Origin of the sequence: Pseudomonas fluorescens (assembly GCF_041354075.1) — a bacterium.
Classification (GTDB): Bacteria; Pseudomonadota; Gammaproteobacteria; order Pseudomonadales; family Pseudomonadaceae; genus Aquipseudomonas; species Aquipseudomonas fluorescens_CE.
This window is the reverse complement of the sequence record NZ_JARZGC010000006.1, coordinates 113449-168452: the sequence shown is the minus strand read 5'-3', so window position 1 is coordinate 168452 and position 55004 is coordinate 113449. Positions and strand designations below refer to the sequence as shown.

Below are 55004 nucleotides of genomic sequence, written 5' to 3'. Positions count from 1 at the left end.
AAATGGTCGCGGCCAACCCGGGCGTCGACCCGTGGTTGCCGGGCGCCGGCACCGAAATCGTGCTGCCGACGCGGTTCATCCTGCCGCCGGGCCCGCGTGAAGGCATCGTCATCAACCTGGCTGAATACCGCCTCTACTATTACCCGAAAGGCCGGAACGTGGTGTACACCTTCCCGCTGGGTATCGGTCGTGAAGGCTGGGGCTCACCGATCGCCCATACCAGCATCATCGCCAAGACCCCCAACCCGACCTGGACGCCGCCGGCGTCGATCAAGGCCGAGCACGCTGCTGACGGCGATCCGTTGCCGAACGTGGTGCCGGCAGGTCCGGACAACCCGCTGGGTCCTTTCAAGTTCACCCTCGGCACACCGGGCTATCTGATTCATGGCTCGAACAAGAAGTTCGGCATCGGCATGCGCACCAGCCACGGCTGCTTCCGCATGTTCAACAACAACGTGCTGGAAATGGCCGGCATGGTGCCTGTGGGCACCTCGGTGCGCATCATCAATGATTCGTACAAGTTCGGCGTCAGTGGCGGCAAGGTCTACCTGGAGGCGCACACGCCGCTGGACGACAAGGGCAACCCGTCGGTGGTCGACAAGCACACGGCCGTGATCAACGCGATGCTCAAGCGCGAAGACATCACCAACAACCTGCGCATGAACTGGGACGTGGTGCGCGATGTGGTGGCTGCCGAAGATGGCCTGCCGGTGGAAATCGCCGTACCCAACACCTCGGCTCCGATGGTCTCGAGTGCTCCGCTCGACCCGCTGCAGTAAGGCTTGAATCGAACCCGCCGACGCCGCTGCGTCGGCGGGTTTTTTATGGCCTGTACAAAATCACCGGCCATAAAAAAGCCGACCCAAAAAATGGGTCGGCTTGATAACAATCCCGAGGGATTATTACTTGCGGCTAGCTTTTTCCAGCATGCGCAGAGCACGCTCGTTAGCTTCGTCAGCAGTCTGTTGTGCTTTTTGAGCAGCAGCCAGAGCTTCATCAGCTTTACGGTACGCTTCGTCTGCACGAGCTTGAGCGCGAGCTGCTGCGTCTTCAGTTGCAGTCAGACGTGCTTCGGTTTCTTTCGATACGCTGCTGCAACCGGTAGCCAGAACTGCGGCCAGAGCCAGAGCAGAGAATTTCAGAACGTTGTTCATCGTGTTCCCCTTCAAGGACTTTCCATTAAGTGGCTGTCTCCTCACAGTGAGGAAAGAGCCGGCGTACATACTACCCATTACTTGTCGTAAGTAAACTGACGTAAAGCAAGAAGCCAAAAAAATTGTAGGCGTTGATTCTTTTTCGAGCAACTTTTACTTGCAATTGCTTAAAAAATATCCAGCCGCAAGGCCCGCGCAGAGCGAGCTGACACGAAAAAGTTCCCGGCGTGAGCGATTGTTTGCAGCGCCTCGAGTAAAGTCTTGCTACATGGATTCGTCTACACTTTCGTTGGGGGTTTGCGCGACGCCTCTCATATCTTTCTCCTAGTTGAGGTGACTTAATAGAGAGACGTTCGTCTTAAGTCTCAACATCCGGCAATGTTCAGGCGATTGACTGCGAGAGATTTTCAGTCGCCACCCCTGCGTAACCTGCGGTCAACCCGGCATGAAGACGAGCGTACCTTGAGCATTTCGGCCAATGGTGCCTACTATTTGATACGTGCTCGGTGTGGCTTTTCTCGGTGTCCATTCAGGCACAGGGTGGCGTAGATGTTCCTTCGCCGGACAAACATCGGTAAGGTAGGGGTCGCAATCAGAGACCCACGAGGAGTAGTGATGAGTGAGGCGTTGTCCATCCACCATGACCAGGCTGGTCATCAGTTCGAGACCAATGTGGACGGTCATCGTGCCTACCTGACCTATATGGACCTGGGGAAACAGACTCTGGATATCTATCGCACCTTCGTGCCCAACGCCTTGCGCGGTCGGGGGATTGCGGCGGCCTTGACCGAAAAGGCCCTGGAGTACGCCGAGCAGATGGGTTACACCGTGATTCCTTCGTGCTCCTACGTGGAGCGCTACATGGAACGCCATCAGCGCCATGCGGCCAAGCTGAGCCAGTAAAACGAATGCATAAAAAAACGCCGGGTCAGCCCGGCGTTTTTGTGTGCGCAGCAAAAGCGATCAGGTGCGTTCGCGTTTTGGCAGCACATCCTTGAGCTTGGCATGCATGCTGCGCAAGGTGTTTTCAGTCGCGGACCAGTCAATGCAGGCATCGGTGATCGACACGCCGTACTGCAGGTCGGCGAGGTCTTTCGGGATCGCCTGGCAGCCCCAGTTCAGGTGACTTTCGACCATCAGGCCGATGATCGACTGGTTGCCTTCGAGGATCTGGTTGGCGACGTTTTCCATCACCAGCGGTTGCAGGGCCGGGTCCTTGTTGGAGTTGGCGTGGCTGCAGTCGACCATGATGTTCGGCTTGATCTTCGCCTTGTTCAGCGCCTGTTCGCACAGGGCAACGCTGACCGAGTCGTAGTTGGGCTTGCCGTTGCCGCCGCGCAGTACCACGTGACCGTAGGCATTGCCCTTGGTCGTGACGATCGACACGCCGCCTTCCTGGTTGATGCCCAGGAACCGGTGCGGGCTGGAAACCGACTGCAGGGCGTTGATGGCAACGGTCAGGCCGCCGTCGGTGCCGTTCTTGAAGCCGACGGCCGAGGACAGGCCGGATGCCATTTCACGGTGAGTCTGGGATTCGGTGGTGCGCGCGCCGATGGCCGACCAGCTGATCAGGTCCTGCAGGTATTGCGGGGAGATCGGGTCGAGGGCTTCGGTGGCCGTCGGCAGGCCCATCTCGGCCAGGTCCAGCAGCAACTGGCGACCGATGTGCAGACCGTCCTGGATCTTGAAGGAGTCGTCCAGGTACGGATCGTTGATCAAGCCTTTCCAGCCGACGGTGGTCCGTGGCTTCTCGAAATACACGCGCATGACCAGATACAGCGTATCGGAGACTTCCGCTGCCAGTACCTTCAGGCGCTCGGCGTATTCGTGGGCGGCCTTGATGTCATGGATCGAGCAAGGCCCGATGACCACGAACAGGCGGTGGTCGGTGCCATCCAGAATGTTGCGAATGACTTCGCGGCCTTTGGTCACGGTGCGCAGGGCAGCGTCGCTCAGAGGGATGTCACGCTTGAGCTGATCAGGGGTGATCAGCGTCTCGTTGGAAGAGACGTTCAGGTCGTTGATCGGTAAATCAGCCATCGTTTACTCGTCAGGTCACGGGTGCCGGCCGCCAGCGAACCCGCGCGGCGGAGCACAGCAAATTAAGCGCGTCGGGGAGCGGAACCTTAGCGCGTTACACCGTGGCTAGACAATGGGCAGACGCCGGTTTAACGGGCATTCTCAAGCAATTGACCCCCTCTCAATCCACAACCGCCTGCGCGAATGCCCGGTTGACCGAGTCGTGGGAGAACTCGTCGGCGTGCTGTTGCACCCATTCCAGCGCGAGCGCCTGGGTTTCCTGCAGGTCGTCATGGGCATCGTGCAGGCGGCAGTAACGTTCGATCTGACACACCTGCTCACCCATTCGGGCGGTGAACATCATCTGCTCGTCGACGAAGGCGATGCCCACCAGGTAACCACGCTTGCGGCGCAGGCACCAGGCCACATAACCGAGGTAGCGCAGATCCGGGCTCAAGGTCGGCATGCGCACTTCCAGCGCCGTGCCGTGACGCCAGGCGCGGTGATAATTGCAAGCCATGCCGCCGAGGCTGATAGTGTGCAACTGCTGCCGCGAAATGCATTCGGGTTTGAGCAGCGTCAATTCCACGGGTACATCGTCAGGATGAGGAATAAAGCGTCCCATGAGCACGGACTCCATGTGTCGGCCATCTGACATTATTTCCCCCAGTATAGTGGCCGAATTAGACTTGACCGATTTCGACGCCGACCAGCGGTTGCTGGCGATGAGCGGGGTGTCGCTGGTGGTTTTTACCAGCGTTGGCTGCGCCAGCTGTCGTTTCGCCCGCGAGCAATTGCCCAGGCTTGATCTGCAGGTCGATCGGCTGTGCTGGATCGATGCCGGGAACAACGGCGGGGTGGTCGAGCGTTATCAGGTGTTTCATTTGCCGGCGCTGTTTGTGGTGCGCGACGGCGAGTTTTTCGGCGCATTGAAGTCGCGCCTGACCGCTGGCGAGCTGAATCGGGCCGTGGCTCAGGCGTTGCGCAAAACAGCAGAGGAATTGCCATGACAGGAACAGTCGCAAAACCCACCATCGGGATCATCGGCACCGGCGCCATCGGTGGCTTCTACGGAATCATGCTGGCGCGGGCCGGATTCGACGTGCACTTCCTGTTGCGCAGCGAATTTTCTGCGGTAGCCGAGCGCGGGTTGCAACTCGACAGCGCTGTGCACGGTGCGCTGGCCTTGAATCCGGTGCAGACCTATTCGGCTGCCGAAGACATGCCGCCCTGCGACTGGTTGCTGGTCGGCGCGAAAACCACCAGCAATGCTGAATTGGTGCCGGCCATTGTCCGGGCCGCGGCGCCGGGCGCCCGGGTGCTGCTGTTGCAGAATGGCCTGGACGTCGAGGACAGCCTGCGCCCGTTGTTGCCTGATTCACTGCATCTCCTGGGCGGGCTCTGCTATATCTGTGTCCATCGTGCCGGACCAGGGCTGATCACCCACCAGGCCCTCGGCAAGGTGCAGGTGGGCTATCACAGTGGTCCGGCCGCCGGGGAGCAGGCGCGTACGTCAATTGCCGACGAGGGTGCGCGCCTGTTCCAGGTGGCCGGTATCGAGGCCAACAGCCTGCCCGACGTGCGTGAAGCGCGCTGGCAAAAGCTGGTCTGGAACATTCCCTACAACGGTCTGTCGGTGCTGCTCGGGGCGAGCACTGCGCCGTTGATGGCCGATGCCGACAGCCGTGAACTGATCAAGGTGCTGATGGCCGAGGTGGTTCAAGGGGCCGTTGCCTGCGGGCACCAGGTTGCGCCGGGGTATGCGCAGACGCTGTTCGCGATGACCGAAAAGATGCCGGATTACTGGCCGAGCATGTATCACGACTTTCTGGGCAAGCGACCGCTGGAACTGGCGGCGATCTACGCCCGGCCCCTGGCGGCGGCCAAGGCGGCAGGTTGCGACATGCCGCGAGTCGAGGCGCTGTACCGCAGTCTGAGTTTCATCGATCGACGCAACGCTTGAGTCGATCATCCGAGGGGGGAAGGGCATGGCCAAGACGATTGACGACAAGCTGGTGCTGGCGATTTCCTCGCGCGCGCTGTTCGACCTGAGCGAGAGCCACAAGGTTTATCTGTCGAGTGGCGTCGAGGCTTACCGGCAATATCAGATCGAACACGAGGATGAAATACTCGAGCCCGGGGATGCTTTCCCGCTGGTTCAGAAACTGCTCAACCTCAATGCGAGCCTGGGTCGCGCCCGGGTCGAGGTGGTTCTGGTGTCGCGCAACAGTGCCGACACCGGGCTGCGGGTGTTCAACTCGATCCATCATTACGGGCTGGCGATCTCCCGGGCGGCGTTCGTAGGCGGGCGCAGTCCTTATCCGTATCTCAAGGCTTTCGGTTGCGACCTGTTCCTGTCGACCCATGCCGAAGACGTGCGCAGTGCACTGGACGCCGGGTTCGCGGCGGCGACCATTCTGGCGGGCGGCGCCAGTCGCGCTGCCAGCGATGAATTGCGCATCGCCTTCGATGGCGATGCCGTGCTGTTTTCCGACGAATCGGAGCGCATCTACCAGGCGGGCGGCCTGGAAGCGTTTCAGGCCAGTGAGCGCGAAAGCGCGCGCGAACCGTTGCGCGGCGGCCCGTTCAAAGGCTTTCTCGCCGCGCTCAACCTGTTGCAGCGCGAGTTTGCCGACGATGCCTGCCCGATCCGTACCGCGCTGGTGACGGCACGTTCCGCACCGGCCCATGAGCGGGTGATCCGCACCTTGCGCGAGTGGGACATTCGCCTCGACGAATCGTTGTTCCTGGGTGGCCTGACCAAATCGGCATTCCTCGAAGCCTTCGCCGCCGACGTTTTTTTCGACGATCAGGCCGGCCACTGCGAGCTGGCCCGCGAGGTGGTCGCCACCGGGCATGTGCCGCATGGCATAAGCAACGAGCAAAAAGTTTAAGCCGGTGGTTCAACACGTTACGCGGGACGTCGTACTCGCCAACGCGCTGCTAAGCTGAATCAATCTCCGCCACGTTGGCATTGCGAGGAGATCCTATGATTCGTTCGATGCTGTACGCCACCGACCTCGGCCTGTACGCACCTCTGGTGATGCAGCATGCCCTGGCCCTGGCTCGAACCTTCAATGCGGACTTGTATGTGGTACACGCTGTTGAACCCATGGGGCTGTTTGCCGAATCGGTGCTGCAGAGCTATCTCGATGAGCGGGCATTGAACGAGTTTCACAGTCAGGGCCTGAATACTGTCATCGCCAATATCGAGCGGCGCGTTCTCGACAATTTTCGTGAAGAACTGGGAGGTGAAGGAGAGCAGGACCTGGAGAGAATTCAGGCGGTGCGGGTGCTTCAGGGCGATCCGTCGCAGGTCATTCTCGATCAGGCACAGAAACTCTCCGTGGATTTGTTGATCGTAGGCAGTCATAGCCATGGTGCTGGCGCGGAAACGCCTTTGGGCAGGACCGCAGCGCGGGTATTGCAGTTGGCTCGGGTCCCGGTCTATCTGGTGCCGCTGGTGGAACGGCGGCGCCAAGGGGATCGCTAGAACACGAATAACGTCAATTCGATAAAAAAGTTCTAGATTTATTCTTCAAACCATTAATATAGTTATATACCGTCGCTGATGCCCGTGGCGTCTACCTGCTTTGAGGGATTCATATGAAGCTTCAACAACTGCGCTACATCTGGGAAGTGGCGCACCACGACCTCAACGTTTCGGCTACCGCCCAAAGCCTGTACACCTCGCAACCGGGTATCAGCAAACAGATCCGCCTGCTGGAAGACGAATTGGGCGTCGAGGTGTTCGCGCGCAGTGGCAAGCACCTGACACGCGTCACGCCGGCCGGCGAGCGCATCATCACCACGGCCGGCGAAATCCTGCGCAAGGTCGAAAGCATCAAACAGATCGCCCAGGAATTCTCCAACGAGAAGAAAGGCACCCTGTCGATCGCCACCACCCACACCCAGGCGCGTTATGCCTTGCCCCCGGTGATCAGCAATTTCATCAAGCAATACCCGGAAGTGGCCCTGCACATGCACCAGGGTTCGCCGATGCAGATCGCCGAAATGGCCGCTGACGGCACTGTCGATTTCGCCATTGCCACCGAGGCGCTGGAGCTGTTCGGCGACCTGGTGATGATGCCGTGCTACCGCTGGAACCGTTGTGTGGTCGTGCCCCAGGGCCACCCGCTGACCAAGCTGTCGAAGCTGACCCTGGAAGCCCTCGCCGAATACCCGATCGTCACCTACGTGTTCGGTTTCACCGGCCGTTCAAAACTCGACGAAGCGTTCAGTCATCGTGGCCTCACGCCGAAAGTGGTGTTCACCGCCGCCGACGCCGACGTGATCAAGACTTACGTGCGCCTGGGCCTGGGGGTCGGCATCGTGGCGAAAATGGCGGTCGATACCAAGCTCGATAACGACCTGGTGGTGCTCGACGCCAGCGAGTTGTTCGAGTCCAGCATCACCAAGATCGGTTTCCGTCGCGGCACTTTCCTGCGGGGGTTCATGTGCGACTTCATCGAGAAGTTCGCCCCGCACCTGACCCGGGAAGTCATGGCCAAGGCCATTCAGTGCCACAACAAACAGGAACTGGAAGAGCTGTTCGACGGTGTCGAACTGCCGGTTCATTAATCCTGCTACAAGACCTCGGTGACAGAGAACTGTTGCCGAGTGCCCGCCACCACAATCTCCACCTCGTCCCCTTCGAACTTGCCCAGCAGGCTTTTGCCCAGCGGCGAGCGGGGGGTGATGACGGTGATCGACTGCCCCACCAGGTCGACTTTCAGTCCCGCCGCATCGGGGGCCAGGAACAGCCATTGTTCGCGGCCGTTCTCGTCTTCCAGACCGAGCAGGGCACCGATCTCGATGCCCCGCCGATCGTCATAGGGGCGCGGCGTCAGGTTCTGGCACAGGGTCAGTGACTGCCTGATTTCCTCCATTCGCCGGGCTTGTCCGGTCGCCAGGTAGGAAGCCTCCAGCCCCAGGGTGTCATATTTGTTTTCGGCGACGTTCTCTTCGTGGGTGGCGGTTTCATAGGCGGTTTGCGCAGCGCGCTCGGCCACGTCGAGATCGATTCGCAGCTTGTCGACAATCAGTTGGTGGACAGTCTTCTTGTTCATGATCAATCGCAGAATTGAAGGACGTTGGCGCGGCTTTTTTCGTTCGGTACAGTCCGGTCCTGTTGCAGCCAGAACTGGCATTTCGGATTCGACAGGTTGCGGTTACCGCTGCGCGCCTGGTCCAGGCGTTGTGCCTGCTCGTTCTTGCGCAGGTTTTCTTCGTACTGTTCGAACTGTGGGCTCGGCGGCGGGAGGTCGGGCACCGGTCGCACCACCGGGGGGTTGGCCAGTTGCTGCACCGCCTGAGCCACCGGGGCCAGTTGTTCACTGAACAGCAAGCGCGAGGCGAGCCAGCAGGTCAATGCGATCGCAACGAAACCCAGCCACAGGCCCAGGGCTATGCTGCCGATCAGTTGCAGGGCGTTGAGCTGAATCGGCAAGGTCCGGCGCGGGGTGGGGCGATAGGGCATGACTGCCTCCTGGCGGGTGGTCGCGGGCGAGTGGCGATTGTCGCATGAAGATTAATCGCCGTCGGCTCTTCTGCACGGGGTAATTTATGCGGACAATCGGCGCCTTTGCCAACGGGAACCTGGAATGCCTGAAATGAAAACCCGCTGGGATATTTTTTGCACCGTGGTCGACAACTTTGGCGACATCGGTGTGACCTGGCGCCTGGCCCGTCAGTTGGTGGCCGAGCATTCGCTGGCGGTGCGGTTATGGGTTGACGACCTGCGCGCCTTCGAACGCCTGTGCCCGGAGATCGACATCGATGCCTCGCAGCAATGGCAGCAAGGTGTCGACGTGCGCCATTGGCCGGCCGACTGGCTGCCCAGCGACGCTGCGGACGTGGTGATTGCCGCCTTTGCCTGCCAGCTGCCGGGCGCCTGCATGGACGCCATGGCTGCGCGCGACACGCCGCCGTTGTGGATGAACCTCGATTACCTGAGCGCCGAAGACTGGGTCATCGGCTGCCACGGCTTGCCGTCGGTCAAGTACAAAAGCGTGCAGAAATACTTTTTCTTCCCGGGGTTTCGGGAGGGCACCGGTGGCTTGCTGCGTGAAAGGGAATTGCTGGATCGACGTCGGAAATTTCAGCAAAGCCCCGAGGCTCAGCGAGAGTTCCTGCAAGGGCTGGGCATTGATCCTGCGCCAGACGCGCTGTTGATCTCACTGTTTGCCTATGAAAATACCGGCCTCGCCAGTTGGCTGGATGTATTGGCAAGGGATTCGCGGCCCACGCATCTGCTGGTGCCGGAGGGGCGGATTCTCGGCGATGTCGAGCGCTGGCTGGGCGTCGAGGGCTTGGCAGCAGGAGCCGTGCATGTGCGCGATGCCCTGACCGTGCAGGTCTTGCCGTTCGTCCACCAGGATCAATACGACCGGCTGCTGTGGAGTTGCGCGTTCAATGCCGTGCGTGGCGAGGATTCGTTCGTGCGTGCGCAATGGGCCGGGCGACCGCTGCTGTGGCACATCTATCGGCAGGACGAAGACATTCATCTGGACAAGCTCGAAGCGTTCCTGACGCTGTACACCGAGGGACTTTCCGTGCCGGCGCGCGAAGCGATCAGCGGACTTTGGCGGGCCTGGAACAACGGCGATCCGGTTGCCGATCAATGGCTGGCGGCCCGTAAACACTGGCCAGCACTGCAAAAACACGCCGACGCATGGTGTCTGGAACAGGCCTCGCGGGCGGATCTTGCCACGGCGCTGGTACAGTTTTACCGAAATTGGCTATGATACGCGGCCTAGATTTTAGTAACTCCCATCCAAATTCGGATATTCGCAATGAAAACTGGTAAAGAACTCAAACCCGGTACCGTGATCCGTATCGATAACGACCCTTGGCTGGTTCAGAAAGCTGAATTCACCAAGTCGGGCCGTAACAGCGCGATCATGAAGACCAAGCTGAAAAACCTGCTGACCGGTTACAAGACCGAAACCGTTTACGGTGCGGACGACAAACTGGACGACGTGATCCTGGACCGCAAAGAAGCGACCCTGTCGTTCATCAGCGGTGACACTTACACGTTCATGGACACCACCGACTACACCATGTACGAGCTGAACGCCGAAGACATCGAAAGCGTTCTGCCATTCGTGGAAGAAGGCATGACCGACGTTTGCGAAGCCGTGTTCTTCGAAGAGCGCCTGGTTTCCGTAGAGCTGCCGACCACTATCGTGCGTCAGGTTGACTACACCGAAGGTTCCGCCCGTGGCGACACCTCCGGCAAGGTGATGAAGCCTGCCAAGCTGAAGAACGGTACCGAGCTGTCGGTTGCTGACTTCATCGAAATCGGCGACATGATCGAGATCGACACCCGCGAAGGTGGTTCCTACAAGGGCCGTGCTAAATAAGCACCGCTTCAGGAATGAAAAAGCCCGACCATCGAGTCGGGCTTTTTTGTGTCTGCTGTTTCGGTTTGAGCCCTGTGGGAGCGAGCAGGCTCGTTCCCACATTGAAAGCGCTTCACTTCTTCAGGTGTTGTTTCAGCTCTTCGGAAGCTTGCAACATCGCCGAACGCACTGCCGGTACCTGGCTGACCACGTTGAGCAAACCGTAGTCGTGGATCAGGCCGTTGTAGCGAACCGAAGTCACCGGCACGCCGGCTTCGTCGAGTTTGCGGGCATAGGCCTCACCTTCGTCGCGCAACACATCGGCACCGGCTGTCTGCACCAGGGCTGGTGGCAGGCCTTTGAGCTGCGCGGTAGTGGCCCGCAGCGGCGAGGCGTAGATCTCGTTGCGTTGCTTGGCGTCGGTGGTGTAGTTGTCCCAGAACCACTTCATCATGTTGCGGGTGAGGAAGTGACCTTCGGCATACTGGTTGTAGGAACCGGTGTCGAAGTTGGCGTCAGTCACCGGCCACAGCAGCACCTGGAACTTGATCGCCGGCGTGCCCTTGTCCTTGGCCATCAGCGCAACCACGGCCGCCATGTTGCCGCCGACACTGTTGCCGGCCACGGCCAGGCGCTTGCCGTCGACGTTGATTTCCTTGCCGTGCTCGGCCACCCAGCGGGTTGCAGCGTAAGCCTGGTTGATGGCAACCGGGTAATGCGCTTCCGGTGACGGGGTGTAGTTGACGAACACCGCTGCCGCCCCCGAGCCCGCTACCAGGTCACGAACCAACCGTTCGTGCGTCGGGTAATCCCCCAGCACCCAGCCGCCGCCGTGGAAGAACATGAACACCGGCAGCTCGCCTTTGACACCGGCCGGCCGGACGATGGTCAGGCTGATCGGTTGGCCGTCGACTTGAATGGTCTTCTGGCTGACATCGGCTTTTGGCAGCGTCAGCTTCACCCCAGCCTGGGCGCCCACCAGCACGGCGCGGGCTTCCTGGGGTGTCATCTGCTCCATCGGCTTGCCGGTGCCGGCGTTCAACACATCGAGAAATGCCTGGGTGTTGTGTTCAACGTCGCCGGCGAATGCGCTGTGCACGGACAGAGCGAGAAGGGTACCGGTCAAGACTTTGCTGAAAGTGTTCATGTTCGTTTCCTGTTCGGGCCGGGTGGTCGGAGTTTAGACAGTCACGTGCAGACGCACGTCAACGTTGCCACGGGTGGCGTTGGAGTACGGGCAGACCTGGTGAGCGGCGTCGACCAGCGATTGCGCGTCGGCTTGTTCCAGGCCCGGCAGGCTGATGTGCAGGTCGATGTCCAGACCGAAGCCGCCAGGGATCTGGCCGATACCGACGTGGGCAGTGATCGAGGCGTCGGCAGGGATGCTGCGTTTGGTCTGGCTGGCGACGAACTTCAGGGCGCCGATGAAGCAGGCCGAGTAACCGGCGGCGAACAGTTGCTCAGGGTTGGTGGCCGCACCGCCAGCACCGCCGAGTTCTTTCGGGGTGGCGAGTTTGACGTCGAGGATGTTGTCGCTGGAAACCGCACGACCGTCACGGCCGCCAGTGGAGGTTGCGATTGCGGTGTAGAGAGTTTGCATGATGTGAGCCTCGTTCGATGTTTGAGTTCTTTGCGCTAAATGTTTGCGCGTTAAGTAAGTGCGAGATGAATGTATCGCGCTAATAGTTAGCGCGCAAGATAAATTTTCAAATATTTTGAGGTTAGCTGCGTGAAGCTTGGGTGAGCGGTGTAAAACGGCTGAGATAGAGAGGTGTAGCGGAAGAGAGCAGGTCACCGTACCTGTGGGAGCAGGCTCGCTCCCACAGTGGAGAGGGTGGGGAGAGGGTCAGAGGCTGTCCTGCAAATTGCCGCGCAACACTTGCAGCTCCGCTTGCAGATGCTTGAGGCGCTCCAGGGTCATGCCACTGGCGCCGAGAATGCACTGGGGAATGCTGCGCGCCTTGTCCCGCAGGGCGCGTCCCTGTTCGGTCAGTTCGACGATCACCACGCGCTCATCCTCGCGGCTGCGGGTGCGGCTGAGCAGGCCTTCGGCTTCCAGGCGCTTGAGCAGCGGTGTCAGGGAGCCGGGGTCGGTCAGCAATCGCGTGCTGATTTCGCCGACCGTCAGACCGTCCTGTTCCCACAACACCATCATCGCCAGGTACTGCGGATAGGTCAGGTCCAGTGCCTTGAGCAGCGGCTTGTAGACCTTGGTCATCAGCAGCGAAGTGGAATGCAGGGCGAAGCAGGCCTGGTTGTCCAGCAGCAAGTCGTCGCAAGAGGTGTCGCGTTCGATGGTCATGTCAAAGCCTTGGTCGGTGGTGAGATGAATCTAGCGGGCAAATGTTTAATGCGCCAGATAAATCCGACCTAATGTCGGTCGAGGTTGCGCTGCAGTGCCAGGTCCCAAGGCGGGACAGGGCTGAAACGGCTTTTCAGGTACTCCAGCAACAGTCGGCTGCGTGTGTTGGATTGCTGCTCCAGACGCAAAGCGTAAATCCCCGTGGTTTCCGCCGCCGGCAAGCCGTGTTCGCAAAACAGCGGGCGCAACTCTCCGCGCAGCAGGTATTCACTGGCCAGCCAGGTGGGGAGGTGGGCAATGCCCAGCCCGGCCAGTGCGCCGCACACCAGTGCTTCGGCATTATTGGCGCTCATGCGGATGCGTGCCGGACGGTACAAATGCAATTGCCCCTCCCGTTCGAAACGCCAGGCGAACGGCGGGGCCAGGCCGTCCCAGTCGAGGCCGTCATGCTCGACCAACTGCGCCGGGCCGCTCGGCACGCCACGGCGCTTCAGATAGTCGGGGCTGGCGCAGGCGATGCGCACCATGCTCGCCAGTGGCGTGGCGACCAGCCGGGTATCGGCCATTTGCCCGGCCCGCAGCACCAGATCGACCTTGCCCAGATTCAACCCCTGCATGTCGACAAAACTGTCGATCAGGTGCAATTGCACGTCGAGGCCGGGATAGAGCATCAGAAAGTCGGCAATCACCGGCGCCAGATGGCGACGACCGAACGCTGCGGGGGCATCGATCCGGATCAAACCTTCAGGCGCGCTGCTCAGGGACACCGCTTCGGCGCGGGCCAGTTGCAGTTCGGCGACGATTCGGCGCGCCCGTTCGGCGAACGCCAGGCCGGCCGGCGTGGCCCGTACGGCGTGGGTGCTGCGAATGAACAGCTGGCTGCCGACGGCGAGCTCCAGGCTGTCGATGCGCCGTGCCACGGCTGAAGGGGTCAAGGGATGGCGTCGGGAAGCGGCAGAAAAACTGCCGGTTTCCAGGACATCGAGAAACAGGCCCAACTGCCCGGTCAATTGATTGGGGTTCATGAGTGGTACTGCGCTTGTGCGAAATTGGCATAGCCATTGTGCGTTGCTGTGCGTTTCCGCGCCAGCGCGGACTGCGTAGCATGACAAGCCTGGAACAACAGGAAACGAATCGTGATCGAGTTTTTGCTGTATGTCGTGTTTGGCGCGGCCATGGGGACCCTTGGCGGGTTGTTTGGAATTGGCGGCGGTTTGATTGCGATCCCGCTGTTGGGCGTATGGTGTGGCCTGGATCAGCAGATGGCCCAAGGCACCGCATTGATCATGGTTGTCCCGAACGTGATGCTGGCGCTTTGGCGTTATCACCAACGCAACCGCATCGAGTTGCGTCACGCGCTGCCGCTCGCCGTCATGGGCTTTTGTTTCGCCTGGCTCGGTTCGATCTGGGCGGTGGGCATCGATGCGCAAACCATGCGCCTCGGGTTTGTCGCGTTTCTTGTCGCGCTATCGGCCTACAACCTGGTGCGAATGTTCGCCGCCAGCTCACCCGCTCAATCGCAGATGAAATACAGCTGGCCCTGGTTGGGGGTGCTGGGCGCGGCCTCGGGCACCATGGGCGGCCTGTTTGGCGTCGGCGGGGCGGTGGTGGCGACGCCGGTATTGACCAGCCTGTTCGGCACCACGCAGGTGGTTGCCCAGGGCCTGTCACTGGCGTTGGCGCTGCCCAGCACGGGCGTCACGTTGGTGACCTACGCCGTGCACCACGAGGTGGACTGGATGATTGGCGTACCGTTGGCCATCGGTGGTCTGCTGAGCATCAGTTGGGGCGTGAAAGTGGCCCATGCCATGCCGGAGCGACTGCTGCGCGGGTTGTTCTGCGGTTTCCTGGTGCTGTGCGCGGTGATGCTCGCCTTCAAAGTTTGAAGCCTTCGACGATGTGTTCGGCCAGGCACTCGGTGATCGGCGACGGATTGTGCAGGTTGCGCAGCAGCATGATGCTCGCCTCCGGCAACTCGGGCAGGCCCTCGGCCTCTCCGAGAATCCGCAAGTCGGGGGTGATCAGGCTTTCCAGTTGTGCGGTGATCGCCAGGCCGGCGCTGACCACCGCCATGATCGCCGACAGGCTGGAGCTGTTGTACGCCACCCGATAATCCCGTCCCGAGGCGTCCAGTGCGTTACACGCCCACAGTCGGCAGAAGCAATCGCTGTTGAACATCGCCAGCGGCAACGGCGTCTGTTCATGGGCGCTGAAACATTGCGCCTCGGCCCAGACGAACCTTTCCTTGCGCAGCAGCTGACCGATCTCGCTGCCCGGTTCTCGGGTGACGATAGACAGGTCGAGGTCCTGGCGCAGCAGCAGTTGTTTTGATGATTCGCAGTGCACCTCGATCTGGATCAGCGGGTATGACTGAGCGAATCGCCGCAGAATTCCCGGCAGGAAACGCATCACGTAATCGTCCGGCGTGCCGATGCGCACCGTGCCGACCATGTGCGGCTCACGCAAGGTATTGAACACCTCGCTGTGCAATTTGAGGATGCGCCGGGCATACCCCAACAGGACCTGGCCCTCGGCGGTCAGCCGCACCTGGCGGCCATCGCGCTGGAACAACTGGCGCTGCAACACATCCTCTTCCAGCCGCTTCATCTGCATGCTCACGGCCGATTGCGTGCGGTTGACCAGCTCCCCGGCACGGGTGAAACCGCCCTGATCGGCGATGGCAACGAAGGTGCGCAGCACTTCCGTATCGATACTCGGGTAGGCGGACATACATCAATCTCCGAGATGTGTTGCATAAGAAACATTCGTTGGATTGATCTTAGCCCCGGCGCGACACTTGAGCCATCCCAAACGGAGGGCAACAAGATGAAAGGTCAAAAAGGTTATGCAGACGTAGAAAAACACTCCATCCATGTGGTGTCGGACCTGCTTCACAAAATCAGCCGCTGGTACGAATTGCACCGTGAACGCGAGTTGCTGGCGGGTATGAGTGATGAAGCGTTGAAGGACATCGGGCTCAGTCGCGCGGACGTCGAGCATGAAGCCATTCGCCCATTCTGGGATGACCCGATGCACAAATGAGCCACCCACAACTACACAAACCCTCTCCCGGTGAGGTAGGTTGCGAGCAGACAAGGAGATGCCCATGCCCGCAACGCTGTCCTTTTCCAACAAACAGGCTCGCCGCCTGGCGCTGGCCGCCCAGGGCTTCAATGGGCGTCAGGCGCCAGCGGTGATCAAGGCGGTTCAGCTCAATCGCCTGATCGAACGTCTGGGCCTGCTGCAGATCGATTCGGTCAATGCGCTGGTGCGTTCGCACTACCTCCCTCTGTTTTCCCGTCTTGGCCGGTATTCATCCGATGTGCTCGATCAGGCGGCCTGGAGTTCGGGCCGGCGGCGTACGTTGTTCGAGTACTGGGGCCACGAAGCGTCGCTGCTGCCGTTGTCGATGTACCCGTTGATGCGCTGGCGCATGCAGCGTGCGAGCCGTGGCGAAGACATCTATCAGCAACTGGCCCGTTTCGGGCGTGAACAGCAAGCCACCATTCGCCGGGTCATGGCGTCGGTCGAAGCGCTCGGCGCGCTGGGTGCCGGCAGTCTGTCGACCCGCCAGGAGCGGGCGGGGCCGTGGTGGGACTGGAGTGCGGAAAAGCACGCACTGGAATGGTTGTTCGCCGCCGGCGAGGTCACGGTGGCCGGTCGGCGCGGTTTCGAGCGACTCTACGATTTGCCGGAGCGGGTCATTCCTGCGGCGATTCTGCAACAGCCACTGCTGAGCGAAGCAGAGGCGCAACGCGGTCTGTTGCTGCATGCCGCCACTGCCTTGGGGGTGGCAACGGAAAAGGATCTGCGCGATTACTTTCGTCTCAATCCCGGTGATGCGCGTCCGCGCCTGGCGGAGCTGGTGGAGGCGGGCGAATTGCAGGCCTGCGAGGTTCAGGGCTGGCGTCATGCAGCCTACTGCCTGCCCGAGCCCAAGGTGCCACGCAAGGTCGAGGCCAGTGCCTTGCTGTCGCCGTTCGATTCACTGATCTGGGAGCGCAGTCGCACCGAGCGATTGTTCGACTTCCGTTATCGCCTGGAGATCTACACCCCGCAGGACAAACGGGTCTATGGCTATTACGTGCTGCCGTTCCTGCACAACGAGCGGATCGCCGCTCGGGTGGATCTGCGCGCGGAGCGGGCCAACGGGCAACTGGCGGTGCACGCGGTGCATGAAGAAGAGTCGGGGTTGGATGAGCAGGGGATGCTGGCGCTGGCGCTCAATTTGCGGCGGATGGCCGATTGGCTGGGGCTGGAGCGGGTGCAGCTGAATTGCTTGCGGGCGAGTGCGGATCGGTTGCGGGTGGCATTGGCCAGTATCGAGGGGGCCTGAGCCGGCGTCATCGCGAGCAGCTAGCTCCCACAGGTGACCGAGTCGCTTCTGTGGGAGCGAGCCTGCTCGCGATGGGGGGATCGCGGTCTAGCGCCGAACCTGCTTCAACGTCTCGGCAATCAAAAACGCCAGCTCCAGCGACTGATCGGCATTCATCCTTGGATCGCAATGGGTGTGGTAACGATCCGACAAGCCGTCCTCGGTGATCGGCCGGGCACCGCCGATGCACTCGGTGACGTTCTGCCCGGTCATCTCGATGTGGATACCGCCGGCATAGCTGCCTTCCGCCTGATGCACCTGGAAGAACTGCTTCACCTCGCCGAGGATCTGAGCGAAATCCCGGGTCTTGTAGCCACTGCTGGCCTTGATGGTGTTGCCGTGCATCGGGTCGCTGCTCCAGAGCACTTGCCTGCCTTCACGCTGCACGGCGCGGATCAGCGCCGGCAGATGATCGCCGACCTTGTTCGCGCCCATCCGGGCGATCAGGTTCAGGCGTCCCGGATCGTTGTCCGGGTTGAGTACGTCGATCAGGCGGATGAGGTCATCGGGGTCCATGCTCGGGCCGACCTTGACCCCGATCGGGTTGTTCACCCCGCGCAGGAATTCGACGTGGGCGCCTTCGAGTTGGCGGGTGCGGTCACCGATCCACAGCATGTGCGCCGAGCAATCGTAGTAATCGTTGGTCAGGCTGTCGCGGCGCACGAAGGCTTCTTCGTAGTTCAACAACAGGGCTTCGTGGGCGGTGAAGAAGCTGGTTTCGCGTAGCTGCGGCGAGCTGTCCATGCCGCAGGCGCGCATGAAGGCCAGCGTTTCGTCGATGCGGTCGGCGAGGTGGCTGTATTTCTCGGCCAGCGCGGAATTGGCAATGAAGTCCAGGTTCCACTTGTGCACCTGGTGCAGGTCGGCAAAACCACCCTGGGCAAAGGCGCGCAGCAGGTTCAGGGTCGCGGTGGACTGGTGATAGGACTGCAGCAGGCGCTCCGGGTCCGGCACGCGGCTTTTCTCATCGAAGCCGATGCCGTTGACGATGTCGCCACGGTAGGCCGGCAGGGTCACGCCGTCGATGGTTTCGTCGTTGGCCGAGCGCGGCTTGGCGAACTGGCCAGCCATGCGCCCGACCTTGACCACCGGACAGCCGGCGGCGAAGGTCATGACGATCGCCATCTGCAGCAGCACCTTGAAGGTGTCGCGGATTTTCGCGGCGGAGAACTCGGCGAAGCTTTCGGCGCAGTCGCCGCCCTGCAACAGAAACGCGCGACCCTGGGTGACTTCGGCGAACTGACGGCGCAATTCCCGGGCTTCCCCGGCAAATACCAGCGGCGGGTAGCTGGCCAGGGTCTGCTCGACCTGGCGCAAATGCGCGGCGTCGGGGTAGGCAGGTTGTTGCTGGATCGGCAAGGCACGCCAGCTGTCAGGGCTCCAGGGTTGGCTCATCACGGTCTCGGTTGTTTTACGCTCGGGCCCTCATGTTATCAGCAAATTAGTGCGTGACCTGTTCCCGTCGCTTCGCCGACAATTGCGCCTTTGCCGCGTCATCGTGCGGTTTATCGGGTTGCCGCAGCGGGTGACGATCAGGAGACGAAATGACTGAGGAGCGCGTCGAGCATCTGCTCGCCGAGGTACGGGATGAGTTTGGCGTGATTCGCGTGCTGGAAGTGGCCGACTACCGCTTCCTCGAGTTCGGTGATGCCATCGAGCAGAGCTGCGTGTTCACGGCCGACCCGAGCTGGCTCGAATACGATTACACCCGGGCGATGCTGATCGGCGCGCTGTGCCATGAGCAACCCGAGAGCGCGCTGTTCCTGGGGCTCGGGGCGGGCACGCTGACCCAGGCGTGCCTGAAGTTCCTGCCGCTGGAAGATGTCGAGGCCATCGAACTGCGCCCGGACGTACCGCGCCTGGCCATCGAGTACCTGGGGCTGGACGACGATCCGCGCCTGTACATCCGGGTCGGCGACGCCCTGCAATTGCTGGAAACCGCAGAGCCTGCGGACCTGATTTTCGTCGACCTGTACACCGATGTCGGGCCAGGTGTCGGCCACCTGGCCTGGCGTTTCCTGGAAGACTGCCAGAAACGCCTGAACCCGGGCGGCTGGCTGGTGATCAACCAGTGGGCCACCGATGAGGGCAAGCCGTTGGGTGCGGCGTTGTTGCGCGGGCTCTATCACCGGCATTACTGGGAGTTGCCGGTGAAGGAGGGTAACGTGATCCTGATCGTGCCTGCGGAACTGGATCAGGAACTGGACATGGACGGCCTGGTCGCCCGGGCCGAAGCGCTGGCGCCGCGTCTGGGGTATTCGTTGGAGTCGTTGATCAAGGCGATTCGGCCGGCTACATGAAGTGTGCCCGTGAGGGCCTCTTCGTCGGAATGCCGCCCAGACCAAGCCCGCTCCCACAAGTTCTGTATGTGTCTGCAAATCTTGTGAACACCCCCAGATCACTGTGGGAGCGGGCTTGCTCGCGAAGGCTGACTACCGGTCAACACATTCCTCACGCTCCTTTGAAGATACCGGGCCGCCGCTCCACCATCGACCGCACCCCCTCCCGAGCGTCCTCGGTGGCCAACAACTTCTTCGCCAGCGCCGGCAACGCCTGTGCCGCGACCGTCTCACCTTCATAACGCGCCTGGCGCGCCGACATCAGCGTCGCCTGAACGCCCAGGGGCGCCTGCCGGGCAATCCGCTGCGCCAATTCAATGGCGCGGGGCAGCAGGTCCTCGCTGGCCATGACTTCCTGCACCAGACCCAGATGCAGGGCATCGTGCGCGTCGAACTCGTCGCCGGTCAGCAGCCAGCGCATGGCATTGCCCCAGCCGGCCACCTGGTGCAGGCGCAGCGTCGCGCCACCAAACGGGAAGATCCCGCGCTGCACTTCTTTCTGGGCGAAGCGGGTGTTGCTCGCGCACAGGTTGATGTCGGCGGCGAGCATCAACTCGATGCCGATGGTCAGGCAGTAGCCCTGCGCGGCGACGATCACCGGTTTGCTGACCCTGGGCCCGGCGAACACCCCCCACGGGTCGCAGCCCCCGGGCGGGGCCTGCCAGCCCTTGGCCAGCTCGGCACTGGCGCTGAGCAGATCGAGCCCGGCGGTGAAGTGCTCGCCATGGCCGAACACCACCGCGACCCGCGCTTCGCTGTCGGCCTCGAATTCACCGTAGGCCAGGCTCAGTTCGTTCAGCAGGTCGAGGTCGAAGGCGTTGCGCTTGGCCACTCGATCAAGGCCGATCAACTGCACATGACCTTGTCGCTCCCGGGTGACACGGCTGCGGGCGGGCTGATTCATGGGACGCTTTCCTCGCATAAGTGAAACGTTTTAGCATCAACGCCAGCAGGGCCGGGCCTTTGAAAAGTAGACGCTTGTCCGATTCTGCGCAAAGGTCGGCTGCACAACGGTATATCCGTCAGTTTTCCGACAAATAAAGCTCCCATTCCGGGCGAATTCCGGTATAGTGCGCGCCGGCCTTTAACCGGGCCGCGTTTAGGTAGCGCAATTCGAAGTCACCTTCAGCTGCACGTCCGCACACCGGACTCTTCCTTGACGAATCTTTTCATTCATTCGTTTTCGCAAATCCCCGCCGACAAAGCTGCCAGGGCGACTCTTGAGTCTCAACACGGCATGCGCAGCTTTGGAGCATGGGTCTTTGCGGATGCACTTAGAGGCAGACCCATGACCCAGGAAATCGGCGGCTTCGCCGCTCTTGAACTTCATCCCAATATTGTCGCTGCAGTAGTCGCTACCGGCTATGAAGAGCCTTCGGCCATTCAGCAGCAGTCGATCCCGATCATCCTCGCCGGTCACGATATGATTGGTCAGGCGCAAACCGGTACCGGTAAAACCGCTGCCTTTGCCCTGCCTATCCTGCACCGCATTGATCCGTCCAAGCGCGAGCCGCAAGCTCTGATCCTGGCCCCAACTCGTGAGTTGGCGCTGCAAGTTGCAACCGCTTTCGAAACCTACGCCAAGCAAATGCCGGGCGTGACTGTTGTGGCTGTCTACGGCGGCGCGCCGATGGGCCCACAACTGAAAGCAATCCGTAATGGCGCACAGATCGTTGTCGCCACTCCGGGCCGTCTGTGCGACCACCTGCGTCGCGACGAAAAAGTCCTGCAGACCGTGAACCACCTGGTTCTCGACGAAGCGGACGAAATGCTCAAACTGGGCTTCATGGACGACCTGGAAGTCATCTTCAAGGCCATGCCGGAAACCCGTCAGACCGTATTGTTCTCGGCAACCTTGCCACAATCGATCCGTGCCATCGCCGAGCGTCACCTGCGCGATCCAAAGCACGTGAAGATCCAGAGCAAGACCCAGACCGTGACCGCGATCGAGCAGGCTCACCTGCTGGTTCACGCTGACCAGAAGACTTCCGCCGTTCTCAGCTTGCTGGAAGTGGAAGATTTCGACGCGCTGATCATGTTCGTGCGCACCAAGCAAGCGACCCTGGACCTGGCCAGCGCCCTGGAAGCCAAAGGCTACAAGGCCGCTGCGCTGAACGGTGACATTGCCCAGAACCAGCGTGAGCGCGTGATCGACTCCCTCAAGGATGGCCGTCTGGACATCGTTGTGGCGACCGACGTTGCCGCTCGTGGTCTGGATGTTCCGCGCATCACTCACGTGTTCAACGTGGACATGCCGTACGACCCGGAATCCTACGTTCACCGTATCGGCCGTACCGGCCGTGCCGGTCGCGAAGGCCGTGCACTGCTGCTGGTCACTCCGCGTGAGCGTCGCATGCTGCAGGTGATCGAGCGTGTGACCGGTCAGAAGGTGGCTGAAGTGCGTCTGCCGGACGCCCAGGCCGTTCTGGATGCACGCATCAAGAAACTGACCAACAGCCTGTCGCCGCTGGTGGCTGATGCCGAATCGACCCACGGTGATCTGCTCGATCGCCTGACCGCCGACATCGGTTGCAGCCCACGCGCCCTGGCCGCCGCCCTGCTGCGCAAGGCTACCAACGGTCAAGCGCTGAACCTGGCCGCTATCGAGAAAGAGCGTCCGCTGGTGCCGAACAGCACCCCGCGCGGCGATCGTCCGGAGCGTTCCGGTGATCGTCCTGAGCGTGGTGATCGCGAGCGTCGTGCTCCGATGCCGCTGGGTGAAGGTCGTGCTCGTTGCCGTACCGCGCTGGGTGCGCGTGATGGCATCGCGGCCAAGAACCTGCTGGGCGCCATCCTCAACGAAGGTGGTCTGGCCCGTGAAGCCATCGGTCGCATCCAGGTGCGTGACAGCTTCAGCCTCGTCGAACTGCCGGAAGATGGTCTGGAGAAGTTGCTGACCAAGCTGAAGGACACTCGTGTGGCTGGCAAGCAGTTGAAGCTGCGTCGCTACCGCGAAGATTGATCCGCCCCCGGGCTGATTGATCAGGCATAAAAATCCCCGACTGGTTCGGGGATTTTTTTTGCCTGGTCGTTTATCCCCTGTAGGAGCGAGCACGCTCGCGATGGATTCGACAACACCGCGGGGTGTCAGGCTTCCCGCGTTATCGTTAACGACCATCGCGAGCATGCTCGCTCCTACAGGGGTCGGGGTTATTCGGTGACGTTGCCACCCCCCGCCGTCACCACCTGCACCGTCATGCGCGGCATCGCCAGGTCGAGCCCGGCTTCGTCCAGGTGCCGTTTCAGCGACAGGTTGAACGCCCGGGAAACTTCCCACTGCTTGATCGGCGCGGTCTTGAACCGGGCCCGCAGGATCGCGTTGCCGGACTCGAAACTCTCGACGCCCTGGATCTCCAGGGGCGACCAGATGTTGCGGCGCTGCAGCGGGTCGCTGCGCATTTTCTGGCCGACATCGCGCATCAATTTGATCGCATTGTCGATGTCCATGTTGGCAGGAATCGCCACGCGGAAGATCGCGTAGCCAAACTCTCGCGAGTAGTTCTTGATGCTCTTGATCTCGCTGAACGGGATGGTGTGGACGATGCCATCGATGTCCCGCAGGCGTACGGTGCGGATGGTCAGGCCTTCGACGGTGCCGAGGTGGCCGCCGACATCCACGTAGTCGTCGATGGCCAGGGAGTCTTCGATGATGATGAACAGCCCGGTGATCAGGTCGGCGACCAGCGACTGCGCGCCGAAGCCGATGGCCAGGCCGATCACGCCGGCACCGGCCAGCAGCGGCGTGACGTTCATGCCCATGTTCGCCAGCGCGACGATCAGCGCCACAATGAAAATCGCCACGAACAGCACGTTGCGGATCAGCGGCATCATCGTCTGTGCGCGGGCGTTGGCCAGGCCTTTGCGCGAGCGGGTCAGCGCATGGTGCACCGCCGTGTCACTGAGAATCCAGATCAGCCAGGCAAACAGCAGCGTGCCGCCGAGGCCGAACAATTTGACGCTGACCTCATGGCCATCGCCTTCGGTAAAGGCAATCAGCGACAGGCCCCAGACCCGCAGGCCGAGTTCGATGAATGCCAGCCACACCAGCAGATGGGCCAGGGTGTAGAAGAAGCTTTTCAGGCGTTCGGAATACAACGCATGACGCTTCAACCCGCGTTGCGGTTTCTGCGCGTGGCGGCGCACCAGTCCGTTGATGACCATGCACAACACCAGCAGCACGGTGCAGATCAGCGATTGGCGCAGCGCCGTGCTGGTGTCGCCCGCCGAGAGGAAGGTGGCGAAAAGCGAGATCGCCACCAGGACCAGGGCGGGCACGTACCAGAAGGTCCCGAGGATATCGATGGTGTCGCTGAGCGCGCGCCGGGTCAGGCGCCGGGACAGGGGCTGGTTGCGGATCAGGTGAGCGATGGGGCGGCGAAAGCGCAGGATGAACAAACCGGTGGACAGTGCGGCCATCACATTGGCGACAGTGGCGGCGGTGTGCGCCAGGTGACTGCCGAGGCTGGTGACCAGTCGCGGGTCGCTCAGGGCTTCGCCAAACGCGGCGAAGCTGCCGATCAGCCACAGCGGGCGAAAGGCCTGGTGCCGCAGGATGTACAGGGCGCGATGGCGGTGGGGGCCGTCCAGCAGGGAGAACGCGATGACGCAGATTGCCGAAAAACAGGTGCCCACCACCAGTGCATAGGCCAGCACCATGGCCAGGCTTTTGCCCAGTGAAGAGGGCAGGGCGTAGCTCATGTACACGGTGATCACCAAGGCAATCAGCCACGGGCCGAGTTTGCGCAGGGCGAAGCGCAACATGTCGAGGGCCCTCGGGTGTTGCGGCAGTTCCTCGGTCAGGCCGAAGCGCATCCGCACCCGGTGTCCCAGCCAGATCAGCGCGGCGGCCAGCAGGCTCCAGAGCGCGAGGACGACAGCAAAACCGAAGATGATCGGCAGCCATTCATTGGCCGGCAGAATCAGGGCCTGCAGTTCGTCCTGGGCCAGGGAGAACTCCCGGCTCCAGCGCGTCAGCGGACTGTCGACGCCGGCGAACTGCTGTTCGAAGCGGCTCAGCGTGCCGCCGATCAGGCCCAGTACGCCTTCTTCGGCGGCGGGTTGGGCCTTGCGGGTGGCGTCGCGCAGTTTCTTCAGGTCGGCCAGCAGCTTGCTGCGCTGCTGGTCGTTCTCCAGCGACTTGATGACCTCGTCCAGGGATTGGCCGAGCGGTTCCTGCGCTTCGGGCTGGGTGCTGGCCGAACTGTTGAGCAGGCTCGGCAGGCCGACGGCCTGAGCAGGGGTGATCGGCAGCAATGCCATGAGGCAGATGAACAGCAGGCAGGGCAGGGCAAGCAGACGAGCGAACACTAGGCGGTCAACCTTGAAAAAGCATGTTCACCGAGTGTACGAGCCCGTCATAGTCAATGCGAGCCGAGGGCGAGGATTTTATTCGTTGAGTTTGGCGAGGATCTTGAAGACCACGGTGGCGAGGATGGTCAGCATGCCGATCCACATCGCCAGTACGCCGGCATTCTTGTCGCGGAAGTTGAAGCCAATCGCCAGCAGGATCATCCCGGCGAGAATCGGGATCAGCATGGCGTGAAACGAAGACATCGAGATCATGGATGACTGCCTTGTCGAAGGTGATATTCAAAGTCTAGGCGGTATTTTGGCAACGGTACCGGGGCGGCTGACCGCCAAAGTCGCGGGCGCCACATGACCTGTGGGGGCGGGCTTGCCCGCGATGGCGGTCGTTCAGGCGACGGTGATCTCGCCTGACCCTGCGCCATCGCTGGCAAGCCAGCTCCCACAGGTCCGGTGCAGGGCGTGGGTCAGGGTAATTGCGTGCTCGCGTAAAACGCACTCAACACTTTCACCAGGTGCGCCAGGTCATGGCTGCCGCACAGCTCGCGGATCGAGTGCATGGCGAACGTCGGCAGGCCGATGTCCACGGTGCGTACGCCCAGGTGACTGGCGGTGATCGGGCCGATGGTCGAGCCGCAACCCATGTCGCTGCGCACCACGAAGCTCTGCACCGGCACTTCCTCGGCCATGCACAGGTGGCGGAAGAACCCGGCGGTTTCGCTGTTGGTGGCGTAGCGCTGGTTGCTGTTGACCTTGATCACCGGGCCGGCGTTGAGCTTCGGGCCGTGGTTGGCGTCGTGCTTGTCGGCGTAGTTGGGGTGGACGCCGTGGGCGTTGTCGGCCGAGACCAGCAGCGACTTCTGAATGGTACGCACGAACTCGTCACCTTCGGGCAGCAGGCGACGCAGGGTCTGCTCGAGCATCGGGCCGTCGGCGCCGCAGGCGGAGCACGAGCCGACCTCCTCGTGGTCGTTGCAGACCAGCACACAGGTTTCGTCGGTGTCGGCGGTCAGCAGGGCCTGCAGGCCGGCGTAGCACGACAGCAGGTTGTCCAGGCGTGCACCGGCGATGAAGTCTCCGTTAAGGCCGATGACCGCTGCGCTCTGGGTGTCGTAGAAACTCAGCTCGTAATCGAGCACCACGTCGGCGTTCAGGCCGTGCTCCAGTGCCAGCTGGTTGGTGAGGATGGCGCGGAAGTCCACACGCTCGTCACCGGCAAATTGCGCGAGGACCGGCGGCAATTCAGTCTGGGCATTGATCGCCCAGCCCATGTTGGCCTCACGGTTGAGGTGAATGGCCAGGTTCGGAATGATCGCAATCGGCGCCTTGAAGTCGATCAGCTGGCTTTCGACCTTGCCATCACGGCGGAAGGTCACCCGACCGGCGAGGGACAGGTCGCGGTCGAACCAGGGCGCCAGCAGCGCGCCGCCGTAGACCTCGACGCCCAGCTGCCAGAAACCCTGGCGTTGCAGTTCCGGCTGGGGCTTGACCCGCAGACAAGGGCTGTCGGTGTGGGCGCCGACCATGCGGATGCCGCCATGCAGCGCCGAATGGCGGCCCATCTTGATGGCGACGATCGAAGAGTCATTGCGGGTGACGTAGTAGCGGCCGTTGGCTTCGGTGGTCCAGGGCTCGCGTTCGTCGAGGCGTTGATAGCCTGCCGCTTCCAGGCGCTGAACAAGGCTGGCAGTGGCATGAAACGGGGTAGGGGAGGCCTTGAGGAAATCGATCAGGCCTTGGTTCAACTCTTCGCGCATAGGTAGCTCCAGACAGCAATGGCGCCAGTTTAACGTATTGGCCTGGGCCATGCTCAAAACGGTGCCGGGCACTCGAAACGCAGGCGCTCGCCGGTCTGTGGATGGGTGAAGCTGAGCATGCTCGCATGCAGGCACAACCGTGGCCAGGCTGCCAGCGCCTGCTCATGGGCGTACAGGCCGTCGCCCAGCAGCGGGTGGCCGATGGAGAGCATGTGCACGCGCAATTGATGGGAGCGGCCGGTGATGGGCGTCAGCTCCACCCGGCACCAGTCGCCGCAGCGCTCGAGCACGCGCCAGAACGTCAGGGCGTGTTTGCCTTGCTCGTGGTCCACCACATGACGTGGCTTGGTCGGTGGGTCATAGCGCAAGGGCAGATCGATGCTGCCGCTGTCGAGTTCGGGCTGACCCCAGCAGAGTGCGGTGTAGGCCTTTTCTGTTTCTCTATCGTGAAATTGCCGTGACAGTTCGCGATGGGTGTCGGGGTCGCGGGCCAGCAGGATGATGCCGGAGGTTTCCCAGTCCAGGCGATGGACGATTCGGGCTTCGGGGTAACCGTTTTCCTGCAGGCGGGTGATCAGGCAGTCCTTGTTGTCGTCGGCGCGGCCGGGGACGGAAAGCAACAGGGTCGGTTTATCCACCACCAATACGGCGGCGTCCTGATGGATGATGCGGATGTTGGACAGCGGCATTAAAACAGTCTCGTAACAAACGCCAACGGCGGTTCAGGTTTTTCCATTCCTGGTGGGGGAACGAAAAAACCTGAACCGCCGTGGCTCCAGCCGGATCGACTCAGCGATCTGGGAGGGTGATATTGAGTTCCAGAATCGAGCAGCTGCCCTGGTTTTCCAGAGCGACGTGCACGTCATCGGACCCGATATTGACGTACTTGCGGATCACCTCGACCAGTTCCTTCTGCAAGGCGGGCAGGTAGTCCGGGGTACTGCGTTGGCCGCGTTCGTGCGCCACGATGATCTGTAGACGCTCTTTCGCTACCGAGGCGGTACTGGGCTTCTTGTTAGCACGAAAGAAGTCAAAAATATTCATTACCGGCCTCCAAACAGACGCTCAAAGAATCCTTTCTTCGTCACATCGAGAAACCGATGCTCCACGGTTTTGCCCAGCAGGCGCTCGACCGCATCGCTGTACGCCTGGCCGGCGTCGCTCTGGTCGTCGAGAATCACCGGCACGCCGGAGTTGGATGCCTTGAGCACCGCCTGGGACTCGGGGATGACGCCCAGCAGGGTCACGGCAAGGATTTCCTTGACGTCTTCGACGCCCAGCATCTCGCCGTCATGCACGCGCTGCGGGTTGTAGCGGGTGAGCAGCAGGTGTTCGCGGATCGGGTCTTCGTTGCGCTCGGCGCGACGGGACTTGCTGGCCAGCAGGCCGAGCATGCGGTCCGAGTCACGTACGGAGGACACTTCCGGGTTGGTCACGACAATCGCTTCATCGGCGAAGTACATGGCCAGGTGCGCACCTTTCTCGATGCCGGCCGGGGAGTCGCAGACCACGAAGTCAAACTGGTCCTTGAGCTCCATCAGGACTTTTTCCACGCCTTCGAGGGTCAGCGCGTCTTTGTCGCGGGTCTGACTGGCGGCCAGTACGTAGAGGTTTTCCAGGCGTTTGTCTTTGATCAGGGCTTGTTGCAGGTTGGCTTCGCCGTTGACCACGTTGACGAAGTCATACACCACGCGACGCTCGCAACCCATGATCAGGTCGAGGTTACGCAAGCCCACGTCGAAGTCGACGATCACTGTCTTGTGCCCGCGCAGAGCGAGGCCGGTACCGATAGCAGCACTGGTGGTGGTCTTACCCACACCACCCTTGCCGGATGTAACCACTAGAATCTTGGCCAAGGTGTTTCACCCCTAAGGAAAAAGGACTTCTGGTCCCTGAAAAACATCTCTTGAAAAAAACGACTGCAGTCGGACAGCCTTGGCTGAAATCTGGTCCTGAACGGCGTTTACCCGCTGGTAAACACGCTTTTGACCATCTTCCTACTTCGTTTGAGCCGTTTTCGCTACGTTTTAGAGATGCTTGGAAAATGCGGCAGTATCCGTTAAAGCCGGATGATGTTCAACACGTCGCCCGACAGGCTGACTTGAACGCCGGCGCCCCACAGCGGGTCGCGGCGCAGGTCTTCCGAGACCTTGTAGTGGCCGGCGATGGACACCAGTTCAGCGGTCATCTGCTGACAGAAAATCCTGGCTTTCGTATCGCCCTTGACGCCGGCCAGTACGCGCCCACGCATCGCGCCGTATACATGGATGTTGCCATCGGCGAGAAGTTCCGCTCCCGGACTGACCGAGGAGATCACCACCAGGTCGCTGCCCTGGGCGTACACCTGCTGGCCGCCGCGTACCGGCGAGGTGATGATTTTGGTCGGTTTGATCGTCGGTTCCGGCGGTTTTTCCGGTTTCTTCGGGGCGGCGGCTTCCAGCGGTTCCAGCGCGCGTTCACGGGCGCCGGAGGGTGGCAGCACCGGCAGGTCGACGGCGATGGCGGCAGCAATGTCCTCGATGCGGCTGGCGCGAATGGCCAGGGTCCGCAGGCCGTGCTGACGGCAGATGCGCATCAGGCCCGGCAGGTCAACGGTGCCTTCGCTGGCGGGGAGCTTGTCCAGCGCCAGGACCAGCGGCGCGTTGCTGAAGAAACCGGGCGCCTGGGCGACCTTGGCGGCCAGTTGCCGATCGAGGCTGTCGAGGTCGTTGCGCGCCAGCTCCAGCACGGTAATGGCGAGCATGCTGCCCTTCAACTGGAACACGGGATCCTGGTCTTGCGATTCGGTTTGGCTCATGGTCGGCATACAACGGCTTGTCACTAAAAGTGCCCAGACTTATAACGAGAACGCTCGCCAGCCGCAAGCCGGGTCGAACGATGTAGAATGCGCGGCCACTGTCTTTGCGGAACATTTAATGGATCGCCCGAGTTTCAATAAAAGATTTCTGATGCCGCGTTTCTGGCCGTTGTGGTGCGGGCTGGGGCTGTTGTGGCTGATCGTTCAATTGCCGTATCCGGCGTTGCTGTTCATCGGTCGCGCCCTCGGGGCCCTGATGTACCGTGTGGCGGGTGACCGGCGCAGCATTGCCCGGCGCAATCTCGAGCTGTGCTTTCCGGAAAAATCCGCTGCCGAGCGCAAGCGCCTGCTCAAGGAAAATTTTGCCTCCACCGGCATCGCCTTCTTTGAAATGGCCATGAGCTGGTGGTGGTCGCGCGAGCGCCTGGCGAAACTGGCCCATGTGGAAGGCCTGGAGCACCTGCAAAAAGCCCAGCGCGAGGGCAAGGGCGTGATCCTCATGGCCGTGCATTTCACCACGCTGGAAATCGGTGCGGCGCTCCTGGGCCAGCAGCACACCATCGACGGCATGTACCGCGAGCACAAGAACCCGTTGTTCGATTACATCCAGCGTAACGGTCGCGAGCGCCACAACCTCGACTCGCTGGCGGTGGAGCGCGAGGACGTGCGCGGCATGCTCAAGCTGCTGCGCGCCGGTCGCGCAATCTGGTACGCACCGGATCAGGACTACGGCGCCAAGCAAAGCATCTTCGTGCCGCTGTTCGGCATTCAGGCGGCGACCGTCACCGCCACCAGCAAATTTGCGCGGCTGGGCAAGGCACTGGTGGTGCCGTTCACCCAGGAGCGGCTGGCCGACGGCAGCGGTTACCGCCTGGTGATCCATGCGCCGCTCGAAGGGTTTCCCGGTGAAACCGAAGAAGAGGACTGCCTGCGCATCAATCAGTGGATCGAAGGTGTGCTGCGCGAGTGTCCGGAGCAATACCTCTGGGCCCATCGCCGCTTCAAAAGCCGTCCACCGGGCGAGCCCAGGCTCTACCCGAAGCGCGCCTGACCTGTAGGAGCGAGCATGCTCGCGATGGTGGCATGAACACTGCGGAGTGTCAGGCCGCCAGTGTCATCGTTAACGACCATCGCGAGCATGCTCGCTCCTACAGGGGGCGACACACGTACACAACCACACGCATCAAGGAGTGTTGCCCATGAACCCCGCTGAACCGGTTACAGGCTTGATTCTATCCGGCGGCGGGTCTCGTGCAGCCTATCAAGTCGGGGTGCTGGCGGCGATTGCCGAACTCTTGCCGCTGGGCGCGGACAATCCGTTTCCGGTGATCGTCGGCACGTCGGCGGGGGCGATCAATGCGGTCAGCCTGGCCAGCGGCGCGACCGATTTTCGCAGCGCCATCGAGCGCCTGACCGCTTTCTGGCAAGGCTTTCGCAGCCATCTGGTGCTGCGCAGCGATTGGCCCGGGGTCATTCGCCAGGCCAGTCGCTTCGTCGGCCACAGCCTGCTCGGTTTGGGCAGCCAGGTCCCGGTGGCGTTGCTCAACAGTTCACCCCTGCGCGATCTGCTCAACGACAAGCTGCACATGGGCGGCATCGCCGACGCCATCGCGCAACAGCAGTTGAAGGCCGTGGCGGTCACCGCGTTCGGCTACGAATCGGGTCAGGCCGTGACCTTTTACCAGGGCGGCGGCACCATCGAGGCGTGGTTGCGCCACCGGCGGATTGGCGTGCCTGCGCAACTGTCGGTAGAGCACCTGCTGGCCAGTTCGGCAATCCCCTTGTTGTTTGCGCCGGTGAAAATCGGCGAAGAGTATTTCGGCGATGGCGCGGTGCGCCAGTCGGCACCGATCAGCCCGGCCCTGCACCTGGGCGCCAGCCGCGTGCTGGTGGTCGGCGTGAGCGGCAACCCGCGCGGCGTCGACCCCGATCAGCCGCTGCAACGCGCCTACACCGGGCAGCAGCCGACCCTGGCGCAAATCGGCGGGCACATGCTCAACAGCACCTTCATCGACAGTCTGGAAAGCGATATCGAACTGTTGCAGCGTCTGAACCAGTTCAGCTACCTCATGCCTGATGGCACGCCGGTGCGGACGTTGGGCGTGGCGCCGGTGGACGTGCTGGTGATTTCGCCGAGCCAGCCGATCGACGAGATTGCCGCACGACATCGCCAGGAAATGCCGGCGGCGCTGCGCCTGTTCCTGCGCGGCCCGGGGGCGACCAAAACGAGTGGGGCGGGGGTGTTGAGTTACCTGCTGTTCGAGGCGGGGTATTGCAGCGAGTTGATTGACCTGGGGCGACGCGATGCGCTGGCCAAGAAGGATGAGTTGTGCCGGTTTTTAGGGCTGGAGAGCGCTTGAGACCCTGTAGGAGCGAGCATGCTCGCGATGGAGGTCAACGATGACGCTGGCAGCCTGACACCCCGCGTTGCTCTCTCGTCCATCGCGAGCATGCTCGCTCCTGCAGATTATCGTGCGACCAGAAGTGGTCGAAGCCAGGTCAGATCAGAAGTGAACCTTGACCAGGAAGCTGGTGGTGCTCTGATCGGTCTTGAAGCCCGAGCTGTCTTCGATCCCGTACTTGTTCTTCCAGTAGTCGTACTCGACACCCACGTACAACTGCTTCTCGCCCAGGTTCAGCGCCTTGCCCAGGTCGTATTTGATCTGCGGCACGATGTGCAGGTTGGCGTGGTATTCGCCTCGGCGGTTGACGTCGTTGTCGACCACCCAGTCGATGAAGCCGTCGATCAGGATGTTCGAGTCGCCGACCGGGATGGTGTAGGCCCAGGCCGGGGTGATCTGCCAGATATCGTCGCCCGGGCGGCTGCCTTCGGTGTTGCGGTTGTAGAAGTTGAGCTGGAAGTAATCGAAGCCCGGGATGTCCAGGTCGAAGCCCGGACCGATCAGGTAGGCCTCGGTGTCGTTTTCGCCGAACTCGTAGGTCATGGCCAGCAGCACATCCTTGACCGGGCCGAACGCCAGCTTCTGATCGAAGATCTTGCCGAACGACAGGCGCGGGCTGAACTCGCCGTAGTGGGTGTTCTTGCCCGCGAAATCATCCTCCTTGCCGTTGTAGAAGATCTTGTCGATGAAGAAGAAGTTGTCGCCGTATTTCCAGGCGTCGGCGTGTTCGAACGTCACGGTCTGCTGGATGCGCGGGTTGACCTGGAAGTCCTTGCCATACAGGTAGGTCAGGCTGTTGTTCTGCCACTGAAACAGGTCTTCGGCCACGGCCTGGCCCCCGGCCAGCAGGGATCCTGCCAGCATCAGGCTGGTGCACGTACGTTTCATTCGGTTGCTCCCAAAAAATAGGTGTTGCACGGTTTTTTTCATGTTGGCGCTCTGGTGTGGCGCCTTTTTTTGTCGAGGTAGAACGTCAGCGGTTGGGTCGGTGCCCGCACGGTGGGCAGGCACGGGGTCGGGCGGGCGCGGAGGATACTGACTCATCGGCCAGCTCACAAGTGGCGCGCAGCCGCATCCTGACGACGGGGTGGTCGGTGTCCGGGTCATCGTTTGCTCTCTGTTGTTTTTGTTTTGTGAGGTGCGGGCATTCCCACCAGGAGAATGCCGGTTCAATCAATGCGGATGCGCGTGGCAGTCGTTGATCCTGGCCCGTTCACGTCCACCAAGGATGTTGAACAGCAGGTTCAGCACCAGGGCGCTGATCGTGGCCATGGCGATGCCGCTGTGGGTGATCGGGCTCATCCACAGGGGCAGGTGGGCGAAAAACTCCGGACGCACCACCGGAATCAGGCCCATGCCGATGCTGACGGCGACCAGCAACTGGTTGCGGCGGTCACCGATGTCTGCCTCTTGCAGGATCTTGATTCCCGTGGCGGCCACCATGCCGAACATGGCAATGGCCGCGCCGCCAAGCACGGCAGGCGGGATCGACGCGACCAGGAACGCCGCTTTTGGCAACAGGCTCAGGACGATCAGCAGGCCACCGGCGACGATGGTCACCGACCGGCAACGCACGCCGGTCATTTGCACCAGGCCGATGTTCTGGGCGAAGGAGGAGTGGGTGAATGTGTTGAAGAAACCGGCGAAGAACGAGGCGCCGGCGTCACACAGCAGACCGCGCCGCAACCTGCGCGGGCAGACTTCCTCGCCGGTGATCTTGCCCAGCGCAAGGAACATCCCCGTGGACTCGACAAAGATGATCACCACCACCAGGCACATCGACAGGATCGGCGCGAGTTCAAACGTCGGCAGGCCGAAATGCAACGGCGTCACGATTTGCAGCCAGGGCGCCTGGGCCATGCCGCTGAGGTCGACCATGCCGATCACCCCGCATACCACGTAGCCCAGGCACATGCCGATCAGCACCGAAATGTTGACCCAGAAACCGCGCATGAAGCGATGCACCAGCAGGATGGTACCCAATACCAGTGCCGCGATGGCCAGGTAGATCGGTGATCCGAATTGCACCGCCTGCGCGCCGCCGCCCGCCCAGTTGACCGCCACGGGGAACAGCGACAGCCCGATCGAAGTAATGACCGTGCCGGTCACCAGCGGCGGGAAGAAGCGCACGACTTTGGACATGAACGGCGCGATCAGCATGCCGAAGAACCCGGCGGCGATGGTCGCGCCGAAAATCCCCTGCAGGCCGATCCCGGGCATGCCCGCCATGGCGACCATGCTGCCGACTGCGGCAAAACTGGCGCCCATCATCACCGGCATGCGGATGCCCATGGGGCCGATGCCGAGGGATTGCACGATGGTGGCGATGCCGGCCACCAGCAGGTCGGCGTTGATCAGGAAGGCGATTTCCTCACGATCCAGGCCTGCGGCCTGTCCGATGATCAGCGGCACCGCGATGGCACCGCCGTACATCAGCAAGACATGTTGCAAGCCGACCAGGATCAGTTGCAAAAGGGGCAAACGCTGAATGGCGGGTGCGTCGGGGATGCGTGCTTTGGAGAGCTCGGACATGCAACACCTCGGATCTTTTTTATTCTTGTGATTTTGTGCAGCAGGCAAACCTGTGGGAGCGGGCTTGCCCGCGAAAGCGTGGGGTCAGTCAACAATGATGTTGAATGGAATGACCCCTTCGCGGGCAAGCCGCTCCTACAGGGTTTTGCGTTGCACCTGTGGGAGAGAGCCTGCTCGCGATGGTTTTTAGCTAGTTAGTCGGCGCACCCTGAACGATCCAGGCACCGATGAGCTCACGCTCCTGCTGGGTCATCTGGGTGATGTTGCCCAGCGGCATGATCTGGCTGGCGACGGCCTGGGCCTGGATCCGTGCCGCGTTCTGGCGGATCTGTTCGGGGGTGTCGAACATCACGCCGGCCGGGGCCGCACTGAACAGCGGGCTGGTCGGCTTGGCAGAGTGACAGACGGTGCAACGTTCCTGGATCACGCTGTGCACCTTGTCGAAGCCGGGGCCGGTATTCGAGGCCTGCGCCGGCGCGGCGGCAGGCGCCTCGGCAGGTTTGGCTTCAGCCGGCTTCAAGCCACCGCCCAGCGCCGTTTCCGGCAGCGGCTGGTACTCGATGGCCGCCGGTGCCTTGGCCACTTCCGGGGCACTGGACATCGGCTTCGGACCGGACACGTAGGCCAGGCAGATCATGCCCACCGCTGCCACGGGCAGGGTCCAGGCATACTTGTGGCTGTCGTGACGGGTGTTGAAGTAGTGACGCACCAGCACCGCCAGCACCGCGATCCCGGCCAGGATCAACCAGTTGTACTGGCTGCCATAGGTGCTCGGAAAGTGGTTGCTGATCATGATGAACAGCACAGGCAAAGTGAAGTAGTTGTTATGGCGCGAACGCAGCAAGCCCTTGGCCGGCAGCGCCGGGTCCGGCGTGCGGTTCTCGGCAATGGCCGCCACCAGTGCGCGCTGCGCCGGCATGATGATGCGGAACACGTTGCCGACCATGATGGTACCGATGATCGCGCCCACATGCAGGTAGGCACCCCGACCGCTGAACACTTTGCTGAAGCCGTAGGCGGCGCCGATGATCAGCACGAACAGGATGAAACCGAGCAGGGCAGGGCGTTTGCCCAGGGCCGAGTCGCAGAGGAAGGAGTAGATGAACCAGCCGACGAACAGCGAGCCGATACCGATGGCCACGCCTTCAGGGCCGCTCAGGGTGCTGCCCGGTGCCAGCAGGTAGAGCGTCGGGTTGGAGTAGAACACCACGCACAGCAGCGCGATCCCCGACATCCAGGTGAAGTAGGCTTCCCATTTGAACCAGTGCAGGTTGTCCGGCATGGTCGGTGGGGCCAGTTTGTACTTTTCCAGGTGGTAGATGCCGCCGCCGTGGATCGCCCACAGATCGCCGGCCAGGCCGCTTTTCGGGTTGACCCGGTTGAGGTTGTTTTCCAGCCAGACGAAATAGAACGACGCGCCAATCCAGGCCACACCGGTGATCATATGAACCCAGCGAATGCTCAGGTTCAGCCATTCCAGCAGATGTGCTTCCACAGTCTTTACCTCTCGCCTGTCACTCTTGTTGTCGAGTGATCAGACCTTCTCTTATTGGTGGGGGGCGAGGATCAAACGCTCATCCTCTTTGAAGAAATGCTCATCGCAGTTATTGCCTGTGCCACTGCGATCAACCACCAGGAAGTCATCCCGCTTTTCGATCGTCAGCACCGGGTGGTGCCAGACGCCGCGATGGTAATTGATGCCCTGCCTGCCGTTGGTGACGAAGGCGCGGACCAAGCCTGATACAGGTGCATCGCCAAGTGGCGCGACCACGATCAGAAAGGGGTTGCCGAGCAGCGGAATGAACGCCTGACTGCCCAGCGGATGACGCTCCAGCATGCTCACGGTCAGCGGCATGTCCTGCGCGTCGGCGCGGAAGATGCTGATGATCGCGTTGTCCTCTGGCGTGGCGGTCTGCACCGTCGCCAGTTTGTGGAAGCGCATGGTCGAACCGTTGTTGATCATGAAGTGATCGCTGCCGTCGGTTTCGATCACGTCACCGAAAGGGGCGAAGGCTTCTTTGGTCAGCGGTTCAATCGTCAGTGTGCGCATGCTGTTCTTCTTTTCCGAATTCTGTGTTGTTGGTTCTGACGCCTTCGCGAGCAAGCCCGCTCCCTCAGGGGAATGCATTTCAATTTTGGGAGCGGGCTTGCTCGCGAATGGCCTCACCTCTTACTTGGCGACCTTGCCCAATACGCGCAGGCGACTCACGCCGCCATCCGGGAACACGTTCAAACGAATGTGAGTGATCGGCCCCAGCGCCTTGATCTGCTCGGCGAAAGTGTGTTCGGCGTGCATTTCCAGCTTCTGGCTCGGCAGCAGCTCGCGCCAGAACAGCGATTGGGTTTCGATCTGGCTGTCGGTGCCGCCCTTGACGAACGCGCCCTGGATCGAGCAGCTGTCCGGGTAGTTGCCCTTGAAGTGCAGCGTGTCGACGATGACTTTCTCGACTTCACCGGCGTGGCCCAGGGCGACGATCACCCAGTCATTGCCTGGGGTGCGACGGCGTGCGGTTTCCCAGCCGTCGCCCATGTTGATGCCACGGCCCGGGTTGAGGATGTTGCTCATGCGCCCGAAGTGTTCGTCGGAGCACGCCAGGGCGCGGCCACCGTTCAGGGCAGCGGCCAGGTCGACCTGTTCGTTGTCGCCGACCGCCGACCAGTCGCGGTGCGGCACTCCGTACACACGCAGGCGGGCCACGCCGCCATCCGGGTAGATGTTGAAACGCAGGTGGCTGAAGGCCTGCTCGTTGTTGATCTCGTGGTAGTGATGGCTGTTGCCTTGCAGCTCGACGGCCGACAGCACTTCGGTCCACTGGGTGTTTTCGTCCGGCTCGCCCTTGGCCAGGAAGCAGGCTTCCAGGGACGCCGAAGGCGGGTAGTTACCGGTGAAGAATGAAGTGTCGATGTCCACGCCCTTGATCGAGCCCGCGACACCCAGGCGGATCACCGCACTGTCGTAACCTTCGAAACGCTTGCGGCGCGACTCCCAGCCGTCCATCCACTTGCCGTTGTCATCGAACACGCCCTCCTTCCACACGGCTGGGGTCGGTTGGAACAGCCGGTTGGCGTCGGCGAACCAGTCATCGGTGACCGAGATGATCCGGGTGCCCAGGCGGGCGTCGGCCAGGTTGACGAACTTCTCGAAAGGTACGGCGTAAGCTTTCATTCTTCTAGTCTGCCTTTAATAAGTTGGCTTGGGATGCTCTCAAGGCCCTGAGCGCTTTTGCGCGTTCATTGACGCTCGGGCCAGGATTGCTAAAGAGTCAGTAATCGGAACAGGGCAATCTTGTTGATCTCCGCCAGCGCGCACGTGAACTCGGTGTCGACCGGGTTGTGGATGCGCGTTTCGAACGCCGCGAGGATCTGATGCCGGTTGCTGCCTTTTACCGCCATGATGAAGGGAAACTTGAACTTGGCCTTGTAGGCGTCATTCAGCTCGGTGAAGCGCTGGAACTCTTCGGCCGTGCATTGGTGAATCCCCGCGCCAGACTGTTCATTCGTGCTGGCTTCGGTGAGTTGGCCCTGGACGGCGGCTTTGCCGGCCAGGTCCGGGTGAGCGTTGATCAAAGCCAATTGGCTGGCATGATCGGCGCTCAACAGGATGTCGCTCATGCGCTGGTGCAGGGTTTCGATCTGGTCGATCGAGCTGTCCTGGCCCAGGTCGAAGGCCTTTTCGGCCACCCATGGCGAGTGTTCGTAGATGTCGGCGAAAGCGGCGACAAAGGCATCGCGGCTCAGGGTCGAGGGTTTCAGGGTTTGAAAGGTGCTCATTGGGCAGGCCCTTGGTACGGGTGGGTTTGTTGCCAGTGGCGTGCGATATCGACACGACGGCTGAACCACACCTGTTCATGACTTTTAGCGTATTCGATAAAGCGCTTGAGCGAAGCCAGGCGCGCCGGACGGCCGATCAGGCGGCAGTGCAGGCCGATCGAGAGCATCTTCGGCGCTTCGGCACCTTCGGCGTAGAGCACGTCGAAGGCATCCTTCAGGTACTCGAAGAAATCGTCGCCCTTGTTGAAACCCTGGACCTGGGTGAAGCGCATGTCGTTGGTGTCCAGGGTGTAAGGGATCACCAGGTGTGGCTTGCCGGTGGGGTTGTTCGGTTCCCAGTAGGGCAGGTCGTCGTCGTAGGTGTCGCTGTCGTAGAGGAACCCGCCTTCTTCCATCACCAGCCGCCGGGTGTTCGGCCCGGTGCGCCCGGTGTACCAGCCCAGCGGACGTTCGCCGGTGATTTCGGTGAGGATGCGGATGGCCTCGAGCATGTGCTCGCGTTCCTGCGCCTCGTCCATGTATTGATAGTCGATCCAGCGATACCCATGGCTGCAGATCTCGTGGCCGGCCGCGACCATCGCACGGATCACGTCCGGGTGGCGCTGGGCGGCCATGGCCACGGCGAAGATGGTCAGCGGAATGTCGAATTGCCTGAACAGTTTCAGAACCCGCCAGACGCCGGTGCGGCTGCCATACTCGTAGAGCGATTCCATGCTCATGTTGCGTGCACCCTGCAGGGGTTGCGCCGCGACCATTTCCGAGAGGAAGGCTTCGGATTCCTTGTCGCCGTGCAGGACGTTGCGCTCGCCACCTTCCTCGTAGTTGAGCACGAACGACAGGGCGATGCGGGCATTGCCCGGCCAGTGCGGGTGCGGAGGGTTACTGCCGTAACCGATCAGGTCGCGAGGGTAGTCAGCGCTCACTGCAGTCTTCCTTCTTGTTCGTGGTTGGCGTGGCGCGCCTGTGAGAGAGGTCAGGCTGGCGTCACTGCGATGGACTGATTGTATACAACTTTATAATCATTTTGTAAGCCCACATTTTCGCCTTTTTTCTCCAGTGGTTGGGGTCTGGGCTTTGCAAGAAACCTGCCCGATAGGTCAGCTTGGATATAAAAGGTCCGCTATTCAAAGGCTTCGAGGGCGGATTCGGGATAAATTCCGGGAGGGTTGCAGCGATCGAAAAAATGTCGTTTTTATTGTGTACAATTTCTATTAAAAGTGTCTTAATCAATCGCTCGCCGCCGCTTTTCGTGCTCCGAAAGGGTGCGGGCTTCTTTCAACTGACTTCGGGAGGCGCGAGGTCCGACTGCTCCGGCAGGCGGGCGCGCAGAATCAATGGGACGTTTGACTACGCATGTTCTGGACGCTGCACACGGTTGCCCGGGCAGCTCGATCAAGGTCGAGCTGTACCGCGTTGAAGGATCGCAGTTGGAGCTGGTTGCCAGCGCGATCACCAACAGCGATGGCAGGGTCGATGCGCCGCTCCTGCAAGGCGATGACTACCGCACTGGGGTTTACCAGGTGCAGTTCCATGCGGGCGACTATTACCGCGCCCGTGGCGTGCAACTGCCGGAGCCGGCGTTCCTGGATGTGGTGGTGCTGCGCTTCGGTATCAGCGCGCAACAGGATCACTACCATGTGCCGCTGCTGATTTCGCCCTACAGCTATTCCACGTATCGAGGAAGCTGATCCCCCAAGCAGCTTCCTCTGCCTTGAAGCGACTGCGCATAGAGCTTCTTTGGTTTTTCGCCCGCTCACACTGCGGGCTTTTTTTTGAGCAACCGGCACCGCCGTCTCCTGTAGGAGCGAGCATGCCCGCGATGGTCGCGAACGATGACGCTGGAGGCCTGACACCCAGCGGTGTTCCGTCCTCCATCGTCGGAACGCCGCCCGGAGCATGCTCGCTCCTACAGGGGTGGTGATTACTGCTCGCTCAATCGTCTTGGATCATCGGTGCGCACGATAAAGACCGAGTTTCCGTAGTCCGTTGAAACGTGACTGCCTCCCTTGAGCCAGATCACCTTGTCGGCCGCCTCGGCAGCCCGCAGGGCTTGCGTGGCCGGCTCGCCGATCAGGTCCGGCAGGCGCACAGGGTTCAACCCGTCGCTGGCGTTGTCGTGAATGTGCAGTCTGCGGCCATGCACACGATGCACGGTCATGTGGTAAAGAAAATCATGCCCGGTTCGCTTGAACACCAGGGTGGCATAGTTTTGCGCGGGGGTCAGTTCGAACACCGTGTAGCCATGGCGAATCAACAGGTTCCTCATGAAACGCTTGAGATCACCGCCATACTGGGTGGTGATGAAGTAGCGCCATTCCTCGCGGAATTTGTCCGGATCAAACGCCAACCGACGCAGGGGCCCCAGCTCGCCAGGGTGTGACAGCTCCACGATGCGCGATGAACCATTGCCCGCACTCGTTGGCGTGATCGGCAGCATCAGCAGCGGATCGGCCAGCTCCGGACGGGGCGTTCGGGCCAGGATCTTCCATTCGTTGAACACCTGCCGCAGCGCAGTCATCCCGGCCTCGGTTGCGGTGTCCGAACCGTTGGCGAGGATGAACTGGGTTCTGGCGATGTTTTCGATGGACGCGTCTGCAAGCCCCGGAAAGTAGTGTTCGACATAGTCGGTCAGCGTGCGGTCGAAAGGCAGTGTCGGGTCGATCTCCCATTGTCGCGTCGGCGGAATCTGGATGGCGCCGCGGGGTTGCTGGTCCGGGAAGTGCCGAAGGATGTTGTGCAACCGGTCGAAGTCGTAGACCCGATGATCAGGGTTTCTGATGTAGGCAATGGGGTGGTCAGGCACGTTGCCGCGCGGCAGCGTCCTGTAGCACGTGCCGTCGATGACGATGTCCTGGGGAGACGCTTGTTGCAGGGAGATCCCCCAGTGTTTCCAGGGAACGGAGGTGGCCGACAGCTGGCGCCATACGTGCGTACCTGGCACGCGCTCGAGTCGTGGCCCCGATGGCACCCGTTCCGAGGGTAGCCCGGCGCGCGGATGACCCTGCGCATCCGTGCCCAGCAGCACCGTCCCGCCGTCGGCGAGATCGACGTACTGGCGGCCGGACAGGATCGACCTGAGCCCGGTCTGCGGGTTCGGCGCAGGCAGCCGTTCGACCAGCCTGGGTGGCAGGTAGTAGTTGCTGATGGGGGGTTCGAGGGTGATTCGGGTGACCTGGGTTTCGGCGGGAAGATTGCTGATTGCAATCGCGGCGTCCTGCTGCCCCGGAAATTGAACAGGGTCGGGCAATCGAGTCCCCGGTATCGGCTCGGCCCCCTGGCCGGGCAGGTGGCCGGGGCGCGTGGGCAGGTAATCCGGGACCAGGTCTCGGGTGGTGGGGCCGCCTTCGATCGAAGGACCGGGGATTTTGGGGCGAATGGGGTTTTTGGGTCTCATGGACATCCGTGCTCTTTGCAATCCTGTGAATGTCGAACGGATCGACTGCAGTGCCTGGGCGTTGCGGCGCCCAAGCGGTTTTCGCCGACAAAGCGCCGGCGAGAGGGCGAAGCGAAAATCAGCTTTCCCTGATCAGGAACACCGATTCGAAACCGGCCGCCGTGATCTGGGTACCGCCCAGCAGCCAGACCAATTTGTTCTGGTCGTAGGCTGAGTGCAGCCTGGCCTGGGCAGCGTCGCCGACGCGACGGGCCAGATGCGGGTCGGAAAGCTCGGCGCCGGACGGGGTGACCTGACGGATGGCCTCGCCATTGACGCGCCCCAGCTTGAGGAAAAATACCGAGTCGTGGTTGGGGCGGGTAAACACCAGCGTCGGCCCCTGGTGTTCGTCGGTCAGTGGGAACACCTCGTAGCCATTGCGTATCAACACTGCCCTGACCAATTGCTTGAGGTTCAAGTTGGAAGGATCGTTGACGAACGTGCTCCAGAGTTCCGGGAAGTGGACGGGATCGAAATCCAGCCGTCGCAACGCTCCGCCGGATTCGACGGGCAGCAGGGTAGTCCAGCCGTTGTTGAATCCTCGGGGGATGGTGGGCAGCATCAGCAGCGGGTCGGCGAGCTCCATTCGAGGCAGCAGCGCATGGGTGGCGTTGGCCCAGTGGCGATAGGTCTGTTTCATCGTGGACAGACCCCTGGCGTCGATCACCTCGGAATGATTGGCGCGGTTGAAGACCGCCCTGGCGACGGCGGTCAACGAGGCATCCGACAAGTCCCTGAACGAGTCGGCGACATACGCCTTGAGGCTTTTCTCGAAGGGCAGGTGGCGTTCCAGCACTTCCCAGCGACTGTCCCGCTTGATTGCCCAAAGCGGTTGCTGCGCAGGGTTTTCACGCAGCATCTGTTCGAATTCGTCATAGCGTGCAGGCGAAAACCGAGGGTGCTTCAGATAAGCGATGTGGGTGCGTTCCGGCGCGCCATGGGGCACGATCGGATAGTGAAGCCCATCGATTTCCACGGATTCCCCGGTCAAGGGTTTCGTCGAACTTCCCCAGTTGCGCCACAGCGCTGGCGATAGGTCCAGGGGGAAAGGATTGCCCACCCGCAGATCGGCGGCCAACGCGTCGGCGTCGGACGAGTCGCTGTCCAGGCGTGGTCGCTTGCGGCGGCTCGGGCCCGCTTGTTCAGGGGCGGATTTCCTGCGCCAGAAGGCGGTTCCAGCTAACCGTTCGAGCCGTGGGCCGGAAGCGTTCAATTCGTTGATCGAGGCCGCCCGGTATTCACCGTCCGCACCCAGCCGGACCAGGGTAATGCCTTCATCCTTGATCTCTGCGTAGACCGTGCGCCGGTTGCCGTGGCGTAATCCATCGGCCAGGGGGGCGGACAAGCCGTTGACCAGGAAGGGCGGCAGGAAACTGATGTCGGACGATGGGCCCGTCGAGCTGCTGACGGCGTTGTCGGCCGCAGAAACATCCGCCACCTCGACGTGCGGTTGTCGTGGTGTGTGGTCGGACTCGCCTTCGGGACGCCGGATCCCTGGCGTGCCGTCCGTGGCGGGGCTGTCGGGAAAACGCCCGGGCAGGCTGGTATCCGGCAGGTCGCGACGGGGCGTTGTGCCGTCATCCGGGGTTGGGGTCTTGATGATTTTCTTGGGCAACTTCATGTAGTGATTCCATTCATAAGTAGCGAACACGCAAACGGGTGCGCCTGGCCTGTGCAGAACACTCGGCCAGAACGTTTTTCAATATCCCTTGGGTTCAAATGCGCCGCGCGGTAACTATGTATCGCGCGGTTTTTTTAGTTGCCGGTAAATGTTACGAAGCCTGGCCTTGCAACTAGCCGTATCGATAGACCTGTTCGAAAATCAGATCCACGACATAGGTCGCCCCGGAAGGCGTGATGACGTAGATCTGTTCAACCGGCACATCGTCGCTCTCATAGTTCGGGAGATGGACAATCGTGCGGCCGATCAGCAGTTTGTTGCCTTTCAACTTGATATCGGCCGGGTCCAGGCTGTTGACATGGAAGCGCCAGGTGGACGCGTCGGAGGTCTTTTTCAGCGCGTCCGGCGTGGAAATTCGCAAGATGGCGTCGGCGTGTATATGGACCTCGTAGAACGATCCCTTTCCTTCGAGCGACGTCACGGTGTTTTGCGCCTGGGCCGGAAACTCCACCCGCTGGCGACGTGCGTGCAGGACGATGGCCCGGCTGTCCTCGGGCGTTAGCAGCAGGTAACGGCCGGTGCGCTTTTCCAGCATCAGTTGACCGTCAAAGTGTTTGACGCCAGAGGTCTGGACATCCTGGCCATAGTTGGGTGGAGGCAGTTTGATCCGAAAGGACACGCCGTCGCGCAACGTCAAATTGACGGCTTGATTCAAGGCCAGGCCCCTGACCTGATAAGCCGTGTCGCGCACGTTCGTATAACTCGTGGATATCGTGCTCACCAGGTTGATGAGTTCGACGGTTTTATCAGGGAAGTGCAGCGTCAGTTGGAAGTCGCTGTAATTGAGATAGTGGTAACCGTTGCGGGCCTCGACAGTCACGGTGTAAGTCGCCTCGGCGCTGCTCATCTCTGTGTGATCACAGTCGATATGCAAGGTGCTGAGGGCCTTGTTATCGGCTTTCTTCATAGTGAACAGGGTGCGGCTGATGTCGCGATCAACGAAGTAGTGCGAAGCCGAGCCGATGACCTGTTCCGTGGTGGTCACGATGGTGGGAGAGGGGCGCGTGCCTTTTGCCAGAATCAGCACGTTGACGCTCGGGTTGTCGCTGCCGCTCAGTTCAGCGGGAAAATCCGGCGTCAGCTGAAAGCCGTCCACGGTCACGAAGCGCAGTTTCTGTTCCTGGAACAGGCGTCTGTCTGCCACTGTCTTGTAGACGTCCTTGATGATCAGCGTCTGCTCGGGCCACTCGCCATCCCTGCCGCAGAGGGACGTGACCACCAGCGAAGTGTCATTGATCGACCATTGCTGAATGTGCTCGAACGACCAGTCCAGGATGATCACGCTGTCTTCCTGTGGGTCTTCCGTGATGATGACGGTGCCGCTTTTGTGGGCGATGTAGTACTGATCCTTGCCGGCACCGCCGCTGGCCTGCCCATAACCGCCCATCAGGTAGATCGTGTCATCGCCGGCTCCGGCCTCGATGCGGTCATGGCCCCTGGCGACGATGCGGTTGGTACTGGCGGAGCCTTTGACAACGCTGCTCGCTCCGGCCAGCGTTTCGACGTTTTCGATGCTTTCCAGGGTGGTGTGAGGCGTGGCAACGGGTTTGTCTTCAGGGCTCAGCAGGTCGATCCGGCCGCGCTCCAGGTCGATCTCGAAACCCTTGTGGGCGGTGGATTCGCGGCTGTCCAAGCCGCCCTGAAACACCAGGGTGTCGTCGCCCTGTGCGCCCACCAGAACATTCTGCACCTGGGCTGGCGCAACGTCCTTGAGTGCCTGCGCAGCGCCTTCATACAGAAACCGGTCGTCCTTTTCCCCGCCGGTCAGGTGTTTGGAGCCGCTGCCGAAGTTGAAATGATTGGGTTTCTTCTCGACGCCGATGATGGTGTCCTTGCCGCCGCCCAGCAGCCACAGCGTGGCCTTTGAATCACCTGTCGCACCTTTCACCACGCCGTGCAGGTCCGACGGCACGCCGGCCCGAGCATCAATCGCATCGTTGACGTCCACCACCGCCGGTAACTGGATGCCCTTGGACGGCGTCGACTCGCGCCCCTGGGCATCGCGCTCGAACCAGAACACTTGCGTGGCTTTCAGGCCCACCTCGAACTTGCCATTGACGATGGCCTCGATGCTGTCCTTCAAATCGCCCTTCAGCCACTTGCGGGCCCGGCTGTTCAGCGCCTTGGAGTGCTGGTCGGCGGTGACGGCGATGGTGTAACGGTCGTTGATTCGCTGTGGCGGTTTTTGATTGATGAACGCGAGGAACCCGGTGACCAGGCGTTCATCCAGACTCAGTTCGATGTAGTCGTCGATGTCGTCCACCTGGCGAACGGCGCTGTAGATTTGCGAACCGACGATCAGAATCGCCGCCGCCGCAAGGCCCACCGGCCCGGCGTGGGCGAAACCGGCCAGGGCGGCCGTGCCGAGAATCAGGGTGAGTGCGGCGCTGGTCAGGTTCATGCCGGCGGCGACGTAATGATCCAGCGCCTGCTTGCCGGTGGTTCGTGACGCATCGTTCAGCGCCTTGACCGCAAAATAGACGTCGAACGGCAACGTCAGCGCACCTGCGATCAGGCCGGCTGAACGCGACAGGTACAGGCCATACTGGGTCCTGGCGAAGCCCTGATAGATATGCGCGCTCTGTTCAATCAACGACTGCGCGGTTTTCACCAGGCCACGCTCGATGATCAGCGAGCCGACCTCTGTCACGATCGCACCGGCATTGATCGCCGCCTCGGTACTGTCGCCGCGCTTGATGGCGTCGTTGATCCCCATCAAGCCGCTGTAGATGCCGAACGCCTGGAGCCCGACCCCCATGCTGTTCACCACTTTGCTCTTTTGCCTGTCGACCCAGCCCGGGACATTTTCGGGCAGGCGGATGTCATGGATGTCCAGCTTTTGTGCCGCCCGTACGAAGCGGTCGATCTTGACTCCATGGGGGCTCTGCGCCTCGCTGAGCAGTGGCGGGGCGCTGACCGAACGGTGGGTGGCAATCTCGAACAGCAGCGTGGGAATGGTGTAATCGCCTGCCTGGCCGGTGGCCCACATGCGCTGTTCGACATCCAGCGGATGGAGCTGCAGGCCATCGATGAAGTCCTGGGCGGTGTGGCGGAAATTGCAGTTGCCGATGTCCAGCGGCGCGCCGTGGACCGTGGCGTTCAACAGGTGCAGTTCCACGCGGTTGACCGTGAAGTGGCCAAGGGCGAGGGGGCCGTAGTAGTGGTCCAGGGCCCGCAGCACTCGCTCGCGTTTTTTCGCCGATCGAGGGGAGGGATCTTGCGCCGAACCGGCGCCATTGCTGCGGATGAAGTCGGCGATTTCAGTGTCGGCCATTGTCAGGTTCGGCGGCTCGACGTCCGAGATACTTACGGTGTCTACGGGCGCACCGGGAGAGGGAAAAGCTTGGGCCATAGGGGCTTCCTTGTTGGGTTGGGGTGCAAAACTGCGGCCCGAACTGTAGGGAAGCGTGGGGCGGGTCAAGCGATAACTATGTAGTGCGTCTGTTTCTTCGGATGACGTTATGGGCACGGCACCCACCCCGGCGCGCCGCAGCGGCCGGGGTGGGGCAGGTGCTGACTCAGTGTCCGCTCAGCAGCGAGGCAGCCCCGGCGCCGCCGAATAGCCCGGCGCTGAGGCGATTGAACCAGCTCTGGCCCTTGCCCGAGCGCAAGTACCGCGCCGCGCCGTGGGCGCCGAGTCCATAGGCCAGCTTGCACAGCAGGTCCAGCACCGTCCACGTGGCGATCATCACCAGCAGTTGGGGCAGGAACGGCTGTTCGGCGCTGAGGAATTGCGGCAGGAAGGCGGCGAAAAACAGGATGTCCTTGGGATTGCTGGCGCCGAGCATGAAGGCGCGTCCGAACAGGGCGCGGAAGCGCGGCACCGGCGCCGCCTGGGGCACTTCGGCGCCGTGGGCCGGTTGACGCGATTGCTGCCAGCTCTGCCAGGCCAGGTAGAACAGGTAGAGCGCGCCGACGATTTTCAGGGCGCTGAACAGTTGTTCCGAGGCCAGCAGCAGCGCCCCCAGGCCCAGCGCCGAGGCGCTGAGCAGGCAGATCGATGCAATCACACCGCCCAGGAACGCCGGGTAGGAACGGCGCAAACCGTAATTCAGACTGTTGCTGATCATCAGCAAGGACAGTGGTCCCGGGATCAGGATCACGACCAGTGCAGCGCCGCTGAACAGCAGCCAGGTTTCCAGACTCATTACTTTGCTCCTCATGCACAAAAGCCTCACCCGACGAGGTGAGGCTGTTTTGAATCCGTATGGCCTACAAGAAGATGAACTTGGCGATAAAGATCGCGCAGAGCACCCAAAGGCTGACGGAAATTTCCTTGTATTTGCCGGTGCCGGCCTTCAGCGCCACGTAGGTGATGAAACCCAGCGCGATGCCATCGGCGACCGAGAAGGTCAGTGGCATCATGATCGCCGTGACGATCGCCGGAATGCTGTCGGTCGCTTCGTCCCATTCGATGTGCGCCATGCCGCCCATCATCAGCATCGCCACATAAATCAACGCGCCGGCGGTGGCATAAGCAGGGATCATGCCCGCCAGTGGCGCGAAAAACATGGCGGCTATGAACAGGACGCCGACGGTCACTGCCGTCAGCCCGGTGCGGCCACCGGCGGCCACCCCGGCAGCACTTTCCACGTAACTGGTGACGGGAGGAACACCGACCACCGCGCCGAATACGCTGGAGGCGCTGTCGGCCTTCATCGCCCGGGACAGGTTTTCGATGCGACCGTCCGGGTTGACCAGGTTGGCGCGCTGGGCAACCCCCATCAGGGTGCCGGCGGTATCGAACATGTGCACGAACAGAAAGGCCAGCACCACGCTGATCATGCTGACGTTGAACACGCCGGCGACGTTCATGGCCATCCAGGTCGGGGCCAGGCTTGGCGGGGCTGACATGATCCCTTCGTAATGCACCACGCCCAGGCCCCAGCCGGCCAGCGTTACCGCGATGATGCTGATGAGGATGGCGCCGAACACCTTGTGATAGCTGAGCACGGCGATCATCAGGAAGCAGATGGCAGCCAGCAGCGGGCCGGGTTCGCGCAGGGAGCCCAGCTTGATCAGGGTGGCCGGGCTATCGACGACGATGCCGGCGGTTTTCAGGCCGATCAACCCCAGGAACAAACCCACGCCAGCACCCATGGCGTAACGCAGGCTCACGGGGATGCTGTTGAGCAGCCATTCGCGGATTCTCGAGAACGTCAGGATCATGAACAGCACACCGGAAACGAACACCGCGCCGAGGGCGGTTTCCCAGTTGTAGCCCATGGTCCCGACCACGGTGTAGGTGAAGAAGGCGTTCAGGCCCATGCCCGGCGCCAGGCCCACCGGCCAGTTGGCGTACAGGCCCATCAACAGGCAACCGAGTGCGGCGGCAATGCAGGTCGCGACGAACGCTGCGCCGTGGTCGATGCCGGCGTCAGCCATGATGTTGGGGTTGACGAAGATGATGTAGGCCATGGTGATGAAGGTGGTCAGGCCGGCGATCAGCTCGGTCTTCACCGTGGTGCCGTGCAAGGTCAGTTTGAAGATGCGCTCCAGCCAGCCATTGCGTTGCGGCGGCGAGAGATCCAGCGTCGGGGCTTCGGATTTGCGGCTTTCCACAGCGAGTACTCCTCAAGAGTTTTATTGTTATTTCCAGGGCCGGACCCGAGGGTGGCAGCAGCCCATTGAGGCTTTCGCGAATTTGTTGACTGCTTGGTCAGGAACTCGCACGCAGTGGATTATGCTTTTGTATACAAATAAAGCAAATAATGTTTTTTGTTTTGTCGACGAAATTTTTGGCGTTAGGGATATATCGCCTGCTCGCCAGGGAGTTTCTGGCCATTCAGATCTTTGTCTGACCCTCACCCAAGGCCAGGTTCACCGCCAGCCAGCCATTCACTGCCACCTCTCCGGCCTCGGCGAACACCCGCTCCAGCAGCTTCACTTGTTCACGCCGCAGCGATTGCTCGAAGCGTGCGCCCTCCACGGTCAGCTCCAGCAGGCGCTTACGCTTGTCGGTCTCGGATGCAATGCTGTTGACCAGGTGCATCTCCAGCAACTGGCGCAGCGGTATGTTCAGTGCCTGCTTGCTCACGCCCAGCAAGGCCAGCAGCTGCTTGACGCTGAGGTTGGGGTAGCGGGCGATGAAAAACACGATGCGCTGATGCACCCGGCTCAGGCCACGGCGCTCGAGCATTTCGTCGGCCTTGGCGGTGAACGCCTGGTAGCCGAAGAAAAACGCTTCCATGGCCTGTTGCTGGGAGGCAGGGTTTTTAAGGTCAAGCATGTTGACGTATCCGATCGGGTTGTCGTAATTTCGGTCAACAAGTTTGACTCATTTACCCCAGGCCTCGCTACCGGTGACCTCCATGGCATTTTCCGAACGTGTCTCACGCCTCAAAAGTTCTCTCATCCGTGAAATCCTCGCGGCGGCCCAGCGTCCGGAGGTGATGTCGTTCGCCGGCGGCTTGCCGGCCGAGGCGATGCTGCCGAAGGTGCAATGGGATGACATGCCCATGGGCATTGGTCAGTACGGCATGAGCGAGGGCGAGCCGGCCTTGCGCGAAGCCCTGGCAGCGCAGGCGCGGTCCCTGGGGGTAGCCTGCGAGGCGAGTCAGGTGCTGGTGGTCAGCGGCTCCCAGCAGACGCTGGATCTGGCGGCCAAGCTCTATATCGACAAAGGCACCGAAATTCTCCTCGAAGCACCGACTTACCTGGCCGCGCTGCAGATTTTCCAGCTGTTCGGCGCCGACTGCATCACCGTGCCGCAGCAGGCGGATGGTCCGGATCTGGTGGCGCTGCGCAGCCGCCTGGAACAGCACAAGCCAGCGTTCATCTACCTGATCCCGACCTTCCAGAACCCTTCGGCGGTGCGCTACAGCGAGGCCAAGCGTGATGCGGTCGCCGCGTTGCTGGACGAGTTCGCTGTCACCCTGATCGAAGACGAACCCTATCGCGAGCTGACATTCGATGGCGGCAGCGCCACGCCCATTGTCAGCCGCTTGAAGAAGGCCAGCTGGATCTACACCGGCACGGTCTCGAAAACCCTGCTGCCGGGGCTGCGCGTTGGCTACCTGATCGCCAGCGCGGATCTGTTCCCGCACTTGCTCAAGCTCAAGCAGTCGGCCGATCTGCACACCAACCGCATCGGCCAGTGGCAGGCCTTGCAGTGGATCGGCTCAGAAAAATATCAGCAGCACCTGAGTGACTTGCGCGACTTTTACCGGGCGCGTCGGGATGCGTTCCAGGCAGCGCTGCAAACGCATTTCTCCGACCTGGCTGACTGGAGCGTGCCCCAGGGCGGGCTGTTTTTCTGGCTGACGCTCAAGCAACCGCTGGACACGCGAACCTTGCTCAAGGACGCACTGGCGGCAGACGTCGCGTTCATGCCCGGCGAGCCGTTTTTCCCCGAACCGGACCAGCACCACGGGCATCTGCGGCTGAACTTCAGCCACATCGACCCGGCGCGATTGGGGGAGGGGCTCAAGCGCCTGGCGGCGGTGGTGCGTCAGGCGCAGGCGGTGGAGGCGGCCTGAGGGCTGAAATAAAAAAACCGGCCACTGGGCCGGTTTTTTTCTGGTGTTGACGTTGTTTGGGCCGGCCCCTTCGCGAGCAGTCAGCCCACCACGAAAACCTCAAACAGCCGCAAACCGCTTGTCCAGATAATCAATGATCACCTTGGACTCATACATCCACGTCGTCTGCCCATTCTCTTCGATGCGCAGGCACGGCACCTTGATCTTTCCGCCCTGTTCCAGCAGCGTCTGGCGATCCTGTTCGTTGTTCTTCGCGTCACGCAACGCCACCGGCACATTCAGGCGGCGCAGGGTGCGGCGGGTTTTCACGCAGAACGGGCAGGCGTGGAACTGGTAGAGGGTCAGGTCCCTGGCGGCGGCTTCAACCTGGGCCTGGGCGGCGGCGGGGCGCTGCTTTTTGCCAGGTCGGGTGATGAAGTCGATGAAGATGATCAGTTGGCCGAGGCCGACACGAAGTGCTTTGACGAACACGCTACAAGCCTCACGGGGCGAAGGAAGAAAGGCGCGCAGCTTACCTGATTTTTCACGGGCGAAAAAAAACCGGCGATAAACGCCGGTTTTCTTCGAGCGCGAATTACTTGATCAGGCTGAGGAATTCGCTGCGCGTGGCGGCGTTTTCGCGGAACTCACCGAGCATCACCGAGGTGATCATCGACGAATTCTGCTTCTCGACACCGCGCATCATCATGCACATGTGCTTGGCCTCGATCACGACTGCAACGCCCAGGGCACCGGTGACCTGCTGGACCGCGTCGGCGATCTGGCGGCTGAGGTTTTCCTGGATCTGCAGGCGACGGGCGTACATATCGACGATCCGCGCGACTTTCGACAGGCCCAACACCTTGCCGCTCGGGATATAGGCGACATGGGCCTTGCCGATGAAGGGCAGCAGGTGGTGTTCGCACAACGAGTACAGCTCGATGTCTTTCACCAGCACCATTTCGCTGTTGTCGGAGCTGAACAAGGCACCGTTGGTGACTTCTTCAAGCGTCTGCTCATAACCGCGGCAGAGGTACTTCATGGCTTTGGCGGCACGTTTGGGCGTGTCGAGCAGGCCTTCGCGGGAGACGTCTTCGCCCAATTGGCCGAGGATCTCGGTGTAATTCTGTTCCAGTGTCACAGGGGCTGATTCCATAAGGGTTTCAGAGGGGTACCGTTTCTGTCCGTACCCATTTTGGACCAATCAAGTGATGGTAAACGCAGGGTTCATCCCCGACATGGGGCACATGGTAGCGTATGTCCGAGGGCAGTTGTATGGCCGACCGAAGCGAATCCCCAAAATCAGTCAGCGCTGTGCCTCGCCCAAGCGGGCCACTGGCGAAGCGCCACACTTCAATATATAAGGGAGCGAACTGCGGGATACACCGCAGAACAGGGGCAGAAAAGACACTGCGACCAACAATTTTCGCTGGGGCACAGCTAATGTCGCGAGAGTGGTCTATCACGGCGGTTTTGGTGTTAATGGGGGCTTTACAATCGCCGGTCGTCATGGCGGACAGTGCTTCCGATCAACTCGATGATCTTGATCGCGAGGAATTCAACAACAGCCTTGGTAAAGCTGAAAAGTGCAGCAGCGAACGAGATTTCGAGTGCGTCAGTAAAAACCTGAAACGCGCGAAGGGTTATGTCGTCGACGCCAGCGATCGGGAGAAGCTGAAGCGGGCCTGGGCTCAACTCGAGCTGGATAAGCAGAACGTCTTCAGCGATGACGCGAAGTCCAAGTATGAAAGCCAGAAACGCTCTCTTGAAGCGAACAGTCAGCGTCTTCAGGAAGAAAATGCCGAGTTGGCACGTTCCAACCGGCTTCAGGCGGCCGATAATTCCCGTCGCATCGCTCAGCAAAAACGTGAAGAACCCCGAGCGCTTTCAATCACTGAAAGCGTTCAACTGGGCATGGCGCAGTCGCAGCGCGATCAGGCCCGAATCAATCAGATCCACAATAATTCGATGCAACAGCTTCATGAACAACAGCGCGCCAATGCAGCGGCTCGACAGCCGGTAGCGAGCAAAGAAGCGCCCCGCTCGGAACGACCTGCCCGGTCGGAACGAACGCCTGATGAAGTGTCCGCGCCACCTGTTGCCAGGTCTTCCTCGAATGAAGCCGTCGTCGCATCGACAACCGCTACGCGAAAAGTTGCCGAAACCAAAAAGCCGCAGGCGCCGGGTCTGGATGCGCTCGCTTTCTGCTGGCAGAACAAAAAGAGCAACTGGTTTTGCGATGGCAGGGTCGACGAAACGACGATTGGAGAAAAGAACCTCGAGGCTCAACTGTCCAGCGTTGGCTGTAAATCACCCTCTCGCCTGACCAGTTCGCCAATCACCCTGGTCAGTGTGCGCGTGTCCAAGCGCGAGCCGCAGACTGGCTGGCTTTATCGTTGCGCCGACAAACTGCAGGCAGGTGATACAGGTCCTGCGACCTGGAACAGAGACATTCGTCGGTTCTGGAGCGGGATCAACTTCTGATTGATCGTCATCTCACTACGGGTTCAAGGAGCGTTCTTTTGTCATACCTTTCAATGCGTGTTACCGACACACAGTCTCGGGCAGTCCTGAGCGTCCGTTCGATCACCCTGTGGCTGGGTGGCGTTACGTCCATGGTGTTATCCACTGCGTTGTTTGCAGAGACTTCGACATTGCGGGTTGCCTGCGACGAAGATGCTGACGGCGCGTCCATTTCCGTGAATGGAAAGTTCAAAGGCGAATGCCCAATCGATATCAAGGCCAATGCGGGTGTTCTCAAAGTGAAAGCCGTCAAGGAGATCGACGGCAAAACAAAATCCAAGACCCTGGATGTGCGCATTGGTGATGGTGTGACCAAGCGTATCGAAATGAGTTTTGGCAGTTCCGGTTCATCTTCGGGCAGTTCCTCCGCCAGTGCTCAGCCTGATCCACGTGCGGTTGCACAATTGCGCTATGAGGCTGAAGTCGCCGAATACAACAGGAGCATCGATGAGTGCCGGCCGCGTTTCGACGATGCCCTCAGAAATGCGAGGCTGGAAGCCAAAGAAGCCTTTGAGGAGCACAAGGCCGCCTGCATCGAGGCGAAAGGCGAGTGGGACCCGATCTGCGGTGTCTGGGACAGCCACTCCCAAGTGTTGCTGGACCGTAGGAAGAAGGCCGAGAAAAAGTACGAGTACATGAATTCGGGTGACGATCCTGCGGGCAAATGGTGCGCAGGCCAGTTTACTGCACCGCAGCGTCCCCTTTGATTGCAACCCGCACGCCAGCACCGTTGGCGTGTGGGTTGATGTCTGGCAGTGAACGAGCGTTTTGATAACGCGTAAGGAGCGCCGATCACCGAACGCTGATCCGCGCGCCTTCAATCTGTTCTGCGGTAAGGCCTGGTGAACAGGCGTTACTCGTCCCGACCTTCCATCATGGTGCGTTTGAGCATCACGTAAACCGCTCCGGCGCCGCCATGTCTGGCCTGGCAGGAAGTGAAGCCCAGCACCTTGGGATGCTGGCGCAGCCAGGTGTTGACGTGACTTTTGATCATCGGCCGCTTGCCGTCCAGGCGCACGGCCTTGCCATGGGTGACGCGCACGCAGCGCACTTCCAGCTGGGTCGCTTCGGCCAGGAACGCCCAGAGGGTTTCCCGGGCTTTCTCCACGCTCATGCCGTGCAGGTCGAGGCTGCCCTCGAACGGAATCTGCCCGACCTTGAGCTTGCGCATCTGGCTTTCCTGCACGCCATCGCGCGCCCACATCAATTCGTCTTCCGGGCCGACATCGATCACGAACTGATCGGACAGGCCATCGACGGTGGTGGCATTGGTGCGCACGGTGGCGGCCTGGCGCAGTTTGGCGATCTGGGCTCGATCAGCCTTGGGTTTACCGGTGTCGGCGCGGTCGTGCTTGATCGGCTTGACGCCTTGGATGGCGCTTTTGAACAGGGAAAAATCGTCGTCTTGCATGTCAGCCTCCGCGAAGGTCGGCCAGTTTACCCAAGTCGAGACATGTTCGATAACAATTGCGGTGTACCGACCTTCAATTCAGTCGTGTTTTTTCATCAGGTGCGGGGACATGTTCAGCTCACGCGACTGGCGCGCACGGCGACGGCAACGGCGCCAGAACCACACGCCCAGGTAGAGCAGGAACAAACCAACCGCCAGGATAATCGCCGAGCCTAACGGGCTGGCGTTCAGTTCGCCGAGTGCCGGCGGGCGGCCGAACAGGCTGGCGGCGCCGGCCATCGCCAGCAAAACGCCGCAGGTGGCCAGCAGCGCGGCGAATGCTGCGCCAAATCTGAATCGCCAGTTGCGTTGGCCCTTGGGCCGCAAGCGGCGTGCGTCAAAACCATCGGATAACTTCATTCCGA

At 61.3% G+C, this 55004-nt stretch carries 56 protein-coding genes (1 of these 56 running past the window's edge); 20 read left to right on the top strand and 36 right to left on the bottom strand.

All coding sequences use genetic code 11. From position 1 onward, the window contains the following. Positions 1 to 779, top strand: the 3' portion of a protein-coding gene (locus QIW53_RS10215; protein WP_371049533.1) for a L,D-transpeptidase family protein. It extends 193 nt beyond the left edge of the window; only the last 779 of its 972 coding nucleotides appear in the window; its start codon lies beyond the left edge, outside the window; the stop codon is at positions 777 to 779. 123 nt (positions 780 to 902) lie between these two features. Here the strand turns inward: QIW53_RS10215 and oprI are convergent, their stop codons facing one another. Continuing rightward, entirely contained in the window at positions 903 to 1154 is a 252-nt protein-coding gene (gene oprI / locus QIW53_RS10210; protein ID WP_003448337.1) for an outer membrane lipoprotei OprI, read from the bottom strand. A gap of 615 nt (positions 1155 to 1769) precedes the next feature. On the opposite strand from oprI, the gene QIW53_RS10205 reads away from it, so the two are divergent. Next, positions 1770 to 2057, top strand: coding sequence for a GNAT family N-acetyltransferase (locus QIW53_RS10205; RefSeq protein WP_368559053.1), 288 nt, complete (start codon positions 1770 to 1772; stop codon positions 2055 to 2057). 60 nt (positions 2058 to 2117) lie between these two features. Here the strand turns inward: QIW53_RS10205 and QIW53_RS10200 are convergent, their stop codons facing one another. Both QIW53_RS10200 and QIW53_RS10195 read right to left on the bottom strand, forming a co-directional pair. Further along, positions 2118 to 3194, bottom strand: a complete 1077-nt coding sequence (locus tag QIW53_RS10200) for a 3-deoxy-7-phosphoheptulonate synthase (RefSeq protein ID WP_192304383.1) — start codon at positions 3192 to 3194, stop codon at positions 2118 to 2120. A 160-nt stretch (positions 3195 to 3354) separates the two neighbouring features. Further along, positions 3355 to 3798, bottom strand: coding sequence for a PilZ domain-containing protein (locus QIW53_RS10195; RefSeq protein WP_371049532.1), 444 nt, complete (start codon positions 3796 to 3798; stop codon positions 3355 to 3357). On the opposite strand from QIW53_RS10195, the gene QIW53_RS10190 reads away from it, so the two are divergent. From QIW53_RS10190 to cysB, 5 genes are all read left to right on the top strand, one after another. After that, positions 3797 to 4183 (top strand): thioredoxin family protein, encoded by a 387-nt coding sequence (locus tag QIW53_RS10190; protein WP_371049531.1) that lies wholly within the window; start codon positions 3797 to 3799, stop codon positions 4181 to 4183. The genes QIW53_RS10195 and QIW53_RS10190 overlap by 2 nt on opposite strands. Next, a complete protein-coding gene (locus QIW53_RS10185) occupies positions 4180 to 5136 on the top strand; it encodes a putative 2-dehydropantoate 2-reductase (RefSeq protein WP_371049530.1) in 957 nt (318 codons plus the stop codon). Before QIW53_RS10190 ends, QIW53_RS10185 begins: the two co-directional genes overlap by 4 nt. A gap of 25 nt (positions 5137 to 5161) precedes the next feature. Continuing rightward, positions 5162 to 6067 carry a 5'-nucleotidase gene (locus tag QIW53_RS10180; RefSeq protein ID WP_371049529.1) on the top strand — a complete coding sequence of 302 codons (906 nt, stop codon included), beginning with the start codon at positions 5162 to 5164 and terminating at the stop codon, positions 6065 to 6067. 95 nt (positions 6068 to 6162) lie between these two features. Then, positions 6163 to 6666: a universal stress protein gene (locus QIW53_RS10175; RefSeq protein ID WP_371049528.1), complete on the top strand. Its 504-nt coding sequence runs from the start codon at positions 6163 to 6165 to the stop codon at positions 6664 to 6666. Positions 6667 to 6779: 113 nt separating this feature from the next. Next, positions 6780 to 7754: an HTH-type transcriptional regulator CysB gene (gene cysB / locus QIW53_RS10170; RefSeq protein WP_371049527.1), complete on the top strand. Its 975-nt coding sequence runs from the start codon at positions 6780 to 6782 to the stop codon at positions 7752 to 7754. Positions 7755 to 7759: 5 nt separating this feature from the next. Here cysB and QIW53_RS10165 read toward each other — a convergent pair whose 3' ends face one another. Both QIW53_RS10165 and QIW53_RS10160 read right to left on the bottom strand, forming a co-directional pair. After that, a complete protein-coding gene (locus QIW53_RS10165) occupies positions 7760 to 8242 on the bottom strand; it encodes a GreA/GreB family elongation factor (RefSeq protein ID WP_371049526.1) in 483 nt (160 codons plus the stop codon). A gap of 2 nt (positions 8243 to 8244) precedes the next feature. After that, positions 8245 to 8652: a hypothetical protein gene (locus tag QIW53_RS10160; RefSeq protein WP_371049525.1), complete on the bottom strand. Its 408-nt coding sequence runs from the start codon at positions 8650 to 8652 to the stop codon at positions 8245 to 8247. A 124-nt stretch (positions 8653 to 8776) separates the two neighbouring features. Here QIW53_RS10160 and earP point away from each other — a divergent pair, with 124 nt between their 5' ends. Then, a complete protein-coding gene (gene earP / locus QIW53_RS10155) occupies positions 8777 to 9919 on the top strand; it encodes an elongation factor P maturation arginine rhamnosyltransferase EarP (protein ID WP_371049524.1) in 1143 nt (380 codons plus the stop codon). Positions 9920 to 9967: 48 nt separating this feature from the next. Further along, positions 9968 to 10537: an elongation factor P gene (locus tag QIW53_RS10150; RefSeq protein ID WP_003226785.1), complete on the top strand. Its 570-nt coding sequence runs from the start codon at positions 9968 to 9970 to the stop codon at positions 10535 to 10537. Positions 10538 to 10649: 112 nt separating this feature from the next. Here QIW53_RS10150 and QIW53_RS10145 read toward each other — a convergent pair whose 3' ends face one another. The 4 genes from QIW53_RS10145 to QIW53_RS10130 form a co-directional block, all read right to left on the bottom strand. Then, a complete protein-coding gene (locus QIW53_RS10145) occupies positions 10650 to 11663 on the bottom strand; it encodes an alpha/beta hydrolase fold domain-containing protein (RefSeq protein ID WP_371049523.1) in 1014 nt (337 codons plus the stop codon). A gap of 33 nt (positions 11664 to 11696) precedes the next feature. Beyond that, the gene (locus tag QIW53_RS10140; RefSeq protein WP_192304361.1) at positions 11697 to 12116 is read right to left on the bottom strand and encodes an organic hydroperoxide resistance protein; all 420 of its coding nucleotides are present in this window, start codon (positions 12114 to 12116) and stop codon (positions 11697 to 11699) included. A 246-nt stretch (positions 12117 to 12362) separates the two neighbouring features. Next, on the bottom strand, positions 12363 to 12818 hold the full coding sequence (locus QIW53_RS10135) for a MarR family winged helix-turn-helix transcriptional regulator (RefSeq protein WP_371049522.1): 456 nt from the start codon (positions 12816 to 12818) through the stop codon (positions 12363 to 12365). A 68-nt stretch (positions 12819 to 12886) separates the two neighbouring features. Further along, positions 12887 to 13843, bottom strand: coding sequence for a LysR family transcriptional regulator (locus tag QIW53_RS10130; RefSeq protein ID WP_371049521.1), 957 nt, complete (start codon positions 13841 to 13843; stop codon positions 12887 to 12889). A gap of 111 nt (positions 13844 to 13954) precedes the next feature. On the opposite strand from QIW53_RS10130, the gene QIW53_RS10125 reads away from it, so the two are divergent. After that, positions 13955 to 14704, top strand: coding sequence for a sulfite exporter TauE/SafE family protein (locus QIW53_RS10125; protein ID WP_371049520.1), 750 nt, complete (start codon positions 13955 to 13957; stop codon positions 14702 to 14704). Here the strand turns inward: QIW53_RS10125 and QIW53_RS10120 are convergent. After that, positions 14694 to 15548 carry a LysR substrate-binding domain-containing protein gene (locus tag QIW53_RS10120; RefSeq protein WP_371049519.1) on the bottom strand — a complete coding sequence of 285 codons (855 nt, stop codon included), beginning with the start codon at positions 15546 to 15548 and terminating at the stop codon, positions 14694 to 14696. The genes QIW53_RS10125 and QIW53_RS10120 overlap by 11 nt on opposite strands. Before the next feature lie 96 nt (positions 15549 to 15644). Here QIW53_RS10120 and QIW53_RS10115 point away from each other — a divergent pair, with 96 nt between their 5' ends. Together QIW53_RS10115 and QIW53_RS10110 are read left to right on the top strand one after the other, a co-directional pair. Further along, a complete protein-coding gene (locus QIW53_RS10115) occupies positions 15645 to 15860 on the top strand; it encodes a DUF1127 domain-containing protein (RefSeq protein WP_371049518.1) in 216 nt (71 codons plus the stop codon). Between the two features lie 64 nt (positions 15861 to 15924). Beyond that, the gene (locus tag QIW53_RS10110; protein ID WP_371049517.1) at positions 15925 to 17154 is read left to right on the top strand and encodes a winged helix-turn-helix domain-containing protein; all 1230 of its coding nucleotides are present in this window, start codon (positions 15925 to 15927) and stop codon (positions 17152 to 17154) included. A gap of 87 nt (positions 17155 to 17241) precedes the next feature. Here the strand turns inward: QIW53_RS10110 and QIW53_RS10105 are convergent, their stop codons facing one another. Next, complete coding sequence (locus tag QIW53_RS10105) at positions 17242 to 18588, bottom strand: class II 3-deoxy-7-phosphoheptulonate synthase (protein WP_371049516.1); 1347 nt, start codon at positions 18586 to 18588, stop codon at positions 17242 to 17244. A 149-nt stretch (positions 18589 to 18737) separates the two neighbouring features. Here QIW53_RS10105 and QIW53_RS10100 point away from each other — a divergent pair, with 149 nt between their 5' ends. Then, on the top strand, positions 18738 to 19493 hold the full coding sequence (locus QIW53_RS10100; protein ID WP_371049515.1) for a spermidine synthase: 756 nt from the start codon (positions 18738 to 18740) through the stop codon (positions 19491 to 19493). 151 nt (positions 19494 to 19644) lie between these two features. On the opposite strand, the gene QIW53_RS10095 is transcribed toward QIW53_RS10100, so the two are convergent. Next, entirely contained in the window at positions 19645 to 20436 is a 792-nt protein-coding gene (locus tag QIW53_RS10095) for a crotonase/enoyl-CoA hydratase family protein (RefSeq protein WP_371049514.1), read from the bottom strand. A gap of 384 nt (positions 20437 to 20820) precedes the next feature. Here QIW53_RS10095 and QIW53_RS10090 point away from each other — a divergent pair, with 384 nt between their 5' ends. Next, entirely contained in the window at positions 20821 to 22494 is a 1674-nt protein-coding gene (locus QIW53_RS10090; RefSeq protein WP_371049513.1) for a DEAD/DEAH box helicase, read from the top strand. Positions 22495 to 22682: 188 nt separating this feature from the next. Here QIW53_RS10090 and QIW53_RS10085 read toward each other — a convergent pair whose 3' ends face one another. The 7 genes from QIW53_RS10085 to minC form a co-directional block, all read right to left on the bottom strand. Further along, positions 22683 to 24839 carry a mechanosensitive ion channel family protein gene (locus QIW53_RS10085; RefSeq protein WP_371049512.1) on the bottom strand — a complete coding sequence of 719 codons (2157 nt, stop codon included), beginning with the start codon at positions 24837 to 24839 and terminating at the stop codon, positions 22683 to 22685. A gap of 78 nt (positions 24840 to 24917) precedes the next feature. Further along, positions 24918 to 25094, bottom strand: a complete 177-nt coding sequence (locus QIW53_RS10080) for a hypothetical protein (RefSeq protein WP_201190755.1) — start codon at positions 25092 to 25094, stop codon at positions 24918 to 24920. A 209-nt stretch (positions 25095 to 25303) separates the two neighbouring features. After that, on the bottom strand, positions 25304 to 26593 hold the full coding sequence (locus tag QIW53_RS10075; protein ID WP_371049511.1) for a M18 family aminopeptidase: 1290 nt from the start codon (positions 26591 to 26593) through the stop codon (positions 25304 to 25306). Between the two features lie 53 nt (positions 26594 to 26646). Then, positions 26647 to 27282 (bottom strand): RluA family pseudouridine synthase, encoded by a 636-nt coding sequence (locus QIW53_RS10070; RefSeq protein WP_371049510.1) that lies wholly within the window; start codon positions 27280 to 27282, stop codon positions 26647 to 26649. A gap of 100 nt (positions 27283 to 27382) precedes the next feature. Beyond that, positions 27383 to 27637 carry a cell division topological specificity factor MinE gene (minE, locus tag QIW53_RS10065; protein ID WP_007944431.1) on the bottom strand — a complete coding sequence of 85 codons (255 nt, stop codon included), beginning with the start codon at positions 27635 to 27637 and terminating at the stop codon, positions 27383 to 27385. Further along, positions 27637 to 28449 (bottom strand): septum site-determining protein MinD, encoded by an 813-nt coding sequence (gene minD / locus QIW53_RS10060; protein ID WP_371049509.1) that lies wholly within the window; start codon positions 28447 to 28449, stop codon positions 27637 to 27639. Before minD ends, minE begins: the two co-directional genes overlap by 1 nt. A 203-nt stretch (positions 28450 to 28652) precedes the next feature. Further along, positions 28653 to 29390: a septum site-determining protein MinC gene (gene minC / locus QIW53_RS10055; protein ID WP_371049508.1), complete on the bottom strand. Its 738-nt coding sequence runs from the start codon at positions 29388 to 29390 to the stop codon at positions 28653 to 28655. A 118-nt stretch (positions 29391 to 29508) separates the two neighbouring features. On the opposite strand from minC, the gene QIW53_RS10050 reads away from it, so the two are divergent. After that, complete coding sequence (locus QIW53_RS10050; protein WP_371049507.1) at positions 29509 to 30441, top strand: lipid A biosynthesis lauroyl acyltransferase; 933 nt, start codon at positions 29509 to 29511, stop codon at positions 30439 to 30441. Positions 30442 to 30589: 148 nt separating this feature from the next. Then, entirely contained in the window at positions 30590 to 31750 is a 1161-nt protein-coding gene (locus tag QIW53_RS10045; protein WP_371049506.1) for a patatin-like phospholipase family protein, read from the top strand. Between the two features lie 144 nt (positions 31751 to 31894). Here QIW53_RS10045 and QIW53_RS10040 read toward each other — a convergent pair whose 3' ends face one another. The 7 genes from QIW53_RS10040 to puuE form a co-directional block, all read right to left on the bottom strand. Then, entirely contained in the window at positions 31895 to 32680 is a 786-nt protein-coding gene (locus tag QIW53_RS10040; RefSeq protein ID WP_371049505.1) for an outer membrane protein OmpK, read from the bottom strand. A gap of 285 nt (positions 32681 to 32965) precedes the next feature. Beyond that, positions 32966 to 34324, bottom strand: coding sequence for a nucleobase:cation symporter-2 family protein (locus tag QIW53_RS10035; RefSeq protein ID WP_371049504.1), 1359 nt, complete (start codon positions 34322 to 34324; stop codon positions 32966 to 32968). 190 nt (positions 34325 to 34514) lie between these two features. After that, positions 34515 to 35819, bottom strand: a complete 1305-nt coding sequence (locus QIW53_RS10030) for a urate hydroxylase PuuD (protein ID WP_371049503.1) — start codon at positions 35817 to 35819, stop codon at positions 34515 to 34517. A gap of 51 nt (positions 35820 to 35870) precedes the next feature. Next, a complete protein-coding gene (locus tag QIW53_RS10025) occupies positions 35871 to 36374 on the bottom strand; it encodes an ureidoglycolate lyase (protein WP_175376930.1) in 504 nt (167 codons plus the stop codon). A gap of 120 nt (positions 36375 to 36494) precedes the next feature. Next, positions 36495 to 37490, bottom strand: coding sequence for an allantoicase (gene alc, locus QIW53_RS10020; RefSeq protein WP_371049502.1), 996 nt, complete (start codon positions 37488 to 37490; stop codon positions 36495 to 36497). Positions 37491 to 37579: 89 nt separating this feature from the next. Then, positions 37580 to 38095 (bottom strand): 2-oxo-4-hydroxy-4-carboxy-5-ureidoimidazoline decarboxylase, encoded by a 516-nt coding sequence (gene uraD, locus QIW53_RS10015; RefSeq protein WP_371049501.1) that lies wholly within the window; start codon positions 38093 to 38095, stop codon positions 37580 to 37582. Continuing rightward, complete coding sequence (gene puuE, locus QIW53_RS10010; protein ID WP_371049500.1) at positions 38092 to 39018, bottom strand: allantoinase PuuE; 927 nt, start codon at positions 39016 to 39018, stop codon at positions 38092 to 38094. The genes uraD and puuE overlap by 4 nt, the downstream gene beginning before the upstream one ends. Before the next feature lie 411 nt (positions 39019 to 39429). On the opposite strand from puuE, the gene uraH reads away from it, so the two are divergent. Continuing rightward, positions 39430 to 39783, top strand: a complete 354-nt coding sequence (gene uraH / locus QIW53_RS10005) for a hydroxyisourate hydrolase (protein ID WP_192304312.1) — start codon at positions 39430 to 39432, stop codon at positions 39781 to 39783. Between the two features lie 233 nt (positions 39784 to 40016). On the opposite strand, the gene QIW53_RS10000 is transcribed toward uraH, so the two are convergent. The 6 genes from QIW53_RS10000 to QIW53_RS09975 form a co-directional block, all read right to left on the bottom strand. Continuing rightward, positions 40017 to 41489, bottom strand: coding sequence for a hypothetical protein (locus tag QIW53_RS10000; protein ID WP_371049499.1), 1473 nt, complete (start codon positions 41487 to 41489; stop codon positions 40017 to 40019). Between the two features lie 118 nt (positions 41490 to 41607). After that, positions 41608 to 43149: a hypothetical protein gene (locus QIW53_RS09995; protein ID WP_371049498.1), complete on the bottom strand. Its 1542-nt coding sequence runs from the start codon at positions 43147 to 43149 to the stop codon at positions 41608 to 41610. 172 nt (positions 43150 to 43321) lie between these two features. After that, positions 43322 to 46561, bottom strand: coding sequence for a calcium-binding protein (locus tag QIW53_RS09990; protein WP_371049497.1), 3240 nt, complete (start codon positions 46559 to 46561; stop codon positions 43322 to 43324). 166 nt (positions 46562 to 46727) lie between these two features. Further along, positions 46728 to 47357 carry a LysE family translocator gene (locus QIW53_RS09985; RefSeq protein ID WP_371049496.1) on the bottom strand — a complete coding sequence of 210 codons (630 nt, stop codon included), beginning with the start codon at positions 47355 to 47357 and terminating at the stop codon, positions 46728 to 46730. Between the two features lie 64 nt (positions 47358 to 47421). Next, positions 47422 to 48771, bottom strand: a complete 1350-nt coding sequence (locus QIW53_RS09980) for an NCS2 family permease (RefSeq protein ID WP_371049495.1) — start codon at positions 48769 to 48771, stop codon at positions 47422 to 47424. A 223-nt stretch (positions 48772 to 48994) separates the two neighbouring features. Next, positions 48995 to 49438: a MarR family winged helix-turn-helix transcriptional regulator gene (locus QIW53_RS09975; RefSeq protein ID WP_371049494.1), complete on the bottom strand. Its 444-nt coding sequence runs from the start codon at positions 49436 to 49438 to the stop codon at positions 48995 to 48997. A gap of 82 nt (positions 49439 to 49520) precedes the next feature. Between QIW53_RS09975 and QIW53_RS09970 the strand changes: the two genes are divergently transcribed. Further along, the gene (locus tag QIW53_RS09970) at positions 49521 to 50687 is read left to right on the top strand and encodes an aminotransferase-like domain-containing protein (RefSeq protein WP_371049493.1); all 1167 of its coding nucleotides are present in this window, start codon (positions 49521 to 49523) and stop codon (positions 50685 to 50687) included. 99 nt (positions 50688 to 50786) lie between these two features. Here QIW53_RS09970 and QIW53_RS09965 read toward each other — a convergent pair whose 3' ends face one another. Together QIW53_RS09965 and folE are read right to left on the bottom strand one after the other, a co-directional pair. Continuing rightward, the gene (locus tag QIW53_RS09965; RefSeq protein WP_192304296.1) at positions 50787 to 51158 is read right to left on the bottom strand and encodes a glutathione S-transferase N-terminal domain-containing protein; all 372 of its coding nucleotides are present in this window, start codon (positions 51156 to 51158) and stop codon (positions 50787 to 50789) included. A 103-nt stretch (positions 51159 to 51261) separates the two neighbouring features. Then, the gene (gene folE / locus QIW53_RS09960; protein ID WP_371049671.1) at positions 51262 to 51807 is read right to left on the bottom strand and encodes a GTP cyclohydrolase I FolE; all 546 of its coding nucleotides are present in this window, start codon (positions 51805 to 51807) and stop codon (positions 51262 to 51264) included. A 302-nt stretch (positions 51808 to 52109) separates the two neighbouring features. On the opposite strand from folE, the gene QIW53_RS09955 reads away from it, so the two are divergent. Both QIW53_RS09955 and QIW53_RS09950 read left to right on the top strand, forming a co-directional pair. Continuing rightward, complete coding sequence (locus QIW53_RS09955; RefSeq protein WP_371049492.1) at positions 52110 to 53150, top strand: hypothetical protein; 1041 nt, start codon at positions 52110 to 52112, stop codon at positions 53148 to 53150. A 131-nt stretch (positions 53151 to 53281) separates the two neighbouring features. Beyond that, entirely contained in the window at positions 53282 to 53896 is a 615-nt protein-coding gene (locus tag QIW53_RS09950; protein ID WP_371049491.1) for a hypothetical protein, read from the top strand. 146 nt (positions 53897 to 54042) lie between these two features. On the opposite strand, the gene QIW53_RS09945 is transcribed toward QIW53_RS09950, so the two are convergent. Then, positions 54043 to 54600, bottom strand: coding sequence for a Smr/MutS family protein (locus QIW53_RS09945; RefSeq protein ID WP_371049490.1), 558 nt, complete (start codon positions 54598 to 54600; stop codon positions 54043 to 54045). A 78-nt stretch (positions 54601 to 54678) separates the two neighbouring features. Next, positions 54679 to 54999: a hypothetical protein gene (locus QIW53_RS09940; RefSeq protein WP_192304290.1), complete on the bottom strand. Its 321-nt coding sequence runs from the start codon at positions 54997 to 54999 to the stop codon at positions 54679 to 54681. Positions 55000 to 55004: the final 5 nt, after the last annotated feature.

Coding starts and splice junctions, on each gene's coding strand:
- QIW53_RS10090 (WP_371049513.1), top strand. CDS start 20,821: ATGACCCAGGAAATCGGCGGCTTCGCCGCTCTTGAACTTCATCCCAAT.
- QIW53_RS10130 (WP_371049521.1), bottom strand. CDS start 13,843: ATGAACCCCAATCAATTGACCGGGCAGTTGGGCCTGTTTCTCGATGTC.
- QIW53_RS10150 (WP_003226785.1), top strand. CDS start 9,968: ATGAAAACTGGTAAAGAACTCAAACCCGGTACCGTGATCCGTATCGAT.
- oprI (WP_003448337.1), bottom strand. CDS start 1,154: ATGAACAACGTTCTGAAATTCTCTGCTCTGGCTCTGGCCGCAGTTCTG.
- alc (WP_371049502.1), bottom strand. CDS start 37,490: ATGAAAGCTTACGCCGTACCTTTCGAGAAGTTCGTCAACCTGGCCGAC.
- QIW53_RS10080 (WP_201190755.1), bottom strand. CDS start 25,094: ATGATCTCGATGTCTTCGTTTCACGCCATGCTGATCCCGATTCTCGCC.
- QIW53_RS10045 (WP_371049506.1), top strand. CDS start 30,590: ATGAACCCCGCTGAACCGGTTACAGGCTTGATTCTATCCGGCGGCGGG.
- QIW53_RS10110 (WP_371049517.1), top strand. CDS start 15,925: ATGCCCGCAACGCTGTCCTTTTCCAACAAACAGGCTCGCCGCCTGGCG.
- QIW53_RS10000 (WP_371049499.1), bottom strand. CDS start 41,489: ATGAGACCCAAAAACCCCATTCGCCCCAAAATCCCCGGTCCTTCGATC.
- QIW53_RS10145 (WP_371049523.1), bottom strand. CDS start 11,663: ATGAACACTTTCAGCAAAGTCTTGACCGGTACCCTTCTCGCTCTGTCC.
- QIW53_RS09955 (WP_371049492.1), top strand. CDS start 52,110: ATGTCGCGAGAGTGGTCTATCACGGCGGTTTTGGTGTTAATGGGGGCT.
- QIW53_RS10135 (WP_371049522.1), bottom strand. CDS start 12,818: ATGACCATCGAACGCGACACCTCTTGCGACGACTTGCTGCTGGACAAC.
- QIW53_RS09945 (WP_371049490.1), bottom strand. CDS start 54,600: ATGCAAGACGACGATTTTTCCCTGTTCAAAAGCGCCATCCAAGGCGTC.
- QIW53_RS09975 (WP_371049494.1), bottom strand. CDS start 49,438: ATGCTTGACCTTAAAAACCCTGCCTCCCAGCAACAGGCCATGGAAGCG.
- QIW53_RS10140 (WP_192304361.1), bottom strand. CDS start 12,116: ATGCAAACTCTCTACACCGCAATCGCAACCTCCACTGGCGGCCGTGAC.
- minC (WP_371049508.1), bottom strand. CDS start 29,390: ATGAGCCAAACCGAATCGCAAGACCAGGATCCCGTGTTCCAGTTGAAG.
- QIW53_RS09950 (WP_371049491.1), top strand. CDS start 53,282: ATGGTGTTATCCACTGCGTTGTTTGCAGAGACTTCGACATTGCGGGTT.
- QIW53_RS09940 (WP_192304290.1), bottom strand. CDS start 54,999: ATGAAGTTATCCGATGGTTTTGACGCACGCCGCTTGCGGCCCAAGGGC.
- QIW53_RS10185 (WP_371049530.1), top strand. CDS start 4,180: ATGACAGGAACAGTCGCAAAACCCACCATCGGGATCATCGGCACCGGC.
- QIW53_RS10095 (WP_371049514.1), bottom strand. CDS start 20,436: ATGAATCAGCCCGCCCGCAGCCGTGTCACCCGGGAGCGACAAGGTCAT.
- QIW53_RS10165 (WP_371049526.1), bottom strand. CDS start 8,242: ATGAACAAGAAGACTGTCCACCAACTGATTGTCGACAAGCTGCGAATC.
- QIW53_RS10160 (WP_371049525.1), bottom strand. CDS start 8,652: ATGCCCTATCGCCCCACCCCGCGCCGGACCTTGCCGATTCAGCTCAAC.
- QIW53_RS10115 (WP_371049518.1), top strand. CDS start 15,645: ATGAAAGGTCAAAAAGGTTATGCAGACGTAGAAAAACACTCCATCCAT.
- QIW53_RS10070 (WP_371049510.1), bottom strand. CDS start 27,282: ATGCCGCTGTCCAACATCCGCATCATCCATCAGGACGCCGCCGTATTG.
- QIW53_RS10205 (WP_368559053.1), top strand. CDS start 1,770: ATGAGTGAGGCGTTGTCCATCCACCATGACCAGGCTGGTCATCAGTTC.
- QIW53_RS09970 (WP_371049493.1), top strand. CDS start 49,521: ATGGCATTTTCCGAACGTGTCTCACGCCTCAAAAGTTCTCTCATCCGT.
- QIW53_RS10050 (WP_371049507.1), top strand. CDS start 29,509: ATGGATCGCCCGAGTTTCAATAAAAGATTTCTGATGCCGCGTTTCTGG.
- QIW53_RS10040 (WP_371049505.1), bottom strand. CDS start 32,680: ATGAAACGTACGTGCACCAGCCTGATGCTGGCAGGATCCCTGCTGGCC.
- uraH (WP_192304312.1), top strand. CDS start 39,430: ATGGGACGTTTGACTACGCATGTTCTGGACGCTGCACACGGTTGCCCG.
- QIW53_RS10180 (WP_371049529.1), top strand. CDS start 5,162: ATGGCCAAGACGATTGACGACAAGCTGGTGCTGGCGATTTCCTCGCGC.
- earP (WP_371049524.1), top strand. CDS start 8,777: ATGCCTGAAATGAAAACCCGCTGGGATATTTTTTGCACCGTGGTCGAC.
- QIW53_RS10195 (WP_371049532.1), bottom strand. CDS start 3,798: ATGGGACGCTTTATTCCTCATCCTGACGATGTACCCGTGGAATTGACG.
- QIW53_RS10175 (WP_371049528.1), top strand. CDS start 6,163: ATGATTCGTTCGATGCTGTACGCCACCGACCTCGGCCTGTACGCACCT.
- QIW53_RS10100 (WP_371049515.1), top strand. CDS start 18,738: ATGACTGAGGAGCGCGTCGAGCATCTGCTCGCCGAGGTACGGGATGAG.
- QIW53_RS10105 (WP_371049516.1), bottom strand. CDS start 18,588: ATGAGCCAACCCTGGAGCCCTGACAGCTGGCGTGCCTTGCCGATCCAG.
- QIW53_RS09985 (WP_371049496.1), bottom strand. CDS start 47,357: ATGAGTCTGGAAACCTGGCTGCTGTTCAGCGGCGCTGCACTGGTCGTG.
- QIW53_RS09995 (WP_371049498.1), bottom strand. CDS start 43,149: ATGAAGTTGCCCAAGAAAATCATCAAGACCCCAACCCCGGATGACGGC.
- QIW53_RS10120 (WP_371049519.1), bottom strand. CDS start 15,548: ATGTCCGCCTACCCGAGTATCGATACGGAAGTGCTGCGCACCTTCGTT.
- minE (WP_007944431.1), bottom strand. CDS start 27,637: ATGAATATTTTTGACTTCTTTCGTGCTAACAAGAAGCCCAGTACCGCC.
- QIW53_RS10200 (WP_192304383.1), bottom strand. CDS start 3,194: ATGGCTGATTTACCGATCAACGACCTGAACGTCTCTTCCAACGAGACG.
- cysB (WP_371049527.1), top strand. CDS start 6,780: ATGAAGCTTCAACAACTGCGCTACATCTGGGAAGTGGCGCACCACGAC.
- QIW53_RS10025 (WP_175376930.1), bottom strand. CDS start 36,374: ATGCGCACACTGACGATTGAACCGCTGACCAAAGAAGCCTTCGCCCCT.
- QIW53_RS09990 (WP_371049497.1), bottom strand. CDS start 46,561: ATGGCCCAAGCTTTTCCCTCTCCCGGTGCGCCCGTAGACACCGTAAGT.
- QIW53_RS10035 (WP_371049504.1), bottom strand. CDS start 34,324: ATGTCCGAGCTCTCCAAAGCACGCATCCCCGACGCACCCGCCATTCAG.
- QIW53_RS10190 (WP_371049531.1), top strand. CDS start 3,797: ATGAGCACGGACTCCATGTGTCGGCCATCTGACATTATTTCCCCCAGT.
- uraD (WP_371049501.1), bottom strand. CDS start 38,095: ATGAGCACCTTTCAAACCCTGAAACCCTCGACCCTGAGCCGCGATGCC.
- QIW53_RS10075 (WP_371049511.1), bottom strand. CDS start 26,593: ATGCGCGAAGAGTTGAACCAAGGCCTGATCGATTTCCTCAAGGCCTCC.